The organism is Campylobacter sp. BCW_6464, from assembly GCF_001762775.1.
Taxonomy (GTDB): Bacteria; Campylobacterota; Campylobacteria; order Campylobacterales; family Campylobacteraceae; genus Campylobacter_D; species Campylobacter_D jejuni.
The window spans coordinates 1-57,671 of record NZ_MJXM01000041.1 but is presented as its reverse complement, the minus strand read 5'-3'; the positions used below and the strand labels follow the sequence as shown (position 1 = coordinate 57,671).

Genomic DNA, 57,671 nt, shown 5'->3' with positions numbered 1-57,671 from the left:
AATAAATTAAAAATTTGCCTAAAAAGACAAACAAAATATTGCCTTGAAAAAAGAATTTTACTATGAAAAAAGCTTATGTTTTAATTTGGACAATTTTTTTAATACTACTAGTAAGTCTATGGATGAGCTTGACCTTAAACATATCTAGCTACACTCCAAAAATAATCCAAGATAGTTATTACTACCTTCAAGCTCAAATTTTAAGTCACAATGCAACACAATTTTCTAAATATTTTTTATATCAAGCAAAACAAGAAAATAAAGAATGTTTAGATAATATATATTTTAATTACGCAAAAGCTTTGATTAAAATAAAATATTTTTATCCTATTGCACAATGTGTTAATTTTAAATTTTCCAACTTTAATCCCGATGCAAATTTAAACAAAGATGGTGTTATTATAGCCCACATTAGCATTGCTTTAAATCGTGATAAAAATGTCAATGATGAAATTTTACTCACAAAAAGCATTATCATTTATCCCAAAGAAAATTTTTGGAATTTAAAAAATTAAACCAAAGTCTTAGCAAGCTTAACACACTCTAAAAGACTTTGATTTTCGCATATATAAAGATTTTTAAAATTTAAAAGCTTCTTTGCTGTGCTTTGTCCTATAACTACAACCTTATCTTCTTCTTTTAAGCTATAAAATTTTAAAAAATTTTCTACACTTAAAGGAGAGGTAAATATAAAAATAGCAGGATGAGTAAGTTTTTTGTCACCTTTTTTAAAAACATTTTCATAAACAATCACTTCATCTAAATCCACACCTACATTTTTAAGATCCAAATTTAAAGTTGAAACAATATTTTTAGCCCTTAAATACAAACATTTTTGCGTTTTTAATTCCTCTTTAAATTCAAGAAAAAGATCTTTTCCATAAGCCTTTGATGGAATTTTAATCTTTTTAAAACCTAAATTTTTAGCGTATTGAGCTGTACTTTGTCCTACAGCGTATAAATTGAGTTTAAAATTTAAAGTGATTTTTGCATGTTGTAAAGCTTTTAAAGCATTTTTTGAAGTACAGATTAAAGCATCATATAAACTTAAATCCACACTAAAATCGTAAAAAATAATCTCATTTAAAATAAGATTTTCCACCCCTTTAAAAGGAGTTTCATTTAAGAGGTAAATTTTCATAGATTTTACGCTTTAACTCTTTAGCTGCCAAAAAAGCATCTTTAGCATCCATGATCGCCCTAACCACAGCCACGCCGCTTAAATTTATACCCTTTAACTCATCAAGCACTGCTTTATCAACCCCTCCTATAGCTACAACCCCTATAGGACTTTTATCACAAATTTGGCTTAAAAGCTCAAAGCTTAAAAGCGAACTTTCTTTAGTAGGCGTTGCCTTGATAGCTCCACAACCTAAATAATTTGCTCCTTGTATGAACTCAAGTTGTTCTAGTTTTTTAAGGCTTAAGCCTATGATTTTTTCATCTCCTAAAAGCTTTCTAGCTAGTTTTACTTCTAAATCTTCCTGTCCTAAATGCACCCCATCAGCATCTAAGGCTAAAGCTATGTCCACTCTATCGTTAATCAAAAAAGGTATTTTATAAGCCTTGCAAAGTTTTTGTACCTTTAAACCTAGTTTATAAAATTCTCTTGCATTAAGCTCTTTTTCACGAAGTTGTATGATACTTACTCCACCTTTTATAGCATTTTCTAAAGTATTTAAAAAACACTCCTCGCTTTTATTTCCCTGAGAAGCAACTAAATAAAGGCTAAGATCTAATTTATTTTTCATCTAAAAACTTGAAAAAATGATTTGTAGGACCACAACCTTTTCCAAGATTGAGTGAATAATAAATCGCATTTCTTACATATTCTTTAGCCTCACTAACAGCATAAAATAAATCCTTGCCTTTAGCTAAATTACTAGCAATAGCCGAAGAAAGCGTACAACCTGTACCGTGAGTATTTTTAGTTTCTATGCGTTCGCCTTTTAAAATATAAATTTCTTTTCCATCATAAAGCACATCATTGGCATTTTCTTCACTATGTCCGCCTTTAAGTAAAACCGCCTTAGCCCCCAAGCTGCATAAATGTTTAGCTGCTTTTATCATCTGCTCTTCATTAGCGATCTTAAAACCGCATAAAAACTCTGCTTCAGGAATATTAGGCGTAAGAATGTCTGCAAATTTTACTATGGTTTGCTTGAAAAAATCACAATTTTCTTGCGGCATTAAAGCATAGCCATTTTTAGCAAACATTACAGGATCGATCACTACATTTTGAGGTTTAAACTCGCTTAAATTTTTAGCTACACAGCTCATTAATTCACAAGAACCTATCATTCCGATTTTAGTTGCCTTTGGCACTATATCTTCAAATACGGCAAGCATTTGTTCATCTACGCTTTGAGTAGGTATATCGTGTACAGAAATCACCCTTGCGGTATTTTCAGCTACCACACTTAAAACCACACTCATACCAAAAAGATTGTGCGCACTAAAGGTTTTAAGATCGGCTTGTATCCCTGCTCCACCACTACAATCACTCCCTGCTATAGTTAAAACAGGTATAAGTTCACTTCCTTTTGCTTTCATAAATCTTCCTTTAAAATTTTGATCCATTCTTCACCCTTAGGGCTTAATTTTTGTCCTTTAAAACTCTGTTTTGCAAAAGCTACAATCAAAGCATGAAAAATTTGATAAAGTTCGTAAAGTTCGCATTTTCTCCCTAAAATTTTACACAAATTTTCTTGCTCACTCTCTATACCACTTTGAAAAAATTCTCTTAATTCTTCATAATTTTCAAACTCATAGCCTAAGTGAAAAGCCAAACGCAAACTATAATTATCTACAACCAAAATCTCTCTTTTGCAAAGATAATTTAAAATACCATCAACACTTTCAAAACCCAAACCTTTGATATTTAAAAGCCACTCTCTGCTTACATTTGTTTTAAAATTTTCTAAATTTTCATAAGTGTTTATGATACTTTCTACTAAGCCTTTTAAACGCTTGGCTTTGGTATTATAAAATCCGCTAGGCTTAATTAAAGTTGCAAGTTCTAAATTGGATAAAGTATTGATTTGTTCTAAGCTTGCAATATTTTCTTTTTTTAAATTTTCTAAAGCTTTTAAGACATTTTTCCAATTTGTATTTTGAGTTAAAATCACAGAAATTAAAAGCTCAAATTCACTCAATCCTTGATTTTCAAGCCAATCAAAATCATGATAATTTAAATCCAAATTTAAAAGCTTGGTAAAAATTTGTGCTCCAGTCATTTAAAATTCTCCTTAAAAGCCAAATAAAATTGCTTCACAGTACGACCACTTCTACTTGCTCTTAGAGTAGCAAATTCTTTAGCTTTAGCGTGTAAAAGCTCTTTATCACAAGAATAATCTTTAAAATAAAAATCTATCATCTTTAAATACTCTTCTAAATTTCCCTGATAAAAACTTAACCACAAACCAAATCTATCGCTCAAGCTTAATCTTTCTTCAGCAGCCTCGCTTAAATGAAGTTCTGTATGTGCAATTTGAGTATCAAGATTATCAATAATGCTTTCACTTAATAAATGCCTACGATTTAAACTCGCATAAATAATTACATTATTTGGAGCTTTTTCTATGCTTCCCTCAAGTAAAGGTTTTAAAAATTTATAACTATCATCTCCCTTCTCAAAAGAAAAATCATCACAAAAAAGTATAAATTTAAAATTTTCTAATCTGATTTCATCGATGATATCTGCTAAGGCAAATAAATCTTCTTTATTTAATTCGACAAGTCTTAAGCCCTGTTCTTTAAATTCATTAAATATAGCTTTAATTAAACTTGATTTTCCAGTGCTCTTAGATCCCCATAAAAGTGCGTGATTTGCTCCCTTATTTTGAATGAAATTTAAAGTATTTTCATAAAGTGCTTTTTTTTGACTTTCCATAGCTACTAAATCTTTTAAAGTAATAGGATCGATTTCAAAAATAGGCTTTAAATAGTCTTTTCTTACTCTATAAATTGCTGCATAAGTTTTATTCCAATCCATTTTAAGCCTTTCTTAAATGCATTAAAATTGCCTCTAAAATATCATCATCGTCTTTGCTTTTTGCTTTGATGAGTTCTTTTTCATCATTTAAAGCAGTAAATTGAATATTTTGCTCATAGTTGCTAATACTTTTAAATTTATTTAAAGCTAAAATTTTAATAATAATCAAAGATAAAAATTGCTTAGTATAAACATCAAGTTTTCCAAAGCGATCTTCAATTTCACCTTCGATCTCATAAACCTCATGAACTTGCTCACACTTGCTAAGTCTTCTATAAAGTTCTAATCTTAGGCGATCTTCGCTGATAAGCTCACTATTTAAAAAGGCATTAACATTGAGTTTTAAATCAAGTTTATTTTCTTTTTGATCCACTTCATTTTTACTTAAAGCATTAAGTTCATCTTCTAACATTTTAAGATATAAACTATATCCAATTTGCTCGATATGTCCACTTTGATCTACGCCTAATAAATTTCCACCGCCACGAATTTCAAGATCATGATAAGCCAAAACAGAACCTGCACCTAAAAAAGAATTACTTTCTAAAGAAACTAGACGCTTTAAAGCATCTTTTGTGATAGCATTTTTATCTTCGATTAAAAAATAACAATAACCTTGCTTATCACTTCTTCCTACACGCCCACGCAATTGATGCAAATCAGCCATACCAAAACGATCGCTTTTTTCTACTATGATAGTATTTGCATTAGGTAAATCAATCCCACTTTCTACAATAGAGGTACTTAAAAGCAAATCATATTCTTTGTTTTCAAATTTTAACATTTCTTCTTCTTGCACCTTGGCATCGATTTTAGAATGTAAAATCAAAATACGCAAAGTAGAAAAAAGTTCTAATAAATGTTTTTTACACTGCTCTATACTTGCAATATGATTATGAATATAAAAAATTTGCCCACCACGTCTTAACTCTCTTGCTATAGCTTCTTTTAAAAGTGCATCATCATTTTCTTTGACAAAAGTTCTTACATCCATTCTATCTTCTGGTGGAGTTTGTAAAACACTATAAGATTTTATAGAACTTAAAGCTTGATTTAAGCTTCTTGGTATAGGGGTTGCTGACATGGATAAAATATGTGAATTTTGAGTGATTTCTTTAAGCTTTTCTTTTTGCTTCACTCCAAATTTATGCTCTTCATCAATAATAACAAGAGCTAAATTTTCACATTCTACACTTAAAAGCGCATGAGTTCCTACAACTACACAAGCTTTATTTTCTTTTAAATTTTGTAAAACTTGTTTTTTTTCTGCACTACTTGTAAAGCGATCCAGTTTAAAAACCTTTATATCAAAAGGATCAAAACGCTTTTTTAAGGTTTTATAATGCTGATGAGAAAGCAAAGTTGTAGGCGCAAATAAAAATGCACAAAATCCACTTTTAACTACTGGATAAATAGCATTCATAGCGACTTCTGTTTTTCCAAAACCCACATCACCGCTTAAAAGCCTATCCATAACTTTTCCACTTTGAAAATCTTGCAAAATTTCATGACAAGCTTTCTCTTGATCGCTTGTATAAATAAAACCCGCACTAGTTATAAAATCAGCTTGTCTATTTAAATCCACTGTGATTTTTTTTGCTTGCACCAAAGATCTTTTAGCTGCCATAATAACAATTTCAGAAGCTATGGCTAAAAGTTTAGTTTTTAATTTTTCTTTAAGTTTAATAAAGCTTGTTTTACCTAGTTTGTCTAAACTTGGAATAGATCCACTCACGCCCAAATATTTATCAATTAAATAAAGATTTTCCACTGGCAATAAAAGCTTATCAGAATTTTGATACTCTATAGCAACAAACTCTTTTTTTGCTCCGCTTATCACTATCATCTCAAGACCTAAAAATTTACCTACCCCATAATCTTCGTGTACTATATAATCCCCATTTTTAAGCTCATCTATAATCAAACTAGCTTTTTTTCTTGTTTTTTGTTTTTCTTTTTGATTTAAAGAAATGATTAGCTCTTCAGGACTAATAAGATTAAGCCTTAAATCACTTTTTACAAAATGGATATTTTGAGTATCTTCAAGCTCCAAAGCTTTAAACAAAGCTTCATTTTTAGCCAAAAGTGTGATTTTTTTATTTTTATGAAATTCAAAAAAATCTTTATTGTAAGAACTTTGCAATTCTTTAAATTTTTTAGCTTGAGGTAAAATTTTTGCATTCACAAAACTTATATCTTTTTCATATTCATTAATATCAAACTTTTCACAAGCTAAAAAATCAAGTTCTAAATAATCAAAAAAATCATCAATACACCAAAACCCTAAAGAATTGATATCATGTATTAAAGTATCGCTTTGAAAATCTTCTAATTTATCCTTAAAAATTTCATAATTTTCTTTGTCAAAATATTTTAAAAAAGGACAAATTTCAAAATGTTCTAGTTCATTAGGAATAGACTTTTGACTTTGCAAATCAAAATATCTTATGCTTTCAATCTCTTCGCCAAAAAGTAAAATTCTAATAGGATTTTCTTCATTGATACAAAAAATATCAATAATATCCGCACGAATTGAAATTTCACCTTTATCCTGAACTATATCTACAAATTCGTATCCCAATCTTGAAATTTCATCTTCAAAACATTTCAAATCAAAATTTTGTTTTTTATCGATATAATAATTTTGCAAATGTTTTTTTGAAGGAAGTTTTTTTAAAACAGTATTTAAAGGAGAAATAAGGATTTTTTTTTCTTCTTCTTTATGATAAGCATTTAAAATCTTGCAAAGATTAAAAAGTTCTTTGGAAAAAGCCCTTAAATCATCTCCAAACTGCGCTCTAAAATCAGGTAAAACAAAGGTTTTTAAACCCTTAAATCGTGAAACTTGAGCGAGCAAATCTGCTTGTTTTTCATCTTTACAAAGCAAAAGTTCACAAATTTTTGGATTTTGTAGGTATTCATAAAATGAAGCTTGCATTATTCTTCGTTGTTATTTTCAATAAGTTTGATAGTATCTTCTTTAATTTTACTAGTTCCATTAAAGCGACCGCCATTTTCTATAGAAATTTTTTGCGTTGAAATATCGCCATTAACAACTCCGCCCGCTAAAATTTCTAAACTATTGGCCTCAAGTTGCCCTTCAAAACACCCATTTACTACAATTTTATCTGCTTGTAATTCACCTTTTAAATTTCCATTTTTTCCGATAACTACAATGCTTTCAGAATGAATAATACCACTTAACTCTCCATCGACATGAAGCATAGAAGCAAAATAAAATTTACCCTCAATTCTCGCACCTGAAGAAATTACTGTTGTTTCTGAGCTAGGACTGGATGTTGGGCTGATACCGCCTTTATTAAAGATTGCCATGGAACTCTCCTTTCTTGATTAAAAAAATCATTCATATTTTTTCTTTGCAAATTTAAAAAATACAAAGGTTCTAAAGTTTTATTAATAAACCTTACCTCATAGTGCAAATGCGGTCCCGTAGAAAGACCTGTATTGCCACTATAACCTATCAACTGCCCCTTGCTAACAAATTGACCTGCTTTGACTACTTCTTTGCGCATCATATGAGCAAATACTGTTTTAAAACCAAAATTATGCAATAAAATTACATTATAGCCATAGCCATTATCACTATAACCTGAAAATTCCACTACTCCACTTGCTGGTGCATAAATAGGAGTACCAATTTCTGCTCTTAAATCAATACCAGGATGAAATTCCCTTCTTTTTAAAAGCGGATGCTCTCTCCAGCCAAAATTTCCTGTAATGCCTTTATTTTCAATAGGCCATCCATTAGGAATTTGCCCCAAAATTCCAAGCTGCTGCTCATTGGTAAGCTGAAGATTATCAAGTCTTGCACTAATTGTAAGATTATTTTCTGCTTCTAAGCCCAAAGCCTCTTCAAAAGAAGCTATTTTATCTTCTATAGCTGCATACTGCTGAGTTTTTTCTTCTATGCTTTTTTGCATTTGCGAATTAGATAATTCCAATTCTTTGCTTTTTTTCAAAAGCTCCTCACGCTTTTCACTGATATCACTAAGTTTGCTATCGAGATATTTGATATAAAAACCACTAAAAACTAAAAATAAAACAATAAAAGCAATAGTATAAAAAACTATTTTTTTGATTATTTGATTTAAATAAAAATGTCTTGAACCGTTAATATCTGTAATGGTAATAGTGAATTTATTTTTTACCACACCACTCCTTTAAAAAATTTTCTACCAGCATAAAAGAGCCAAAAACTAGATTTTTTTTATTTTCTTCTAATTTTACAAATTCTTTACATTGTATGCCTAGCTTTGATGCAATACTATAAATTTCATCATCAGCCAGCTTTCGTTCTGCACTTTTATATTTATATATTTGTATTGTATCAATAATAGGCTTTAATGCATTTAAAATTTGAAAAATATCCTTATCCAAATAAGCATTATAAATAAGATTTATTTTTTCTCCTTGAAATTTATCAAGCATAGCCTTAGCAGCCATGGGATTATGACCCACATCAACAAAAAAATTTGGAGAAATTTCTTGGCATCTTCCTTGTAAATTTAACTCTTGTAACTTTTTTAAAGCTTCTAAGGTTTTTTCTTGCGAAGTTAAAATTTCACAAGCCTTTAATGCAAGCTTTAAATTATGCTTTAAAAAACAAGGTAAAACAAACTTTTTACAATAAATCTCAAAATTTTCTTTCAAAAAAGGATTTAAGGAAGAAACTTGCAAATCAGCTTTTTTTAAAAAAGCAATTTTTTTTGCTAACTTTAAAACATTTTGCTCTTGCTCATCACTTATAAGTGCTATAGGTGCCATAATTTTAAGCTTGGTTCTTGCAATATCTTCTAAAGAATTACCCAAAATTTGAACATGGTCAAATCCAATTCTTGTAAAAATATTCATTCTTCTTTCAAAAACAGAAGTAGCATCATATTCTCCACCCACCCCTGCTTCTAAAACAATGAAATCGCATTTTTGAAATAAAATCATAGCTAAAAAAGTAGCATATTCGAAATAACTTAATTTTTGCAAGTCTTGTTTAAAAATTTCTTCAAGTCTTATATGCGCTTGATCTAATTCTTCATCATTTGCAATCTTACCATCAAGATAAAATCTTTCATTAAAACTGAAAATGTGCGGGCTAGTATAATGCCCTATTTTATAATTTAAATTTTCTAAAAGTTGAGTTAAATATCTGCCCGTGCTACCTTTACCGTTTGTGCCTATAAGTTGGATTATAGGAATATTTTTAAAACATTTCTTATATTTTTCATACATTCTAAACATCAAAAAACGGTCAATTTTATCGTAATTTATACTTTTTTGGGCTAAAAAATTCTCAACTTTCATTATATTGCTCATTAACCGCTGTAATTTGCTTTATTAACTCGTCTAAAATATTAATACTTGGCTTACTTTGCTTATCAAGATAAGCCACTTGAATTTTAGGAGTTATAATATCTTGCTTATAAATAAATCTAAAATTTTCTATAGTTTTAAGATTTGTATTTACAAGCTGTGTAATTTCATCTTTACTTTTTCCTGGCGAAACAATCAAATAACTCTTTTCATCTATCATCCACAGTTCATCAAATTCGCTACAAGAATCTTTTAAAATTTTTTTAAATCGAACAAAAATTTCATTCAAACTTCCCATACCATATTTTTCCATAATGAAACGGTAATTTACTATAGAAAATAAAGCTAAAGAATAATTAACTTTATACTTATTAAAATTTTCATCCATTTTATCAAGCTCTTTAAGAACACTCCAAGCCTCTCTCTCCTCCAAACTTTGCGTGAATTCAATTTGATTATTTAAAGATGTAATTTTTTCTCCAAGTTGTTTAAATTTTAGTTTTAAATCCTCAAAACTAAGTTTTACTTCCCCATTTTCATCTGGTTTTAAGGTATTAATAAAATCCATGTTTTGTTCATTCGATTTATTAAGCAAAACAAGCAATTCATAGATTTTTTTTAGATTATCATTAAAAAAATTTAAATTTTTTTGGACATACATATTATCAACCATTATGCGATGATTGATAAATTCCATTAATTCGTTCTTAAAATTTTCTTCGCCTATTATAAAAGGTTTTTGTGTTAAATTTTGTATAAAACCTTGAATTTTTAAATCTTCCACCAATGAAGGATTTAAACCCAAGCATAATAATTCACTAAAGTGCTCATAACTACGCTCTTCAAGTTTAACTAAGAGTTTTTTAATCACGCTATCATAATCATCATATTTACTAATGCCATATTTACGAGCTTGTTCTTCTAAATTATTTTCATCATAATTTCTTTCAAGCTCCTTCCATTTTTTGGTAAGCAAGTAAATACTTTCACTATCCATAGTTTTAGAAATTCTAATCGAAGTCACCTTAGCCAAATCTCTTATCTTTTTATCCTTACTTATTTGCAAAGTTTTAGATATGGTATATAAAAAATCAAAAAATTCACTAAATTGTTTTCCGCTTTGTCTATTTAAAACAGAAATTAAAAAACTAATTAGTTCTTCTAAACTTCTTATAGTTTTAGAATTTAATTCTTGTTGATAAATCGGTAAAAGTAAGGTTTTGTATTTGTCAAGTTTAGCTTTATTTGAGCTTGTGATACCATATTTTAAAGATAGTTCTTCAAAAATTTCCGTATAATTTTCAGGAGTCGGTTTTAGTTTTCTTTCTTTTAATGCAATTAAAGTTTGCTTTGCTATTTCATTAGTATTTGGAATCACGTTTTTGCCCTTTAATAGCAATTACGGAAATAAACTCATCAAATGCCTCGCTTGAAGCTGCTCGAATAGCCTCATACCTTGCAGAATCACTAATAATACTATTTGGAGAAATTTCAAAATTATAACTTCCACTTGTACTAAAAGCCTGACTTGAACCATCTTTAAAGACAACATTAAAATCTAAATTTAATTTAGCTTTATAACTAATGACATAGCCATTTTTATCATAAGCTAAAGGAATAAATTCTAAATTATTCATTTTAACATTAATTACATCATCTGCCTCGTGTTTTAAAGCAAGTTTACGCCCTAATTTTGAAATTACCATTTCTTTTAAAGTATCGGCAACATAGATACTATTTTTTGGGTCTTGTTGACTTAATTCAACATTAACATAAACCTTCTCATCGAAAATATTATTAGCGATTTTTGATGTAGGAACATATCCACAAGCACCTAAAAATAAACCTATACAAAAAATTAAAATCTTTTTCATTTAATCACTAGATTAACTAGCTTTCCTTCCACATAAATTTCTTTAACTATACTCTTACCTTCAAGCCATTTAGCAGTATTTTCTTTTGCAAAAGCTAAAATTTCTTCTTTACTCGCACTACTTGAAATTTCAAATTCAGCCCTTTTTTTACCATTAATACTTACAGCTAAATTTAAAGTATCTTTTACAAAAACCTCTTCTTTAAGTTCTAATTTTTTGAAATTTTTACATTTAAAAAGCTCCTCGCTAAGCTCAAAACAAACATGAGGAATAATAGGCTCTAAAATATTTAAAATAATATAAAAAGCCTCTTGCTCCAAAGCTTCATTTTTGCAAAGCGCTAAAGCATTTAAAGCTTCCATGCAAGCTGCAATTAAAGTATTGAAAGCAAAACTTTGATGATAAACTTCAAAAGATTTTTTCAAAGCTTCATATACCTTTAATCTTGCATATTTTTCTTCTTTATTTAAATTTTCTTGTTTTAATTCTACAAGCTCACCTTTTTTAACATTTTGCGCCCTATCATAGAGTTTGCAAATAAATCTATAAGCCCCTTCAACCGCATCATCATTCCATTCAAGCTCTTTAGCCGGAGGCGCAGCAAAAAGTATAAAAAGTCTTGCGGTATCAGCACCGTATTTTTCTATAATCTCATCAGGATCTACAACATTGCCTTTTGATTTTGACATTTTAGCACCATCTTTTAACACCATACCCTGAGTTAAAAGTCTATCAAAAGGTTCATTTTGTGTTAAATAACCCAAGTCTCTTAAAGCTTTTTGGAAAAATCTCGCATAAAGTAAATGCAAGATTGCATGTTCAATACCACCTATATATTGATCCACACTCATCCAATACTTTACACTTTTTTCATCTAAAGCTTTTTCCTGCCAAGTTCTCTCATCACTTGCAAAACGTGCAAAATACCAAGAACTTTCAAAAAAAGTATCTAAAGTATCACTTTCTTTTTGAGCCTCTTTGCCACATTTAGGACAAATACAATTTTTCCAAGTTGGATGTTTATCAAGTGGATTACCCTCACCTGTAATTTGCACATCTTCAGGTAAGATAATAGGTAAATTTTCTAGTTTTTGAGGCACTATACCACAAATTTGACATTTAATCATAGGAATAGGCGCACCCCAATATCTTTGGCGTGAAACACCCCAATCACGAATTTTAAAATTTACAACCCTTTTTCCTATATTTTTAGCTTCAAACTGAGAAATGATTTTTAATCTTGCCTCATTACAATCAAGATTATCAAACTCTTGGCTATTAATTAATTTTCCTGATTTTTGCGTATAAGGTAAATTTTCTTGAGTTTGAATAACTTGTTTGATGGCAAGATTATATTTTGTTGCAAATTCAAAATCTCTTTCATCATGAGCTGGAACAGCCATAACCGCTCCACTACCATAATCAGCCAAGACAAAATTAGCCACCCACAAAGGAATTTTTTCTCCGCTTAAAGGATGAATGGCATAAATTCCTAGAAAATAACCTTCTTTTTCAGAACTTTGTCTTTCTCTTGGGCTTTGATTTTGAATAGTTTTGATTTTATTTAATACATCTTGATTTAATAAATTTTGCGAAAGCAAATTTTGAACAATTTTATGTTCTGGAGCTAAAGCGATATACGAAACTCCATAAATTGTATCTGCTCTTGTAGTAAAAACTTCTAAAGAACTTTCTTTGGTTTTTTGCTTGCTTTCTTCGTCTAAATTTAAAGAAAATTCCAAACCTTCGCTTTTACCAATCCAATTTTCTTGCATAGTTAAAACTTGATTAGGCCATTTATCTTTTAATTCTTCTAAATCTTTTAAAAGTTCCTCAGCATAAGCAGTGATTTTTACATAATAACCTGGCATTTTTTTCTGCACCACTTCATGACCACAACGCCAACATTTTCCGTCTTCAACTTGCTCATTAGCCAAAACCGTTTGATCTTGTTCACACCAATTTACATTTGCTTCTTTAGTGTAAATCAAACCTTTTTCAAACATCTTAATAAAAAATTCTTGCTCAAATTTTGTATAAAGTGGATCTGAAGTAGCAAGCATTCTTTTTTTAGAAAAAGAAAAACCTAAAGAAAAAAGTTCTTTTTTCATATAAGCTATATTTTCATAAGTCCATGACTTAGGATGAATTTTATGTTTAATAGCTGCATTTTCAGCAGGCATGCCAAAACTATCAAAACCTATAGGATGTAAAACATTAAAACCTATCTTGCGATAATATCTTGCCAAAGCATCACCTATAGTATAATTTCTTACATGCCCCATATGAATGCGTCCACTAGGATAAGGAAACATCGATAAAATATATTTTTTAGGCAAATTTAAGTCATCTTTTGGCTCAAAATATTCATTTTCATCCCAAATTTTTTGCCATTTTTTTTCTATTAAACTTGCTTCATAAGCCATAAATTCTCCTTACACAGTTCCTTTTTCATACATTGCACGATTGCGTTCTTTATCTTGTTTTCTTTTTGCTTTTTCAATTTCTTTATTTCTAAACTCAAGCACACTAAATTTAAACCATAATAATGTCGGACTTGCAACAAAGATAGAGCTTAAAGTTCCCGCTATAATACCTACAATTAAAGCCAAAGAAAATCCTTGTATCATTTCCCCGCCAAAGAAATAAAGTATCACAACGGTTGCTAAAGTCAACCCTGAAGTTAAAACCGTTCTTGATAAAGTTGCTGAAACACTTTCATTAATAATAGGTGCAAGTTCGGTTTTTTTACTTGTTTTAATACCTTCTCTGATTCTATCAAAAATAATAATTGTATCATTCAAAGAGTATCCAAGCACAGTTAAAACAGCAGCCAAAGTATCTAAATTGACATCAATTTTAAATAAAGAAATTGCTCCTAAAGTAATCACAACATCATGAATTTCACTGATTATAGCCGCAAGAGCAAAACGCCACTCAAAACGCAACGCTATATAAATTAAAATTGCTATCAAAGATACAGCTATAGCCATAAGTCCTTTATTTCTAAGTTCATCACCTACTTTTGGTCCTACCACATCAGCACGACGCACCTCAAATTTTCCCGTATCCTTTAAAAGAGTGCTTATATGCTCGCCTATATCATTGCTTACATTATCATTACTTCCTAAAAAGCGTATAGTTACTTCTTCATTGCTTCCAAACTCAGTTACAGATAAATTTTGAAAAGTTCCTTGATTTTCTAAAATTTCTCGAATTTGCGTTATAGGAGCTGCATTTTCATATTTAAGCTGAACTAAAGTTCCTCCGCTAAAATCAATGCCATATTGTAAACCCCTATCCCAAAGTAAATAAATAGAACCAAAAAACAAAATAAAAGAAAGGGAAATAGCAGCAAAACGCATTCTCATAAAATCATAAATTTTCTTTTCGCTAAAAAACTGCATTATCTTCTCCTATAGCCAAACCAAAATCTTGTATTATTATTTTTTTCTATGCGTTGCATAAAATAATCAAACATTCCGTGAGTTCCTAAAATAGCTGTAATCATAGAAACAACGATACCAATTCCCAAAGTCACAGCAAAACCTTTAACTGCTCCTGTTCCATAGGCATAAAGTGCTACCGAAGTAACTAAAGAAGTGATATTTGAATCTATAATCGCACTCATAGCATTTTTATAACCTTGTTCTATACTAACTCTTATATTTACTCCATCTCGCAAGAGTTCTCGTATACGCTCATTGATAATCACATTTGCATCTACTGCCATACCCACAGTTAAAACAAGTCCTGCCATCCCTGGTAAAGTTAAAGTTGCTCCAAACATAGCCATAACAGCAACTACTACCAAAACATTAACTAGCATTGCAATATTTGCAAAAATTCCTGCCACACCGTAATACATCATCATAAATACTACAATAAAAACCGATGCACCGATTAAGGCTATCATACTCATTTTAATACTATCAGCACCTAAAGATGGTCCTATGCTTCTTTGTTCAAGTAATTTTACAGGCGCAAGCAAAGCTCCACTTCTTAAAGCTACCGCCACATCGCGTGCTTCTTCTTGAGTAAAAGCTCCACTGATTTGCCCACTACCTCCGCCTATGCGTTCATTGATAGATGGAGCAGAATATACTTTATTATCAAGTACAATAGCAAGACGCTTTCCAACATTTGCTCCTGTATAATCAGCAAATTTTTTAGAACCCTCGGCATTTAAAGTAAAATTAATCACAGGATAATTACTCTTATCACTAATCCCTACTCTAGCATCAGTAAGCATAGATCCATCTAAAATAGGTATACTTTTTAAGGTATATTTTAAATTTGGATTTCTAGAATCAGGCACTAAAATCAGTCCATAACTCGCAGCCTCAGCGTCGCTCATTGTGGAAGCTTGACCCATTTTAGAATCATCAACTTCCATAAGTTGTAAATGTGCTGCTTTTGTGATGCGTTCTTTTGCTCTTAGTTCATCTTCTTTGGTTTTAATCCCTGCAAGTTCAACCAAAATCTTATCATTACCTTGTTTAGCAACTGTTGGCTCTGCTAAACCAAATTGATCAAGCCTATTTCTTATGGTTTCAACTGCTTGCAAAAGTGCAAAATTTTCTATATTTTTTACTTCTTCTGAGGTAAAAGAAATTTTATAGTGCATATTTTCACTTTGTATATTAATTCCTTTTATTTCTTTAAGCAAATTTTCAACTTTTGCAATATCCGCATTATCAAGCAAAGTAAATTCTAAAATATCATCATGGGTATTTAAGCCGTCATTTAAAATATTTTCTTTATTAAAAGAATAACTCAATGAAGATGCAATTGATTTTATTTTAGATTTTACAGCTTCTTCATTATCTACACCTAAGAGCATATAAAGCCCACCTTGCAAATCAAGCCCTAAATTAATCTTCGCACCACGTTCTGACTGCAAAAAAGAAGGGAGTGAAAAAGCCACTCCAAAAATAAATACCGCTATAAAAATAATCAAGCGATAATTGATTTTAGAATTACGCATCAATTTTCTTTGCTATAAATTCTCTTGAAATTTTTGCAGTAACATTGTCTTCATTAAGCTTAACTTTGATAAAATCCTCCTCTGGTTTTACGACTTCACAAATAAGTCCGCCATTAGTGATGATTTTATCTCCTTTTTGCAAAGACTCAAGCATTTGTTTATGTGCTTTTGCTTGTTTTTGTTGCGGTCTGATCACCAAGAAATAAAAAATTGCAAATAACACTACAAGAGGTAATAATGAAGTTAAAATTGAATTTTCTGCCATATTTTTCCTTTATTCCAAAAAAATTAAACACTAATTCTATCATTTTTAAAATAATAAAAGTCTTTTTTATTGCAATTTTACTTTCAAATTCTATTTATCTATCATTTTTTGAAAATATTTTTACACAAACCATTAGCCCATTTTTAGCTATTTACGGGTTAGTTTTACTTCTAAAAAGTAAAAATTCTAAACAATATTTTTGGATAGGTTTTTTTGTAGGGATTCTTTGGTTTTGGTGGATTGGTTTATCTTCAATTTATTTTAATCTAAACTATTTAGTACCAATTATACCAATTATCATTGGTTTTATTTATGGACTACTTTTTAGATTATGTTATTTATTAAAATTTGATTTTTTAAGACTTTGTGGAATTTTTTGCATAAGTTTTATCCATCCTTTAGGATTTAATTGGCTTAATTGGGGAATTTTTACAGTTTATGGTTTTTTTGACCCAAGTTATCGTGGTATTATTTGCATATTTTTAATAGCATATTTCATCTATGAGGGTTATATATCAAGATATTATAAAATAGCAATTGTTCTTGTTTTATTCTTTAGTGGATTTCAATATAATGAAAAACAAGCTCAAACTCTTAATTTAAACTACAAACTCATCAATACTAATATCTCTCAAGATCAAAAATTTTTACAAGAAAATTTAAAATCAAATTCTGATATCCTAATTCAAGATATATTTCAAGCTATAAATGAAAAAAAAGAACTTGTAATCTTGCCTGAAACCGCTTTTGCTTTTGATTTAAAAAATACCAAATATGAACTTATGCTTAAAGAATTATCTTATAAAATTACCATTATTACGGGAGCATTTTATACTGAAAAAGAGCATACTTACAATAGCACGTATATCTTTAAAAAAGGCAATGTCTATATTTTAAATAAGCATTTTTTAGTTCCCTTTGGTGAAAAAATTCCATTTTTTAAAGACTTAATAAAAAAATATTTTCTTAAAAATATTGAAGAATTTTCCCAAGGTCCTATACAAAGCAAATATAAATTAGACAATCAAATTATTACAAATGCAATTTGTTATGAAGCTACCAAAGAACAAAACTATCAAAATTCACAAATTATTATAGCTCTAAGCAACAATGCTTGGTTTAATAATAGCAGCGAATACAAACTCCAACAACTCTTAATGAAATTTTATGCAAGTAAATATGGGGTTAGTGTTTATCATGCTACAAATGGTAAAGAGAATATAGTTATACTCCCTAAAAAGCTTTTAAGTAAAGATTGGAAAAAATTTATCCAAAGAAATATTTAATGATAAAAAATAATATTAAAATTTTAATTTTAAAGTAATTTAAGTTATTTTATATTATAATTCTGTCAAATAATATTTTGACTTAGAGGGGTTTTTACCCCAAAGCTAAATTAATTTAGCTTCCTTCCTAACTTTTATATTTATGGGGGATATTGAAAAATATCCCTCTAAGTCAAAAATTAATACAACTTCATTAATTCTTTATAATTATACAAGCCTTATTTAAGCTTGTATAATATTGTTAATTTTTTAAAGCAGCTTTTTAAACTGTTCTAGAGCATCAAGTTGTTCCCAAGGATAGTCCTTTTGTCCTACTTGCCCACGAGCCGCTACATCCGCATAAAGAAAAGTTTCTTTACTTGGTTTATCCAGATGAAATTTATCACGGATCCAATTTGGCGTTAAAGAGAAGTTTTGCATAACAAAATCACTTAAAACATCATCATTTACACTGGTATTTGTGCCCATACAATCCACACTTACCGAAGTAGGTTTTGCAACACCTATAGCATAACTAAGTTGAACAATACATTTTTTAGCAAGCCCTGCTGCAACTATATTTTTAGCTAGCCATCTACCTGCATAAAGTCCACTTCTATCAACTTTAGTATAATCTTTGCTCGATTGTGCGCCACCACCTATTGGAGAATAACCTCCAAAACTATCTACTATAAGTTTTCTTCCTGTTAAACCACTATCATGTAAAGAAGAATGATTAATATATTTACCAGTTGGATTGATTAAAATTCTAGTCTTATTAGGGTCAAAAAGTTCTTTTGGTAAATTACTATCTAAGATAAGTTTCATCACCAAAGATCTTAAATCTTCTATTTTCATACTTTCAACACAAGGCGCAGAAACTACTATAGTATGAATACTTTGCGGTTTGCAATTTTCAAAATTCGCCTTAGTGCCATAATCAATAGTTACTTGAGTTTTAATATCCACGCCAAGTTCGTGTGGATTTGCTTTTGCATAAGCGTAGACTTTATCACATAGCATTCTTGCATAGCTAATGGCTGCTGGCATGTATTCTTCAGCCTCACAACTTGCAAAACCAAACATAATGCCTTGATCACCTGCCCCTGTTTCGCCATCTTCTTGATCAACACCTTGATTAATATCAGGGCTTTGTTCATTTAAAAACACCATAACATCAACTTCATCAGGATGCAAACACTGCTCTTTGTTAAAATGCCCTGCCCCATCATAACCAATGTTTTTTAAAACATCTTTAACTAAATTATCGTAATCAGCTTTACTAAGTTTGTGATTTGACTTAACTTCGCCTCCTATCACAACCTTATTTCCTGCGACAAAAACCTCACTCGCCACCCTTGAATTTTTGTCATTTTTCAAGAGTATATCCACTATCGTATCAGCGATTATATCAGCGCACTTGTCTGGATGACCTGCACTTACGACTTCTGAAGTGAATAGATACATAAAAAGTCCTTTCATTTAAAATGAACCACAATTGTATCCAAATAAACTTATCAAAGCTTGATAAATTAAAAATTCTCTAAAATTAAGCAAAAATTAGCTAAAATCAACTTCTGATATAAAAAATATTTAAAAGGTTTTTATGTTTTCTAAAATCATTCAAAGCTACGCTAAAGGCAACCTCATAGTTCAAATTTGCATAGGTATAGTACTAGGAATACTTATAGGCATTAGTTCTAAAGAAATATCTGAAATTGCAAATTTACTCGGAATACTTTTTACAAGTGCCTTAAAAGCTATCGCTCCTATGCTTGTTTTTGTTTTGATTTTAACTTCAATTTGCACTAAAGATTTTTCTCAAAGTGGTGCTAAGATCAAAAATATTATCATTTTATATATAGTAGGCACCTTTCTTGCTTCAGCTTGTGCGGTTCTTGCTAATTTTTTCTTTCCTGTAAAGCTTGTTTTAGATGGAATTCAAACCGCTACAAACTCATCTCCAACCCACATGAGTGAGATTTTTAAAGATCTTTTATTTAAAATTGTCGATAATCCTATAAATGCTCTTTCAAGTGGGAATTATTTAGGAATTTTAACCTGGGCAATAGCTGGAGGCATAGCATTAAAACACTGCTCTAACGAAGTAAAACAAGTTTTTATAGATATCAATGAAGGGGTTTTGAAAATTGTTAAATTTGTAGTAAAACTTGCTCCTTTTGGAATTTTTGGACTTGTGGCTAATTCTGTAGCACAAACAGGAGCACAAGGCTTACTAAGCTATATAAAACTTTTATTTTTACTTGTAGCTACTATGCTTTTTGTTACTTTTGTTATCAATGCCTTAATAGTTTTTTTTTATACAAGAAAAAATCCTTTTCCTTTGATTTTTATCTGCTTAAGACACAGTGCATTTTTTGCTTTTTTCACAAGAAGTTCAGCGGCAAATATCCCTGTTAATATGGCACTTTGCGCCAAACTTGGCATAGATAAAGAATTTTATGGCATTTCTATACCTTTAGGAGCTACTATCAACATGGCAGGAGCGGCAGTTACTATAGCTATTTTAAGTCTTACTACAGCCAATACCGTTGGTATAGAAATCAGTCTTTTGCAAGCCCTTTTATTAAGCATTATTGCCACCTTTGCAGCTTGCGGGGCTAGCGGAGTTGCGGGTGGATCCTTACTGCTTATACCTTTGGCTTGTTCTTTATTTAATATAGACTATGATATTGCTATGAAGGTAGTTGCCATAGGTTTTATTATAGGGGTTATTCAAGATAGTGTTGAAACTGCTTTAAATAGTTCTACAGATGTTCTTTTTACAGCAATTTGTTCTAAAAATGAATTAAATTATAATATCAAATAAGGTAAAAGCATGCGTCATCTCATCACTACAAAGGATTTTAATAAAGTCGAAATTATGGAGCTTTTTAAAGAAGCAAGTGATTTCTTAGATGAAAAACCTAGAACTTTTCTTAAAGGAAAAAGTATCACGACAATTTTTTTTGAAAACTCTACACGCACCCTTTCATCTTTTGAAAGCGCTGCAAGAAGATTAGGTGCTAGGGTTTTACGCCTTGATGTTTCAAGATCAAGCTCTAGCAAAGGAGAAACTCTTTATGATACTGCTGCTAATTTAGATGCCATGAGTCCTAATGCTATTGTTATAAGACACGCAAACTCAGGAGTTCCTTTGATATTGGCAAAGCATATGCATTGTCCAGTTGTTAATGGAGGAGATGGAAAACACGCCCATCCTACCCAAGCTTTGCTAGATTTATTCACTATTTATAATCATTTTCAAGGCGATGTCAAAGGTAAGAAAATTTGCATCGTAGGTGATATTAAAAATTCCCGTGTTGCAGCGTCCAATATAGAACTTTTAAGCAGATTTAATCTTGATATTACCCTAGTAGCTCCACCACATTTTATGCCCAATACCCATCTTAAAAAACATTATAAGCTTGATGAGAATATCATAGCAAATTCAGATATTATTATGAGTCTTAGAACACAAACAGAAAGACATAATAAAACCGTTTATGCTTCACTTAAAGACTACGCAAATGATTTTTGCATTCAAAAAAGCTTAGTAAAAGATAAAAAGCTTATTTTACTACATCCAGGCCCTGTAAATCGCAATATTGACATAAGTGATGAAATGATGAGTGATGAAAGAACTTTAGTTTTAAAACAAGTTAAAAATGGAGTGGCTATTAGAATGGCTGTTCTTAAAAAACTCATACTAGAAAATGAAGGATAAAAAATGTTAGAATGGGATTTAAGCGCTTTATTTCACGATAAAGAAACATTACAAAATTTTACACAAGATCAAATCCAACAAAGTTTAAATTTCAAAAAAAACTATGAAAATAAACTTTATACATTAAATACTAATGAGTTTTTGCAAGCTTTAAAAGATTATGAAAATTTAAATCAAGCTCTTGGTAAAATCATGACTTATGCTTATTTGCTTTTTGCTAAAAACACTCAAAATGGTTCTTTTTACGCACAATACGAAGAAGAATGCAAAAAAATAGAAGAAAATTTACTCTTTTTCGAGCTTGAATTTTGTGAGTTAACTCCTGAAAAAAGTCAAGAATTTACAACTTTTTGTAAAGATTATGATTTTTATCTTTCTAATTTATTGCAAAACAAACGCTATAATCTTAGCAAAAACGAAGAACGCATTATGCTCTATCTTTCAAATACAGGTGCAAATGCTTTTAGTAGGCTTTTTGATGAAAGTATGAGTGCTTTAAAAATCCCTTTTGAAGGTAAAAAACTTAGCGAAGAAGAAATTCTAAGCAAAATGTATGACGAAGATAGAAAAATACGCAAAAAAGCTGCTAAAAAATTCAGTAAAGTTTTGCAAAAAAATAGCAGACTTTTAAGTTTTATTATCAATATGATAAAAACAGAAAGAAAAAATATAAGCTTATTAAGAGGTTATGAAAATGCTGAAATTTCAAGACATATCAGCAATCAAATTTCGCAAAAAAGCGTTGATTCCTTGATAGCAAGTGCGCAAAAACATTTTAACTTAGTATCGCAATTTTACAAAAGAAAAAAACAAATTTTGGGCTATGATGAGCTTAAAGACTATGATAGATATGCACCCATAGGAAAAGAAGCAAGTTTTGATTTTAAAACAAGTAAAAATATTGTTTTAGAGGCATTTCAAGCTTTTTCTCCGCAATTTTATGATATAGCAAAAAATGCTTTTAATCAAGGCTGGATTGATGTTTATCCACAAGAAAATAAACAAGGGGGTGCTTTTTCACATTCTGCAACTTCTGATGCGCATCCTTTTGTTTTATTAAACTACACCGATAAAAGGCGTGATCTTTTTACACTTGCACATGAATTAGGACACACTATCCATCAAAAACTTTCTTACAATGTAAGCTACTTAAATCAAAACACACCTTTAACCACCGCAGAAACAGCTTCAGTTTTTGCCGAAATGCTCGTATTTGATTTTATTAAAGATAAGTTAAAAAAAGAAGAACTCCTATCTTTATATGCAAATAAAATCGAAGATATTTTTGCAACTTTTTATAGACAAATTAATTTTACTTGTTTTGAAAGACGCTTACATGCTCAAGAAAATGAATTAAGCACCGAAGAAATCAATAAAATTTGGATGGAAGAATCTCAAAAAATGTTTCAAGATAGCGTAAAACTTACAAAAAATTATGCTTCTTGGTGGAGTTATATTCCTCATTTTATCCATTCTCCTTTTTACTGCTATGCTTATGCTTATGCCCAACTTTTAGTTTTAGCTCTTTATGGACTTTACAAAAGCAAAAAATGTGAAAATTTTAAAGAACTTTATATCAAAATGCTTTCTTTAGGTGGAAGTGTGAGTCCAAAAGAACTAGTAGGAATGTTTGGATTTGATATAGAAGATGAAAATTTTTGGGAAATAGGCATAAAAGAAATTCAAAAACTCATCAATGAATTTATGGAGTTACAATCATGCTAGAAACAATCTTAAAAAATAAAAATTTTATCCATACCATGCAAAAGCATTGTTATGAAGTTATTTCACACCTTATAGAAGAAAATATAGAATTTTCTATAGTTGCAAATACAAATTTCATAGATTTCAACCCTGAACTTCCCAAAGAGCTTGATGTTAAACAAAATCCTTATGCTCTTTTTGCCCTTGGAGGATACACCTTTGAATCCATACAGCTAAATAAAGATTTCATTCAATTTCACGCAGGTTTTGGTAATGATGATTTTGATAGTTTTGTAAAGGTTGATTTAGGAGCTATCACGCAAATTCAAATAGAAAATAGCATTTTATTTGTTAATTTTAGCCTTTATAAACGTGAAAATAGTAAAAATTTACAAAAATCTAAAAATATATTTTTAAATAATCCAAAAAATAAAGATATTTTCAAAAAATGAATCTATTTGAAGATTTAAATGATAGCCAAAAACAAGCGGTAAGCCACATTGATGGAGCTATGCTTATCCTAGCAGGTGCAGGTAGTGGAAAAACCAAAACTATCACCACTCGTCTTGCTTATCTTATCGGTGAAGTAGGCATCCCCTCGCATAACACTCTTACTCTTACTTTTACGAATAAAGCAGCTAGTGTTATGCGTCATAGAGCATTAAATTTTCTACAAGGTAATCACAATCCTTTGCTTTGCACCTTTCACAAATTTGGACTTTTATTTTTAAAACTACACTTTGAAAGATTGGAGCGTAAAAATAGTTTTATTGTTATCGATACAGATGATACAAAAAAAATAATTAAAGATTTAATCCATGATAAAAACAAAGATAATGTCTATGATATTATCAAATACATATCTTATTGTAAAAATGAAGGCAAAAGAGTAAGCAATGTCTTTGAAGATTTAAATTTACTAAAAGAACATAATTTTGAAAAATATCAAAATGAATACAAATTTGCCAACTATTACCGTGCTTATGAAGAATACTTATTAAAGCAAAATTTTGTAGATTTTGATGATCTTTTATTGCTAAGCAATCTCATTTTGGAAAATGATATAAATTTTGCCAAAGAACAAAGCTTACTTTATAATTACATTACAGTTGATGAGTATCAAGATACTAATACCTTGCAATATAAAATTCTAAAAAATCTATGTTGTATGCATGAAAATATCACAGTTGTTGGTGATGATGATCAAAGTATTTATAGTTGGCGTGGAGCAAAAATTGAAAATATTTTAAATTTTCAAAACGATTTTAAAAATGTTAAACTTGTAAAACTTGAACAAAACTATCGTTCAGTAGGGACTATTTTACAAGCAGCAAATAATCTCATATCTCACAATGAGCAACGACTTGGAAAAACTTTAATCTGCACTAAAGATACTGGGGAAAATATTAAAATATTAAAAAACGAAAACGAAAAAGATGAAGGTTTATATATCGCTCAAGAAGTGAAAAAATTGCTAAATTCTGGAGTAGAAGCTAAAGAGATCGCCGTTTTATTTCGAGTTAATGCACTATCAAGAGCAATAGAAGAAGCATTTATGAAGGAAAAAATTTCTTATAAACTGCTTAGCGGTATGCGTTTTTATGAAAGATTAGAAATAAAAGATTTAATCTCGTATCTTAGACTTATCTTAAATCCAAACGATGATTTGTCATTTAGGCGTATTATTAATCGCCCTAAAAGATCCATAGGAGAAAAAGCCCTAAAAAATTTAGAAGAATATGCAAAAAAACGTCAAATTTCACTTTTTGATGCCTTATGTGAAAGCGATGGCGGTGTAGGAATTTTAACAACAAAAAAAGCACAAAATGAAGCAAATATTTTTATACAAAATATTCACACTCTAAAAAGCTACGATAATGCAAAAAAGGTTTTTGATAATATAGAAGAATTATTTAAAATCAAAGATTATTTTTCAGAGCAAGATGATGGAGATGAAAGAATCAGAAATCTTGATGAGTTTTATGCTAATCTAAGAGAAAAACTCAAAGAAGATCCCGAAGCTTCTTTAGAAGATCTACTTAGTGAAATTTCTTTATTAAGTGATCAAGATAATTTAGATGAAGAATGTGTTTGCTTGATGAGTATTCATGCTAGCAAAGGTTTGGAATTTGATTATGTTTTTATAATAGGCTTTGATGAAGGATTTTTTCCTTTAAATAGCGAAGAAAATCTCGAAGAAGAACGCCGTCTTGCTTATGTTGCCATCACTCGCGCCAAAAAATTTCTCACAATAAGTGTTGCAAATTCTCGTTTTTATCATGGTTCAAGAGCAAATATCAATCCTAGTCGCTTCTTAGAAGAAAGTAAATTAATCAATGAAAAATCAAAAAATCAAAATATACAAAAAACTAGCTTTTGTAAAGGAGATCTAGTTAAACATAAAATTTTTGGCATTGGTAGGGTTGTTGAAGTTAATAAAAGCGGAAAAGAGGAAAAGCTTAATATTAATTTTGGTGGTATAATGCGTGTAATCATGGCAAGCTTTGTGGAAAAAGCAGTATGAACAAGATCTTTGCAGCCTTTAAACCAAGGGGTTTGAGCTCTAATGCCTTTTTAAGCACTTTAAAGAAAAAATATAAAAATAAAAAAGCAGGATATTCTGGCACTCTTGATCCTTTCGCCAAAGGGATTTTAATCGTTGCATTTGGACAATACACAAAACTTTTCCGTTTTTTAAAAAAAACTCCAAAAACCTATAAAGCTACTTTATGGCTTGGAGTTTACTCCTTAAGTCTTGATGATCAAAATATAAAAGAAATTAAAAATATAAAAGAATTTGATCTTGCAAATTTACAACAAATCGTTGATCAAATGCAAGGAATTATCTCCTATACACCACCGCAATTTAGCGCCAAAAGAATCAATGGAACTCGCGCCTATGAACTTGCAAAAAAAGGTATAGAAGTAAATTTAAAACCTTGTCAAATGGAAGTATTTGATTGCAAGATCTTAAGCTATAATCATCCTTTTTTAAATATTGAAATCACAGTCAGTGAAGGTGCTTATATAAGATCTTATTGCGAACTTTTTGCTAGAAAACTAGGTATTAATGCGACTTTAAGCTCTTTAGAGCGCATTAAAGAAGGTAAATTTGTTTATAATAATGAGAAAAGCTTAAATGTGTTAAAATACATTAACCTAAAGCCAAATTTTATCAAGAATTTAAGTAAACTCGAAAATGGTGCTAAAATTTTTGTCGAAGAATTAGAATTTCATGATGAAGGAGATTATTATATTGAAACAGAAAAATATTTTAGCGTAATTAATATTAAAGAAAATACAGTAAAATATCTTCTGAATAAGGTTGAAAAATGTTAATATTATCAAGAAAAGAAAATGAAAGTATAATTATCGGAGAAGGTATAGAAATCAAAGTCGTTCAAACAGGGAAAGGATATGCCAAAATAGGCATAGAAGCTCCAAAATCTCTTATGATACTTAGAAAAGAACTTGTTCAACAAGTAAAGGATGAAAATTTGCATTCTGTTGTTCAGAATGATATTAAACTTGATGACTTAAGCAAAAAACTAATCAAATGAAAGCTTACGCTAAAGCAAATATTTTTTTAAAACTTACCGGTTTTGACTCAAGAAAATATCATCTTTTAGAATCACGATTTATACTTTTAAAAGATCTTTTTGATGAGCTTGAGCTTGTTGATAAAGAATCAGACTCTAAAAAAGAATTTGAAATCATTAGTAATTTTAAATGCGAAAATAATATTATTCAAAAGGCTTATTTGCTACTTTCTAAAAGATATAATAACGAATTAAAAGAATTATTTAGCAAAAAAAGCCTAAAACTCACAAAAAATATCCCAGTATGTGCTGGGCTTGGTGGTGGAAGTAGCGATTGTGCGAGTTTTTTACTACTAATGAATGAAACCCTAAATTTAAAATTAAACCTACAAGAACTTATAAATTTAAGCATACAACTAGGAAGTGATATTGCCTTTTTTTTAAGTGGCTTTCACTCTGCTAATGTAAGTGGCTGTGGTGAAATTATAAAAGAATTTGAAGATGACATACCTAATTTAAAATGGACTTTTCCACAAATATCTTGCCAAACTAAAGCTGTTTATGATGAATTTGATAGAGGAATATTTGACTTTCAAAAAAACAATAATCAAGCGCAAATCTACAAAAAACTCAGCACAAAAGAGTTGTTACAAAACTTTAAAAACAAAGAATTAAATGATTTATTTACTCCTTGTGCAACTTTATATCCTAAAATGAAGTCTTACTTACAAGAAGATTTTTTTCTAAGCGGTAGCGGTAGTAGTGTTTTTAAGGTTGATCGATGAAAATTATTGCGAGAAATAAAAAAGCTTTATTTGATTATAGCATCATAGAACGCTTTGAAGCCGGAATTGTCCTTAAGGGAAGTGAAGTTGTAGCTTTAAGAGCAGGAAGAGCAAATCTTAAAGACTCTTTTGTTCGCATTATAAAAAATGAGATTTTTTTACTTAATTCTCATATTTCATTGCTTCATACTACACATTCTTTCTATAAACACGAAGAAAGAGATGCTAGAAAGCTTTTAATGCATAGAAAGCAAATTGATAAATTATTAGGTAAAGTAAGTATAGAAGGATATACTATCGTTGCATTAGATCTTTATTTTAACACAAAAAATAAAGTAAAAGCCACTCTTGCTTTAGCTAAAGGGAAAAATTTGCACGACAAGCGTGAAACTTTAAAGAAAAAGCAAGCCGATTTAGAAGCTAGAGCTGCTATGAAAAATTATAAATAAAGGAAATTAAATGAAAAAAATTTTAACCCTATTTTTAATAAGTTTAGCATTTTTTCTTAATGCTTGCTCCAAAGAAGAAGAAATTCAAAATGATTTTATGTTTGAAGAGTATCACAAAGGAGATAAAATAGTATTAAATAGTGTAAATGGTGGAAGCAAAACTTTAATAAGAACAGATAAAGGTTTTGTGGTAGAAGGAGAGGAAGGAAAAGTTCTAATGTTTGATTTTTTTGGCACTTTTTGCACCCCATGCAAAGAAGAAGCTTTAGATCTTAGCAAACTTTGGAAAAATAATTCTAGCAAATTTATCATTATAGGACTTACACATTTTGAAGATGTTAGTGATGAAACAGTTAAAAAATTCGCAGATGATTATGGTGCTTACTATTTTCTAAGCAATGGCAGTTCTAATGATCGTATTATTGCTCAAATTTTAAAAGATATAGACTATCAAAATATGGAGCAACTTCCTTTTAAAGTTGTTTTAAAAAATGGAATTTATCAAAAAATAAGCGATTACTGGAATAATAATACTCCAACAAATTTTTATCTTGGCAAAATTCCAACAGAACTCATGCAAGAAGATTTAAATAAAATCTACAAAGGAAAATAATGCCAAAAACCCAAACTCTAGAGCAAATAAAACTTAGTGAACCAAAAATGTATAAAGTTATACTCTTAAATGATGATGTAACAACCATGGATTTTGTCATAGAAATTTTGATGAATATTTTTCATCAAAACCTTGAAAAAGCAAGTCAAACAATGTTAGAAATTCATCACAATGGTTCTGGAATTTGTGGCATTTACACTCAAGAAATAGCTCTTTCAAAACAAAAAAAAGTTATAGATGCGGCTAAACTTGCTAATTTTCCACTACAAGCAAAGGTGGAAGAAGAATGAAATACCAAGAAAATTTACAAAAATATCTTGATAATGCCAAAAATCTAAGCTTAATAAACCACCATGAATTTGTTACCTGTGAGCATGTACTGTTTGCATTACTAAAACTAAGCACTGATTTTAAGGATATATTTGAAGAATTTTCAGATGGAGATCTTGAACTTCTAGAAACTGAATTAAAAAATTACATTTCTCAAAACAATCAAATTATTAAACAAGAAATAGAACCTACAATATCTGTTGTTTTAGATGAAATCTTACTTTCACTTAAAAATAAAAATAATGAAATTAAAATTATAGATTTTTTAGAAAAGCTCATACAGGATTCAAGAAGTTATTCTAGCTATCTCTTAAAAAAACACAACATAAATCTTAACAAAATTCAAGAACTTCAAAATCATGAAAATATACAAAATTTAAGCAACCACACAAGTGATTTAACACTTTTAGCTCAAAATGGCAAGATTGATCCTTTAATAGGAAGAAAATTTGAACTTGAAAGAATGATGCAAATTCTTTCACGTCGCAAAAAAAATAATCCTATTTTAGTAGGAGAGGCAGGAGTTGGCAAAACGGCCATTGTAGAAGGATTAGCATTGGCTATTGCGGAAAAAAAGGTGCCTAAAAACTTACAAAATGCAAAAATTTTTAGTCTTGATATGGCTAGTATACTTGCGGGAACAAAATACCGTGGAGATTTTGAGAAAAGAATTAAAGAAATTTTAAATGAACTTGAGAAAATACCCAATGCTATTTTATTTATTGATGAAATTCACACTATAGTAGGAGCTGGAAGTACAGGAGAATCTCATACTGATTTTTCCAATCTTTTAAAACCGGCTCTAAGTAATGGAACTTTAAAATGCATAGGTGCAACAACTTTTATGGAATATAAAAATACTTTTGATAAAAATAAACCCCTAAGTCGCCGTTTTGCTAAAATAAATGTAGATGAACCAAGCCAAGAAGAAAGCTTGCAAATTCTGAAAGGATTAAAAAACAAATATGAAGAATTTCATCATATAAAATTAAACGATGAAATTCTTCAATATGCTGTAATTTGGGGTAAAAAATTTTTTAATGATAAATTTTTACCTGATTGTGCTATAGATCTAGTCGATGAACTTGGTGCTTCTTTTGCTTTAAATCCAAAAGCTAAAAAAAATGCCAATTTAAAAGATTTAGAAAATGTTTTAGCAAAAATGACTCACCATCACAAAATGTTTGAATTCGATCAAAATAAAGCTTTAATGAATTTAAAAGCAAATTTAAAAGCAAAAATTTTTGGCCAAGATGAAGTTATAGATAGCCTTGTTTCATCACTTAAGCAAAGTTTCGCAGGATTTAAAAATTCCAATACACCACGCGGAGTGTTTTTGTTTACTGGATCAAGTGGAGTTGGAAAAACAGAACTTTGCAAAACTTTAGCTGAATTTTTAGGTTTAAATTTAGAACGCTTTGATATGAGTGAATATGCAGAAAAACATACTATAAGTAAACTAATAGGATCTCCAGCTGGATATATAGGTTTTGAAGAGGGTGGACTTTTAAGCAATGCTATTCGCAAAAATCCTTTCAGTCTTGTTCTTTTTGACGAAATAGAAAAGGCTCATCCTGATTTAAGTAATACCTTTTTACAGATTTTTGACAATGCTGAACTCACCGACAATAGCGGTCTTAAAGTAGATTTTAAAAATACAATCATTATTATGACATCCAATCTAGGACTTAAAGAAAGCAATGAGCTTGGTTTTTTAAGTAAAAATGAAGAAAAAAGTAATCGTGCTATCAAAGATTTTTTTGCTCCAGAATTTATTAATCGCATTGATAAAATTTTGCATTTTAATGATTTAAACGATGCTATACTTGTTAAAATTATCGAAAAAGAACTTGATGAAATTTCTAAAAATTTAAACAATATAAAATTATCAGCGGACGATAAAGCCAAAATTTATTTAGCTAAAAAAGCCTATAATAAAGAATTTGGAGTAAGGCTTTTAAAACGCATAATTTCTGAGGAAATAGGAGAAAAAATCAGTGATGAAATTTTATTCGGAAAGCTTAAAAAAGGCGGTATAGCTAAAATCAAACTTGGTAAAAATGGAAAGCTCGAATTTATATTCTAAATTACTCAATGCACCTAAAAATGCTCCTGTATTTTTAAGTCAAAATTTAGAAGCTGATTTTATTGTAAAAGCTTATACTTTTGGTCTATTCCCATGGACAAGTAAACCTGTAACTTGGTGGTGCCCAGATCCTAGATGCATTTTAAATCCAAATCAAATTCACATCCAAAAAAATATGAAAAAATTTATTAATCTCTATCAAATTAAACTTGATTATGATTTTTTAAAATTAATTACATTATGTCGCGATACACGCTCTCAAAGCTGGATAGATGATGAATTTATTACCACTTATTATAAGTTATTTACCCAAGGCTATGCGCATAGCCTTGAACTTTATGAAAATAATGAACTTATAGGTGGAATTTATGGTTTAATTTTAGGCAAGGTTTTCTTTGGTGAAAGCATGGTAAGCATTAAAAAAAATGCATCTAAAGTTGCCATGATTAAACTTTGTGATTTATTAAAGCCTTATGATTTTATCATAGATTGTCAAGTTTATAACCAACATTTAGAATTTATGGGTGCTCATAATATTTCTAGGAAAGAATTTTTAAATATTTTAAAAGAAAAATGCAATCAAGAAAGTGGTTTTAAAAATTTTAAAGATTTAATTACTTAAAAAATAAGCGTGAAAATCACGCTTATGACATTGCTTTAGCAACTTCAGCAGAGCTTTCACGAATTTTCTCCATACATTCTCTTGCTTCTTTTGCAAGTTCAACACTCTGATTAACATCCTCTAAACCGCTTTTAATACTCTCAACCACTTGTGATGTAACATTACGAATAGAATTAATCGTAGTGGTAATTTCATTAACTGAATGCCCTGTTCTTTCAGCTAAATTTCTTACTTCATCAGCAACAACAGCAAAACCTCTACCATGTTCACCAGCACGCGCTGCCTCAATAGCAGCATTTAAAGCAAGCAGATTAGTCTGATCAGCAATATCACTAATAGTCTGAATAATAGATTTAATTTCATCTGATTGTTGATTTAATGAAGAAACAAGATTTGAACTTTGAGACATCATATCAGCAATATTCTGAACATTTGAAACAGTGTTTTCAATTACACGATCTCCATCTTGAGTAAGATTATCATTTTTTTCTGCAAGTTCGCTTATGAGGCGAAGTTTTTCTTGATCTTTTTTAACTTGTTCGCTTATATCTGTAGCAAATTTAATAACCTTGTAAATTTTCCCATCATCATTTTTAACCGGATTATAACTTGCTTCAAGGTATACTTTTTTATTATTTCTTCCGTATCTTATATATTTACCTGATTGAAATTTGCCCTCTCTTAAATCTTCCCAAAATTGAACATAGTCCTTAGAGTGTCTATAATTAGAATCACAGAACATACTATGATGCTTTCCTTTAATCTCATCAATATTAAAATCCATAGTTCTTAAAAAATTTTCATTAGCCGTAATAATAGTCCCATCAGGTTTAAATTCAATAATAGCCATAGAACGATTAGCAGCAGCAATAGTATTTCTAAGATCAAGCATTTCATAATGTCTTTGAGTTATATCATTGGCAAATTTAATAATTTTATAAACATGACCATTATTATCACTAATTGGAAGATAATTTGCTTCTAAATAAACATCTATCCCTCCCTTAGCTATACGTCTAAAAAGACCACTTCTAGCTTTTCCATCTCTTAAATCTTTCCAAAAATCACTATATGCTGAAGAATTAACAACTTCAGGCAAACAAAACATACTATGATGCTTGCCCTTGATCTCTGAAAGGGAGTATTTCATAGTTGTTAAAAAATTTTGATTTGCCTCTAAAATAACGCCATCGGTGGTAAATTCAATTACCGCCATGGTATTCCCAATAGATCTTAAAATATCTCCTAAACCATTACACTTTTTTTCAAGTTGTTCAATTATTTCAGTATTGTTTTTCTTAGCACCAAACATAAAACTCACCTTTTTAATAATAAATTATTTTAAAATTATATCATATTTATATAGTATTATTTACTTAAAATTATATTAATTTATAAGTTAAATATATCTTTTAAACCTACAATAATCATCTTAAACCCCATAGCAGCAATAAATACTTGTGCTATACGAGAAAAAACATGTAAAATCAATTTTCCAACTATTTTTTCTATAGTAGCTGCAAAATGAAAAAGTATAAACATAAAAATAAAAGCTATCATTACTCCGCCAAGAGCAACATCAAGCCCACCATCTTCGGCTATAACGATAATACTAGCTAAAGTTCCAGGCCCAACAAGCATAGGAAATGCCATAGGTATTAAACTCTGTCTTAAAATTTCCTTATCATCTATATCCTGATAAGAACTAAAATCCTTAGTTGCAATTTTTGTTGAAAAAAGTAAATTTTTAATAGCCATTATAATAAGGACTAAGCCACCAGAAACCCTTAAATCATCTAATGAAACTCTAAAAATATAGTTCATAAATAAAGGTCCTGATAGTAAAAATACCAAAACTATAGTAAAAGCTGTATAGAGAATAGTTCTAAAAAGTTTTTTTCGAAGCATTAAAGGCAATCCATCACTCATAGCCAAAAATTGAGTTAAATTACCAAAAGGATTTAAGATGGCAAGTAAAGTAATTGCAGCAAAAAATATCAAATAAAGCTCAGAACCCATACTAGAAAACACTATCAATCCTTAGTTTTTACAAATTCCAAAGAAATAGAATTTACACAATGTCTTACATTTTTAGCAGAAAACCCTTCTCCTTCAAAAACATGACCTAAATGTCCATTGCAGTTTGCACACACAATCTCGGTTCTAATCCCATCTTTATCAGGAATTCTTTTAATAGCCCCTCTTATTTCATCATCAAAGCTAGGCCATCCACAACCTGATTTAAATTTATCTTCGGATTTATAAAGTGAAGCTCCACATTGCTTGCATTGATAAATTCCTTTTTCATAAAAATCATTATATTTCCCACTAAAAGGAGCTTCTGTTCCTTTATTTAAAATTACTTTTTTTTCTTCTTCATTTAATTCTTTCATGATCTACCCTTGTAAAATAATTTTTATATTATATAATTAAAATTTCAATTTTAAATGATAAATTTTTATAATTTTCAAGAAAGTTTTAAATGCAAAAAGAATTTTTTCAAGAGCTTCAAAATATTTTATATGAAAAAAATACAAATATAAAATTTCACTCTTTTCAAAATTTTTATGAAGACTTTAAAAGCCACAAATTTATTTTTAATCACGAGAATCAAAGCATTTTCAAAAAAAATACATCACAACAAATTACCTTACTTCATCCTACGCGTATAAGAAGACCTAAATTTGTCAATTCAACTCATGCGCTTGCTAAAATAATTCATTCAGTCGCTCATATAGAATTTAATGCAATTAACCTGGCTTTAGATGCGAGTTATCGCTTTAAAAATCTACCTTTGCAATTTTATTACGATTGGCTGGAGGTAGCAGATGAGGAAATTAAACATTTCAAACTTTTAAATTCAGTACTTGAAGAACTTGGTTACAAATATGGAGATTTTCCAGTGCATGATAATTTAGAATCTGCTCTAGAAGCTACGAAAGACTCTTTAAGCTTTAGAATGGGAGTAGTTCATAGAGGTTTAGAAGCTAAAGGGCTTGATGCCAACCCATTTGTTGTTCAAAAACTTGAAAGCTCCAATCACTCCATTAAAAATCTTTTAATGGAATATCTTGAAATTATACTTAATGATGAAATAAAACACGTTAAAAAAGGAGATACTTGGTGGAAATTTTCAAATCAAAACAAGTATGATTTTATCGAGCTTTGCAAAACATTTAAACAATTCTCTCTTGCAGGAAAAAAACTTAACATTCAGGCAAGAATCAAAGCTGGTTTCACTCAAGAAGAATGCGAAGTCATTGAAAAATTTTACTCTTGATTTCTTATCTTAAATTTTGAAACAATAATGGTATATAAAACCCGAATAATTCCATAAAGCACATACAAGCTTGCTAAAATTACTAAACTTTCAAGGGGATAAAGATATAAAAATGAAAATATTATAATTAATATAATTAAAACTTTTAAAACGCTAGAACGATTAAAATCAAGCTTTTTAAAGCTGGGATAGCGTATATTACTTACCATTAAAAGCCCCAAAATTGCTTGAAGCACCAAAAAAACTACACCATAAGGCTTTAAAAAATCATAACTGATAAACGCATAAGTCCATATAGCACTCACAACTGCTGCAGTAGGTATAGGAAGACCTATAAAAACAGAAGGTTCATAAGTGCCTGTGGTAACATTAAATCTCGCCAAACGAATGGCTCCAAAAACCACAAAAAAAGCCGTAATCAAAGATCCAAGTTTTCCAAAATCATAACCTATAGCCATATAAAAAAGAACCGCTGGAGCAACTCCAAAAGCTACTAGATCAGCTAAAGAATCAAATTCTACTCCAAATTTTGAAGTAGAATTTGTAAGTCTTGCAACACGGCCATCAAGCCCATCGCAAATCAAAGATAAAATAATATAAATCAAAGCTGTATAATAATTTCCATGTATTGAAGCTATAATAGAAATAACCCCTAAAAAAGCTGAAGCAGCTGTAAAAAGATTGGGTAAAATATAGATTAATTGCGGTCTGTTATTCATTATTTTTCCTTACGCAAAATAGCCTAACAATGAACCTGCTTTAATTTCATCATTTAAGCCTATATGAATTCTAGTATCTTTTGGTAAAAGTAAACTTATAGAGCCATTAATTAAAAAACCCATTCTATCTCCTGCTTTTAAATCATGAGAAATATTATCGAGCTTTAATTTTCTATCAAAAGAACCTGCATAAATTCGCAAAGCTATCGTTTTATTCTCTTTAACTTTTGCCAAAATAAAAGCTCTTTCATTCATCATTTTTGCAGATTTTAATTCACTGCACAAAAAAAGCCCGTGTCGTAAACGAATATCTATTATAGACATTGCAAAAGGTGTATTAAAATTCCCAGCATCATAAAGAGCATTTTTAATAGTAATTTCAACACATTCACCTAAATCTTTATGATGAATATTTTCTATTTTAGTAACCCTGCCATCTATAGGTGTAAAAATAGCTTTTTCATCACTACAAACAAGTTCTCTTTTGGGTGCTCTAAAAAGAAAAATACAAATTACAATTAATGCTAATAGTAGGATGGAAAAAGAATAAAAAATCCACACAAAAATAAAAATCAAGCTTAAAATAATAAGACTTAAATATCCATCTTTTGCAATAAAATCTTTCATTCTTCTACTTTAACTTCAATTTTAACTTCTTCGAGCTCTTGCAAACGAGTTGGTAGACTATTTTGTTCCTCAAACTCTTTAATAATCTCACGCACTTTAGCGCCTTCAATAGTCTCTTCTTCATAAAGGGCTGCTACCATAGTCTCAATCGCTCCTTTATAAGTATTTAAAGTATCTTTAACATCTTTATAGCGTTCATCTAAGGTTTTCTTTACATAATCATCTAAAGATTCTGCCATCTTTTCAGAATAATCTTTTATGGTTTGTCCACCACTTAAGAAAGTATTTCTTTGTTTTTCAAGCACCATAAGTCCTGCAATTTCACTCATACCATACATAGAAATCATAGCTTTTATGATATCGGTTGCTCTTTCTAAATCATTACTTGCACCCGTTGAAATTTCACCTATAAACACTTCTTCAGCTGCACGACCACCCAAAAGTACATCTACTTCAGCTATAAGCTCATGTTTTTGCATTAAAAATTTATTTTCCTCAGGAGTATTTAAAGTATAACCTAAAGCCGCAAGACCACGCGGAATCACAGAAACCTTACTTACACGTTTTGCACCTTTGGTAGTTTCAGCGATTAAAGCATGACCACATTCATGATAAGTAACAATTTTCTTTTCTTTTTCATTAATACGACGTGATTTCTTCTCAAGTCCTGCTATAGCTCTTTCAACAGCTTCAACTAAATCATTTTGTTCTACATATTTTTTAGAATCCCTACCCGCTAAAAGTGCCGCTTCATTAATAATATTTGCAAGATCAGCTCCTGCAAGTCCTGCGGTTAAGCGTGCTATGTCTTCTACCTTAACTTTTGGGGAGATTTTTACATCTTTCATGTGCACTTTTAAAATATCACACCTACCTTTAAAATCAGGTTTATCAACCAAAACTTGTCTATCAAACCTTCCTGGTCTTAAAAGTGCTGCATCTAAAACTTCTGGGCGATTTGTTGCTGCTAAAACAATGACTGGGGAACTTTCTGTCCCAAAGCCATCCATTTCAGCCAAAAGCTGATTTAAAGTTTGTTCTCTTTCATCGTTTCCACCCATCATGCCACTTGCCGCACGACTTTTACCAATAGCATCTATTTCATCTATGAAAACAATAGCAGGAGCTTCTTTTTTTGCATTTTCAAACAAATCTCTCACACGAGAAGCACCTACACCCACAAACATTTCTATAAAAGACGAGCCTGAAACACTAAAAAACGGCACATCAGCTTCACCTGCAACTGCTTTTGCAAGCAAGGTTTTTCCTGTACCTGGAGGCCCAACAAGCAAAAGCCCTTTTGGAATTTTCGCTCCCAATTTAATATATCTTTCAGGATACTTTAAAAAATCTACAATTTCTTTTACTTCTTCTTTAGCTTCTTCAACACCAGCCACATCGCTAAATTTTACTTTAGGTTTTTCTGAATTTACAAGCTTCTTAGAGCTTCCTATGCCCAATATAGAACTTCCCATATTTTTTTGCATACGACTTGCCAAAAACATCCAAATACCAAAGAAAATAAATACTGGCAAAACCCATGAAAAAAGTATATCCGTAAACCAATTTGTTTCAGAATACGCACCATAAGCGATATTTTTACTATCTAGTAAACTCACAAGCTCAGGATCGTTAACTTTTTTTGCTGTATAAACAGTATTGTGAGAGCTTGAAATTGCTTTGATTGTTGTTTGTCCTATACTAACTTGATTGATTTGTCCATTTTCAATAAGCTTTTTTAACTCAGAATAAGGGACATTTTTATTTACTTCATTACCATTCAATGCCCCACCAAAAGAACCATTGCCATCAAAAAATCCCTTAAAAATAATTATCATTACAATTGCAAAAATCGCAAAAATAAAAATGGGATTTTTGTTAAAAAAATTATTACCCTGCGGATTACCCTTATTATTTGGGGTATTATTATTCATTACTTATCCTTTTTATTGTTTTTATATACAAAACTACACCACTCATTGATTTGCATTTCATCAATGAGTTCTAAATCTTGAAATTTTTCTTTAATTCTTGTTGAATATTTATCTAAAATTCCTGACAAAATAAGTATAGCATTATCTTCTAAATGGTTTTTAATATCTTTTTCTAAAATTAAAATCACATCTGCAATGATATTTGCAACAATTAGGTTATATAAACCATTTGCTTTATCTATAGATCCACACCAAGTCTTATGAAAATCGACATCATTTAATCTTGCATTTTCCAAAGAACTATCGATAGCCAACTCATCAGTATCACAAATTTCAACATTACAACCAAACTTTGCCATGATAATACCTAAAATTCCACTACCGCAACCAAGATCTAAGGCTCTTAATTTACTTTTAGAAAATTTTTGTAAAAATTTTACACAAGAATATGTGCTTTCATGATGTCCTGAGCCAAAGGCTAAGGCTGGATTAATCTTTATATTTATATAATTCTTTTTTTCTTCTTGCCAAGTGGTATGGATATAAACATTATCCACCAAAATAGGTTTTATGCCGTTTTTATATTCTTGTATCCAGTCCTTGTTTTCTTTCTCTACAAGACTTAAATTAGAAATAATTTTATGGTTTAAATTGAAAGTAGTTGTAAGTTTTTGAGCAAATATTTCAAGTGCCCATGAAAGCTCTTCTAAACTCTCATGGGATCTAATATAAACACCATTATCTTTCTCTTCTATAGCTTCTATACCTAAATCAAAAGCAAAATCAAGAAATAAATTTTTATACTGCTCTTCTACGATAAAGAACAATTCGTAATATTTTTTTTGCATTTAGAATTTTAAAAATCAGCCTTTACTCAGCTGCACCTTCTCCACTTCCTATTCCTAAAACATCTTCAAGTTTTTCTTTTAAAACTTGTGGAGTAAAAGGTTTTACAATATAGTTATTTACGCCAGCTTTTAAAGCAGTAATCACTTCAGCTTTTCCGCCCTCAGTTGTAACCATGATAATAGGCATATCTTCATATTTTTTCTCTGCTCTTACTTTTTTTACCAACTCTAAGCCATTCATTTCTGGCATATTCCAATCTGTAATTAAAACTTTTACATCTTCATTTTTAGTTAATAAATCCCAAGCTTCAACGCCATGCTCAGCTTCTAAAACATCATCGTGTCCAAGTCTTGTTAGGGTATTTTTAATAATCCTTCTCATAGTAGAACTGTCATCAACAACTAACAATTTCACAATTTCGTCCTTTCAAAGTTTTTATAGTTTTATTTTACCCTTTTTAGCCTTATTAATCAAGCTAAAAAATTTTAAAAAATAGCATTATATCATCTTTTATTTAAAATTTTACTCAAATATTATTATTTTTATACTTAACCGTAAATAAATATACACTTAAACCTAAAAGAAGCAAGCTCACTCCACCGATAAGATAAATCGCATAAATCATCTGAGAAAAATCACCAATAGCAAGTTTAAATACCAACATCAAAGCTTCTATAGCCAAAGCAATGATAATAGAACCTAAAAATCTCACCATAGTTTTTTGAATTCCGCCTTCTTCTTTTTTTGTTTTTCCTAATACTTCTTGTTCGATCAAAGTTTTTGCCAAATCGAAAATAGCTAAAGCTAAAGTTATAGCAATAGTACTTTCAAACATATGTTCTATACCTATAGCTTGATTATCAAAAAGACTAAAAAAACCTTTTTGAAATAAAAAGCAAGTAATCACAAATAAAACCAGTGCGAAACAAAAATATACCAAACGACTAAATTGAGTAAAAATAAACTCAAATTTTCCTGCTTGAATAATCCTTAAAATATCTTCAAGCTTGATATCGATACAAACAACAAAAAGCAAGTTATTTTTATCATCGTAAATTGGCATAGAAGCTGTCACGCAAAGTTCGTTGTTTAAAACCGAAGGATAAGGATCGCTTAAAACGCATCGTCTTAATTTTACAGCTCTATAAAAATAAGAACGAGTACTTCTATCCTCACCCTGCCCTATTTCATGAGCCTTATTTAAGGAAATCGCATTTTCTATTTGCATGCCTGAAATATCTAAAATATACAAAGCATCAAAAACAACAACTTCATGAGCTATTTTATCCAAAGCTGTTTTAATCGTTTCAAGGTGAATATCAGGAAGTTTATTAGGTAAATTTCTTGTTAAAATATAACTCATATAAGCTCTAGCACGATAGCGATTATCTTCAAATCTTTGTATATCTTTTATATACATTATACACCTTCTTTATTGTGTTTAAATTCAGGCACAATCTTTAATAAAGCCTCTGAAATATCTTCACATATTTGTAAATTTTCTATCTCTTTATTAAGCCAATCAAGATCAACCTTCTCATTCTTTGCTACAAAAATACTCTCATATTGTGTTTTAGCATCATTTTCATCAATCAAAAGCTCTTCATAAAGCTTCTCACCTTTTCTTAAGCCTGTGATTTTAATTTCTAAATCATTGCGATTGGAAAGTAAAAGCATTTTTTTAGCTAAATCTATGATTTTCACAGGCTTACCCATATCTAAAACAAAAAGTTCTCCCCCTTTTGCGATAGCTCCAGCTTGTAAAACAAGTTGCACTGCCTCAGCCACAAGCATAAAATAACGCACTATATCAGGGTGTGTTAAAGTTAAAGGCTCATTATTGGCAATTTGTGCTTTAAATTTCGGTATCACACTACCACTAGAACCTAAAACATTACCAAAACGCACACAAGCAACTTCAAAATTTTCATCACTCATACTTAAAGTATAAAGCTCGCAAACTCTCTTAGTGCAACCCATAATATTTGTTGGTCGTACTGCTTTATCTGTACTTATCATCACAAATTTAGCTACTTTATTTTCTTTAGCACTATCGCATAAAATTTTAGTTCCTAAAATATTATTAATTACTGCTGAATGTGGATTTTGTTCGCAAAGAGGCACATGTTTATAAGCGGCTGCATGTAAAATAAGCTCAGGTTTATAAGTTTTTAATACCTCATCTAAACTTTGCTTATCTAAAATACTTAACAAAATAGGAGTAATTTTTTCTTTATATAAATTTAAATCATCATTGATTTTATAAAGATTATACTCACTATGATCAACCATGATAAGATGCTTAGCGCCAAATTTAATACATTGCTTACAAAGTTCACTGCCTATAGTTCCACCTGCTCCACTTACCAAAACTACCTTGTCTTTTAAAAAAGCCGCCACAGCACTATCGTCTAAATCTTTTGGTTTTCTAGCAAGCAAGTCTTCTATACTAATATCTCTTGCTTCATTTCTTGTAAAAGAAAATATTTTTACATCGCAAATACCATAAGCTACAAGTTCTTCAAAAAGTTTTTTAAGCTCTTCTTGTTCAAGTCTTAAAGCAATAATGGCAGTTTTTACCCCTTGTTCTACATAAGATTTTATTTTTTCTTTTTCTTCTACAATAAATTTATCACAATAAGTCCCTATAAGCTCTTTCCTCGCATCAACTACACCCACAGGAAAAAGCCCTAAAGAACCTTCTTTTGCGCCTTTTAACAAATGCAAAGCCTTAGAAGTTGCCCCTACTACAATACAAGGAGTTTCTTCTTCTTTCATTTTAGAAGGTTTAAAATCCACAAGCATTCTTTTGCTAATTCTTAAAGTACCTATAAACATATATGAAAGAACAAAATCTATCACAATAGCACTTCTTGGAAAAGGATTAAAAAAATCACTAAAAAAATAAAAAATAAGAAAAAAACAAAACTCAGCTAAAAGCAAAGCAATAAAAATTTTTCTTGCTTCATTGAGAGAAAAAAATCTCCAAGCTACTTTATAAATTCTAAAAACAAACAAAAATAAAAGTTTTAAAACAAGCAAAATAATAGCAGAAATCATCATACCATGATAAAAAATACTCGGAATATCTCCACTAAATCTCAAAGAAAAAGCCAGATAAACGCTAAGTAAAATTAAAACAATATCTGAAGTTAAAAAAAATGCTAATCTTTTGCTTTTATAAAAAATCATTTTAAGCCTTTATGCTCTTTAAGATCAGTTTTGAAATTTGATAAACATCATCTTTACTCATCGCCGTGCCACTTGGCAAACAAATTCCTTTTTGGAAAAATAGCTCACTATTGCCATTAAGATAAGCCTTAGCTCCTTTAAATACTTCTTGAGTGTGCATAGCTTTCCATAATGGTCTTGTTTCTATTTGTTCATTTTTCAAATCTTCTATGAGTTTTGAAATTTTTGGATGCAAAGCGATATTTTTTTGACTGATATTTATATCTTTTTGACAAGCATTAAGTTCATTTTTATCAAAATCAATCAAAGCTGTACTTAACCAGCGATTACTTCTTGAATTTTCTAATTCATCTAAAAAGCTAAAATGCTCTCCTAAAAATTCTTTATACCACTCATAAATTTCTCTTTTTTTAAGCACTCTTTGTTCTAAAACCTCTATTTGTGCTACGCCAATAGCTCCTAAAACATTGCTTAAACGGTAATTATAACCATAATCTAAATGTTCATAATGCAAACAATTTTCCCTTGCTTGAGTGCTATAAAATCTTGCTTTTTCAATCTTTTCTTTATTTTTTCCTATAAGCATACCTCCACCTGAAGTGGTGATAATTTTATTACCATTATAAGAATAAACTCCAAATTCTCCAAAAGTTCCTAAAGCTTTATTCTTATAAAAACTTCCTAAAGCTTCGGCAGCATCTTCGATTAAAACAATTTCATTTTCTTTGCAAATTTTAACAATCTCATCCATTTTTGCAGCATTGCCATAAAGATGAGTTAAAATCAATGCTTTTGGTTTTTTTTCACATTCTTTAATGGCGAGTTTTAACAAATCTACATCAATATTATAAGTTTCATCACAATCTATAAATACAGGCTTTGCTTTAAGATAACAAATAGGTGCTACTGAAGCGATAAAAGTAAAAGAAGAAGCTAAAACGATATCATCTTGTTTTACCCCTATCACCCTTAAAGCTAAATGCAAAGCCGCTGTGGCTGAATTTAAAGCTAAGGCATTTTCACTTTTGCTATAATCTTTTACACTTTGCTCAAAGCGATTTACAAATTCACCCAAAGGTGCTATATAATTGCTTTTGAAAACTTCTTCTATGTATTTTAATTCATTGCCACCCATATGCGGAGGAGAAAGAAAAAATCTCATGATTTATCCTTTGTATAAAACAAAATTTTTATAAATTGACTCTATTTTACCTAAAAAAATTTACAAAGAATCAAACAAAAATCTTTTTATAATCATTTCATATTTTTCTTTTTGCAGGCACTCCCACAAAAACACCTTTTTCATCTTGACTTTTAACCAAAGTTGCTCCACCACCTAAAATACTATCATCTGCTAAGCTTAAATTAGGCAAAACACAAGAATTAATCCCTAAAAAACAATTTTTACCGATTTTTACATTGCCCGCACACTTAGCCCCTACACTCACATGAGAAAATTCCCCTATCACGCATTCATGTTCAATCACACTTGAAGTATTTAAAATCACGCCTTTTTCTATTTTAGCTTTAGCATTAACTACTACATAAGGCATGATTAAAATTCCTGCATTTTCCTCCACACCTGCACTAGGACTTATAAGTGCACTTTTATGGATAAGATTAACAATTTTAAAGCCATTTTCTAAAATTTTTTGATAAATCTTTTTTCGAATTTCATTGTTTCCTATGGCTATAAAAAAATCATATTTAGGTAAGGTGCTTTCAAATTTCACTCCTTTAAAATCATCTAAAAAAATACATTCTTTATAACCCATATTTTTAGCCACATCTTCACAAACAAGCCCATGACCACTAGCACCATAAATATAAATTTTTTCAGTTCTTGCCATTAAATTTCTCTGTTGTAACATGGCCTTCTTTGCTTACCCCGCTTCGTTTTAAAACCTTTAAAGCTGTTAAAAACATGATTTTTAAATCAAGCAAAAAAGAAATATTTTTCACATAATACACATCAAGTTCGAATTTTTTCTGCCAAGAAATAGCATTTCTACCATTTACCTGCGCCCACCCTGTTATACCTGGACGCACTTTATGACGTAATTTTTGCTCTTCATTGTAAAGAGGTAAATACTCAACCAAAAGAGGTCTAGGTCCAACAAAACTCATATCCCCTTTTAAAACATTAAAAAGTTGTAAAAGCTCATCCAAACTTAAGCTTCTAACGATTTTTCCAAAAGCTTTCAAACGCAATTCATCGCTTAATAACTCACCCTTTTCATCTCTTTCATCGCTCATGGTTTTAAATTTATAAATTTTAAAAATTTTTTCATCTAACCCTGGGCGATTTTGGGTAAAAATCACACTTCCTTGAGTGATTTTTAAAAGTAAAGCAGTGATTAAAATCACCGGAGAAAAAAGCACCAAAAGCACTAAAGCTAAAATAAAATCAAAAATTCTTTTAAAAACTTTTTCATACATTCTTAATTACCCTATCATAAAGTTTTAAATAACGCTGTGCGATATTATTTTCATCGTATTGTAAAGCATCTTGGGCGGCATTTTTAGCTAAATTTAATCTTAATTTTTCATCTTCTAATAAAAGTGAAATTTTTTCGCTTAAATCTTTAGCATTTTTTGTTTTTGCCCAAAGTCCATCATAAGCATTAGAAATAGCCTCCACACAACCTTCGCAATCACTTACCACTATAGCCTTACCGCAAGCTTTTGCCTCCAAAACACTTACAGGAAAGCCTTCTTTATAGCTTGGTAAAACAAAAATATCACAATTTTGCAAAAGCTCGACTATATCACTTCTAGCACCCAAATAATGCACCACGCCAGAGTTTAAAAACTCCAAACTTGCACAAGAAGGATTTTCATCTCTTCCGCCAACTAAAACAAAATTTGCTTTGTCTTTTAGCATAGCAGCACTTTCATAAAATTCTTTCACACCCTTATGCCATAAAGTTCTTGCTATCATAAGCACAATTGGTTTTTTATCTATGTTTAAATTTTTCCAAAAAAGCTCTTTTTTTTCCGATTCTACATAAATAGGAAAAAATTTTTTTACATTGATCCCTACAGATTTTATCACGCAAATTTTATTTTCTTTAAGTCCTAAATTCCGCATAAACTCAGCATTACTTTCATTAACAAAAATAAATTGGTGTGCAAATTTAAAACTTAATTTATAAAGATTATTAATAACAAAACGCACTAAATTTGCCTTGAAACCTTGATCTATATAAAAAGATCCCAAGCCTTCTACCAAAGCAAAACGATAAGGAATTTTTGCCCATTTTGCTGCTAAAATTCCAAAGGTATTGCTTTTATGTGCTGCACTTTGAATAAAATCAAGATTTAAATTTTTCAAAACCTTAGCAAGATAAAAAAAATTCTTTAAAACCACAAAAGGATTTAAACTAGCTCTTGAAAACTCATAAACAATTACTTTTAAGCTAAGATCTCTAAGTTTTTGCGTGTATTCATCTTGCGGCACTATAACAAAAACTTCGTCTTTTCTATCTTTTAACGCTTTTATAATAGGCATTCTAAAATGATAAATACTCGCTCCTGCATGTGATAAAAATCCTATTCTCATTTTCAACCCTTAAATTTTAAGTTTAAAAACCTTAGCATCTCTAGAATTAATCACCAAGTCAAATAAATTCTTATCATAATTTCCCAAAAAAAACATTTGCACATAAGCACTATTAAACATGGTTTTATCCATTAAAATAAATTGTGCATAAGGAATAGCACTATCCTTTAAATAAAAAATATAAAACTGAGCCTTATCATCAATTGGAGTGATTTTGTATTCACCTTGTTTAATAGAATTAATCTCTACGATACTATTTACAGAAACCACATTATCACCTATTTTAAAACTTCTAAAATCATCGCTTAAAACCACTCCATTGCTAAGATAAATTTCTCCATTTTTAACATCAAGTGGATAAGCTGTGCTAAAGGTAAAAGGTTTATCCAAAACTCCTGTATCTAAATTAATAAAAGAAAAACTAGCCACCGTAGAAAAAATCAAAGACATTCTAGCGGGCATATAAAGATAAATATCACGAGTTTTTGGCGTATCGATTTTAAAATCAGGTTTTGATAATGAAGCTAGAAACAAATCCACATTGCTTTGATTATAATCTTTCATCATGGCTTGTAAAATGTCTGTTTTTAAAATATCATTTTGCGGAGCATAAAAGCTTTTTTCTGTATATTCTACACTAAGTCTTGCCATATTAGCTGCAGCTTGTTCATCTTTACTTAAAACAAAAGAAGGGAAAAAATTATCCTTACCTAAATGCTTTCCACCATCTACTAAAGTTTTCACATCGCTATAATAACGCACAGGATAACCATAATCCCACCAAGTTACCACATAATCTTCTCTATTGGCTATATTTTTTAATTGATTTAATAATGATGCTTCATTTTGAGAAAAAACTGTTGGTGCTTTATAGTTGTAAATATGAATAAATACTGGGGCTAAAGTCAAAATAGTTGCAAAAACAATACAAATATTTGAAGTTAATTGGCTATATTTTTTAACCAATATAGCCTTACACTCGCTCAATAAAAAACCAAATCCTAAAGCCATTACAGGTACAGAATAAATGGTAAATCTAAGCCCCCCTTTTAAGGCTAAAAACCCAAGCACCAATATAGGTAAAGCCATAATCATACTTTTATGTTTTCTCAAAAGCCATACAAAACCAAACAAAGAAAACAAAAAAACAATTTCACTACCACTAATTCTTCGCATAAATTCGCTAAGATCTACATTTTCAACTTCTTGTATGGTTTGATTGACATTAAAATACATAAAACCCTGTGTTAAATTCGCACTTTCATCACTTCTAAAAATATAAAATTTAAGCTGATAAAGTATAGGATCAACCCCTCCGCTTAAAATCAAAAATATTAAAGTTGCACTACCTAAAATTCCTATAATCATAAAATTTAAGCGTTTTTGCTCTAAGGCGAATAAAGCAAAAAGTATTACTATAATGGCACTTTGATAAAACCATGCTATATTTGAAAGAGTAAGAGAAGACAAAATCACAGCTATATAAAAAATCTTTTCTTTTCTATGAAAAATAAGTGTATAAATTAAAAAAAGTCCAATTAAAGCTACATTTAAAGTATAACTTGAAGGATACCACCAAAGATAAATTCCTATAAATAACGGCAAGGCAATCAATGAAAAAAAGTCTTTTTTTAAAATCATTCTTACCATAAAAAATAAAATAAACATAGGTAAAACAATTACCAGCATATCCGTATCATAATACCCACTCATAGTGCGATTATAATAACTGTTTGCTATGCTTGCTAAAAGAGCAGCTACAAAGCCCATTAAAGGACGTTTGTATTCATTAGCTAGCAAAATAATAGGAATCACCACCAAAGAAGATAAAAAAGTACTCATATACAAAATGATACTTTCAAAAGAAAAAGGTGTGACTTTATAAAGCCAATAAGTAAGCGTAGATAAAGAAGATCCATAATAACTCAAATCATTAGGCTGATGAAAACCTGCTATCATATCTCTTGCGCCCTCAGCAAAGGCATAGCCATCGTTTGAAATGATCATTAATTGATTATTGAAAAAATACTCATTAAACTCACTTGCCCACCAAACCCAATAAAACCTGCAAAATACACTAAAAACATAAGCTAATACAATCATCGCAAACAAAACTAAATAAGGGTTTTTTAAATACTCTTTTTTCAACATCTTTTATCCTAATAAATATTTCAAAGCATCACGTGCAATTTTTACTTTATCAAAAGCCTTAGCCCTAGTTTTAGCCTTATTTTTATACGCTTTTCTTAATTTATCATCTTCAAGCATAGTCTTTAAACCCTGAAACATAGAGTTTTCATTATCTACTTCTACTAAAAGTCCAAATTCATCATCTCCAAAAAGCTCTCTTGCACCACTTTTATGATCAGTGCAAACTACCGCACAAGAACAAGCTAAGCTTTCAATTAAAACATTTGAAAAACCTTCAAACACAGAAGCAAAAGCAAAAAATTCACATTTAGCCATGTATTTATAAGGATTATTATCAAATCCTAAAAGCAAAACCTTTTCTTCTAAATTTAACTCTTTAATCAAAGCCAAAAGCTCATCTTTAAGCACACCTTCACCTAAAATCACAAGCTTTAAATCTGTTTTCAATCTCGCATAAGCACGAATTAATAAAGCATGATTTTTACCTTTATCAAGCCTGCCTACACTTAAAATAAATTTATCTTTTAAAGCTATATCTTCAAGAGCTTTTTGCTCTATCTTTTCTAAATCGATGGCATTGTATAAAATTTCACATTTTTTTGGATTTATACTAAAATTTTGCACTAAATCTTCTAAATTTCCTTTAGAATTAGGCAAGATTAAATCAGCCCTTGGGTAAAGTAAAGAAATTAAAAATTTATTTGCCAAAGAATTAAAATTATTTTTCATATACATCACACTTGGTGTAGTGCATTCATTGATCACAAGGCGAGTTTTGTTTCCAAACATTCTTGCCATTAAAGCTATATAATTAGGTCGATTTAAAAAAACAAATTCTGTATCAATGCCTAAATTTCTGCAAAGTTTTTTGTATTTTAAAGCCAAAAAAGGTAGTTTTAAAAATTTCAAAATAGGATTTTCACTAGGTTTTGAACATTCTAAAAAATGAATTTGACACTCTGGAATTTCATAAGAAATTTTATCATTCATCAAGATCAAATGCACTTCAAATTTCAAACTTAAAATAGGCAATAAAGTCGCCACAACTCTTTCAGCACCACCACTTCCTAAAGAATAAATAAAAATGCCTAATTTTTGCATAAAGCCACCCGAATTTTTGATAATTTTTCAATCATATTATTTGGAATTATACTTAAAATGAGTAATATCAAAGCAGGAGCGTTAATTTTTATACTCAGGCTTTTAAACAAACATTTATAAAGAGCTTTATAATTTTTTGCAAGTTTTGCATAATAAGCTGCCATTTTATAATAACTCGCACAAGTTTTTTTATAATCTTTATCCTTACTCATTCTAAGTTCATTTTCTAAAATTTTAGCAAGCTCTAAATATCCCAAATACACCCTATAAGCATTTTTACTCGCCCCTAAAGTCACGCTATCTTGCCTAAAAATCCTATAAATCCTAAAAGCCTTATGGATATAAAAACTTTTTTCCTTGTATAAATTTACCCAAAGCGTGGCTTCATTGCCATAAAATTCTTCATTAAAACGCTTGTTTTCAAGTAGAGATTTTTTAAAAACAGAAAAAAACTCTCCGCTAAATTTAGCCATTAAAAAATCTTTTTTAGAAATTTCACTATCTTTTTCCAAGCCCTTGCCGCTAAATTCCTTGCTTAAATTTCCTTCTTTTTCTATCAAACAATTTCCAAAAACATGAGCATAACCCTCATTTGCTTTTTGCATCAAGGTACTTAAAGCCCCGGATAAAAGCTCATCATCATCATCTAAAAAAGTTACAAACTCGCCACTTGCTTGATCTAAGCCATTGTTTTTATTGCCATTTGGACCTTGTTTGTAATTTTGATTTAAAAAATACTTAATGCGATCATCATCTTTTTGTAAATTTTGCACCACACTTTTAGTATCATCACTAGAATTATCATCACTTATAATAATTTCTAATTCTTTAAAATCTTGATTTTGTATGCTTTTAATAGCCTTTTCCAACAAAGCTTGACGATTAAAAGTTGGTACTATAACAGAAAGTTTAGGCATTTTTAACCTCGGCTATAAGCTTAAGCCATTCTTCTTTGATATGAGAAATTTCAAAGTCTTTACACCTTTGTTTGGCACTATTTACAAGTTCTTTTCTAAAATTTTCATCATTTAAAACAAGTTCAAGTTTTTTAGCAAGTGCTATTTCATCATCACAACCTACCAAAAGCCCATCATGATTATCTTTGATTAAATCCTTAGCACCATTATAATAAGAACTTGAAATTCTACAAACCTCAAAATACAAACTTTCAATTAAAACCGTTGGCAAACCCTCTACAAAAGAACAAAGGCAAAGCACTTTTGCTTTTTCATAAAGAGCCTTGACATTTTCAACACGTCCTAAAAAATCAACTTTTATTCCTAAAGATTTTACCTTATATTCAAGTTCTTGCCTTAACTCTCCATCTCCTGCTATAACAAATTTATAATTTTCTTGCAAATTTTTATCCAAATGCGCTATAGCTTTTAAAAACATTGCAGGGTTTTTGTTGTGATCTAAACGCCCTATAAAAAGAACTACATTTTCTTTTTCAAAACTAGAATCAAAAGGAATTTCTTCGCTAAAATGGCAAGGGTTTAATAAAAGCTTAACCCTTTTTACAAATCTTTCATAATACACCTTATCACTGCTTCCAAGCACACTTAAAGCATCACAAAAAGGATAACTTACCCTTCTTAAAAAACGCCAAATTTTAGGTTTTAAATACACTTCATTACTATGCTCACTTATAATGAGTGGAGTTTTAAGCCCTATTTTCGCAGCAATACAAGCAATATTAGTCGTGTCCAAAAAAGAAATAAAAACATCAGCCTTACTTTCTTTCAAAGCCTTTCTTAAAGCAAAAAATTTCTTAAAACGACTTGCGATTTTATGATAAAGTGTATCAAATCTAAATTGTTCTAAACTTGTAACTTTAACTTCATTTTCAAGCTTATAAAAAGATTCTCCTGCATGAAATTTAATAATATTTACTTCATGCTCTTTACAAAGTGCATTAGCTAAAGTTACCAAAACACGCTCAGCGCCTCCTGAATTTAAAGTTGCGATAATAAAGCTTATTTTCATCATTTCTCCTCTTTAAGCTTACCGTGTTCTAAACGATAAACCTTATCACATTGCGTTATCGTAGAAAGGCGATGTGCGATAATAATCATGGTTTTATCTTTAGAAATTTTATAAATTTCATCCATGATTTTTGCTTCACTTTGAGTATCAAGCGCAGAAGTTGCTTCATCAAGCACTAAAATTTCAGGCTCTAGATATAAAGCTCTTGCTATAGCTATGCGTTGTTTTTGTCCCCCGCTTAAATTACTCCCCCCATCACCTACTTTTGTTTGCACTCCTTGAGGTAAATTTTTTATAAAATGCTCTAAATTTGCTTGTTTGATAACCCTGTTAAGTTTTTCTTCATCAACCGCATCTCCAAAAGTGATGTTTTTAGCTATGCTGTCATTAAAAAGATAGATATTTTGTGGGATATAGCCTATTTTTTGGCGATAATTTTTTGCATTGCTTGCATTTAATTCTTGCTTATCAATTAAAATTTGCCCTTCTTCGGGTTTTAAAAGTCCTATGATAAGATCTACTAAGGTGCTTTTTCCACAACCACTCTCCCCTATAAAAGCGATTTTTTCGCCTTTTTTAATGTTTAAGTTAAGATTTTTAAATAAATGTTTTTTTCCCTCATAACCAAAGCTAAGATTGCAAATTTTAAGCTCTTGATTAAAGCTTAATTTTTCCTCGCCCAAATTTTCTTCTTCTTGTCTTAAATTTTGATAAATAATATCCAAAGAAGAATGATAATAAAGCAAATCATGATAACTTATAATAATACGATTTGCGCTTGGCATTAAGCGATAAAGCGCTAAAACAAAAATAGAAATCGTGGATAAAATACCTGAAATATCACTTTCATTTTTCAAAACCAAAAATACCACGATAAAAACAAGTACACAAAAACCTATTCCTTCAAGATAAATTCTAGGCACTGCAGCTACGCTTTCATTGGTAATATTTGCTTTAGAAAAAACTTCACTTTGTGCTTTAAAAAGGCTTAATACTCCATCTTCTTTGGTTTTAAGCTTGATAAATTTAAAATTATTTAAATTTGTATTTAAAATTTCGAAGAAATTTTTCATCGCTTCTTCGCGTCTTAGTCCTGCTTTTTTAATAATAGGGCTTAAAATTTTCACTAAAATAAAGGCATTTAACACCATAAAAATACTTAAAAATAAAGTGATTTTATAATTAATCAAAAGCATTAAAGCATAAAGCAAAAGCACTACAAAAATTTCACTCATCAAAAGTAAAAATGATGAAATCATAGTGCTTAGATTATAAACTTCTCCTGTAATGGACTTTAAAATTTCAGATTGATTTTTTTGAGTAAATTTTTCATAATTAATATTTAAAAATTTAGAAAAAACCTTATAAGCAATCGCGTGATAACGCCCCTTAGAAAATCTTGCCAAAAGATGGAAATAATACGCATTTAACAAAGCTCTAAACACATAAAAAACAATAAGCCCCACTCCAAAATAAACAATGATTTCAAAAACAGGGATATTAAGATATTCTTTTAGGCTGATTAAATATTTATTACGATCAAAATAAGAAAAATCACTAGCCAAAGTGATAAAAGGCATTACCAAAGAAATTGCAAAAGTTTCTATAAAAGAAACAAATACTGAAAAAACAAGCAAGAAAAATAAAAAATTTTTATCTTCCTTGCTTAAAATAAAAAAAAGTTTTTTTAACACTGTTTTTCCCAATCAAAAGCAGATTTACAAATAAGCTCCAAATCATCATATTTAGGCTGCCAAGAAGTAAGATTTCTGATTTTACTTGCATCAGAAATCAACACACTAGGATCGCCCGCACGGCGTGGGGCAAGTTCTACTTTAAAATCCACTCCGCTAACTTTTTTCATCGCTTCAATCACTTCTTTTACACTAAAACCATGTCCATAACCTACATTAAAAACATTGCTTTCATTCTCTTGTAAATAATCCAAAGCCGCTAAATGCGCGCTTGAAATATCATCTACATGGATAAAATCTCTTATACAAGTACCATCTTTTGTATCATAATCATCGCCAAATATGAAAAGTTTATCACGTTTTCCTGCGGCACATTCAGCTGCAACTTTTATAAGCAAAGTCGCTTTTGGATAGCGTTGTCCTAAAGTATAATCCATGCAAGCACCTGCAACATTAAAATATCTTAAAATACAATGCTTAAATTCAGGATTTGCCATACTTGCATCACGCAAAACTTCTTCGCTCATAAGCTTACTACGCCCATAAGGATTAATAGGTGCTAAAGGACTTGTTTCGCTCACAACAGGAGTTTGTGGTTCGCCATAAGTGGCTGCCGTTGAAGAAAATATAAATTTATTCACTCCAGTTTGCAAACAAGTTTCGATGAGATTTGTCGTATTAACAGTGTTGTTCATATAATATTTTAAAGGATTTTGCATACTTTCAAAAACTTCAATACTCGCTGCAAAATGCACAATAGCGTCAAATTTTTCTCTCTCAAACAATGCTTTTACGCCTTGAAAATCACTTAAATCTTGTTCAAAAAATTTAAAAGCTCTTATTTTTTGCAAATCTTCTATTGCGATTTTAGAACCCTTAGAAAGATTATCTAAAACACAAATTTCATGATCTATTTTTAAAAATTGTCTTAAAGTATGAGAACCTATATAACCTGCACCACCACTAATAAGAATTTTCATCATCATTCCTTTTTTCTAAAAATGTCAAAAATAAATTTTAATATATTTTCTTAAATACTTAAGATCGAACTTTTGAAATTTCACTCTCACAAGCTTTTGCAAAAACTTCTGTATAAGAACGATCTGATTTTTTTTCACGCAAAAAATCTCTCATATAAGAAAGAAAATCAACATAATCTTCTTCACTAACATTAGCTTTAATAAGTTCATATTTTAAAAAAAGCATATAGGTATTTAAAACATCACTTTCACAATATTCGTGAATTTTTTCAAGTTCATTTTCATAAAAAAGTTTCATCACCTCATCGCCATGCACATCATATTTTCCTGGCAAACCCACCATAGAGCAAAGTGTATCAAGCTTTATTCCACGCCCATTAGATCCTAAGGATTCTAATAAATCACAATGTTTTAATTCTGAAAATCTTGTTTTATAATTATTCCATTTATCGCTTTGAGTATCTAAATAAGTTGCTGCTTTTAAATTGTATTTTAAAGCCCTTAAAACAAGAACAGGCATATCGAAATTTTTACCATTAAAGCTGACTAATTTTGGCTCATAATTTTCTATAAAATTAAAAAAATTCTCAATCATTTCTTTTTCATTTTGCCCATCAATTTTATTTACTTTGATAAATTTTCCAAAATTATCGCTTAAAACCGCACAAATACTGATGATTTTATGGTAAGGCAAAGGCAAAAACTCACTCCCACTTTGTTCTTTTTGCCACTGAAGTGCTTTCAAACTTACCTCTAAATCACTTCCTTCAAAACCTAAAGTTTTGCGGATAAGCTCAACATCTGGCACACTCTCACAATCAAAAACACAAATATAACCTTCATTTTTTGCCATTTTTAACCTTTTTTTAAATAATTTCGCTAAAATCATAGCAAAAATTTTAAAATATTAGGCTTTTAATGAAAATAGCAATTGTTCGTTTGTCAGCACTTGGCGATATTATCCAAAGTGCCGTGGTTTTGCAATTTATCAAAAATTTTAAAAAAGATATAGAAATTCATTGGTTTGTAGATGAAAAATTTGAAGGCATACTTAAAAACCATCCTTTCATAGACAAACTCTATGCCCTACCCTTAAAAGACAAAAAAATTTTAAAAAGCCTAAAAATTCTTCTTAAAGCAAGAAAAAACAACTATAATGCAGTAATAGATCTACAAGGGCTTATAAAATCTGCTATTGTAAGTCGAATTTTAAGTAGAAATAATTTTGGTTTTGATAAAAATAGCCTTAAAGAAAGTTTTGCTCATAATTTCTATAACCAAAAACTTGAGTTAGATTACAATGAAAATGTATTTGTAAGATACTTAAGTCTTACCTCCTTTATGTTAAATACTGATTTTAATGTCAAAAATTTAGCCTTTAAACAAGATATTTTTAGCGTAGATGAAAATTTAAAACAACTCTTAAATAATAAACTCAAACTCGATAAAAACGAAAAAAACATACTCATACATGTAGGTTCAAGCGTAGAAAATAAAATCTATCCTAAAACCAAACTTGCTATACTTTGCAAACTTTTAATCAATGAATTTCAACAAGCAAAAATTTGGCTCGCTTGGGGAAATGTAAAAGAATATGAATTTGCTAAAGAGGTTTTAAATCTTAGTGGTACTGATGAAACACATATAGAATTAGCGCCAAAATTCAGTCTTGAAGAGCTAATGGTTTTTACAAAAATGATGAATTTAATCATAGGAAATGATAGCGGTCCAACACATTTAGCTTTTGCTTTAAACAAAGCATCTATTACGATTTTTGGAGCAACACCAAGCTACCGCAATGCTTTTCAAACTCATATCAATAAAATCATTGACGCAGGTAAAAAAATCCAAAATGCCAAGCATATCGATAAAAGTGATTTTTGTATCACGCGCATAGAAGAAGAAGATATCTTCAAACTTGCCAAAGGCTTACTTAATGAAAAATAGCGATAGAATATATCTTAGTCTTTATTATATTTTGAAATTTTTTGTTACTTTTATGCCTGAGTGCATCTTGCATTTTTTAGCTTTAATTGTAGCAAGAATCACTTTTTATCTTAATAAAAAACATCGCAAGATCATCGATACAAATTTGCAAATCTGCTTCCCTCAATACACTCAAAAAGAACGCTATAAACTATCTTTGAAAATTTATGAAAATTTTGCTCAATTTGGAATTGATTGTTTACAAAATCAAAACACCACCAAAGAAAAAATTCTCAATAAGGTAAATTTTATCAATGAAAATTTACTTATAGACGCTCTAGCTTTAAAGCGTCCTATTATCTTCACAACTGCACACTATGGAAACTGGGAAATTTTAAGCCTTGCTTATGCAGCTAAATATGGTGCGATTTCCATAGTAGGAAAAAAGTTAAAAAGCGAAGTTATGTATGAAATTTTAAGCCAAAGTCGTACTCAATTTGACATAGAGCTTATCGACAAAAAAGGCGGTATAAGACAAATGCTAAGTGCCCTAAAAAAGGGGCGAACTTTAGGAATTTTAACCGATCAAGACTGCGCAGAAAAAGAAAGTGTAAGATTAAAATTTTTTAACAAAGAAGTGAATTATCAAATGGGAGCAAGCCTTATCGCACAAAGAAGCAATGCTTTGATCATCCCTGTTTATGGCTATAAAGAAGGTGGTAAATTTTGCATAGAGTTTTTTAAAGCAAAAGATTCTCAAAATGCAAGCTTAGAAGAACTGACACTTTATCAAGCACAAAGTTGCGAAGAAATGATTAAAAAAAGACCTTGGGAATACTTTTTTTTCCATAGACGCTTTGCAAGTTATAATGAGGAAATTTATAAATAAAATAAATTTTTTATATTTTTTATTTTCCTAGGATGTCTTAAAATATCTTTCAATAATTTTAAAATATGTTGTCTTTTTGAAATTTTTATTTGTTTCCATATCTTTTTAACCTCGTAGGGATCGTCATCTATTGAAATTTTAAATACATCCATAAGTTGTATAATATAGTTTTGAAAAAATTTCTTATATTTTTTTGAAAATTAATATCTAGATTAGATTTTTCATTAAAAAAATTCCAAATATTTAAAGCATTAGTTGCAAAACAAAAAATTTTAAAATACTTTCTTAATTCATTGTAATTGTCATAATATTTTCTCAAAGTTTGCAAAAAATCTGGTAATTTTTCAGGTATTTGGTTGTTTTCGCTCGAAGTTATAGAATTTTCCCTAACCCTGTAAATTAAACCACAATAATCCAAATAAATAAGTTTTTTCGCCAAAGAAAAAAGCAATACGCCAAAATCTGTATCCTCATAATAAACCCCATGAGTAAAACGCAATCTATACTTATTTAAGATATTTGCATTAAAGGATCCTTGCCAAGCAAAACAAAAAAAATAAATGTTATTTATATATAAAATATCCAAAGCATAATCATAATAAAATATATTTTTTAATTTTTTTGGAAATTCAAAGTGGATATCTTTTTTCATTTCTTTCTTTGTTTCATCATATTTTACATAAGAATGCACACAAATATCCAAATCACTCTTACTCATCTCATTTACGCATTTTTCAATGCAATCAAGCTCTAAATAATCATCAGAATCTAAAAAGTGAATAATATTATTAGGTAAATCTTGAATTATAAAATCATTAATATTTTTAAGCTTTGTTTGGATTATATTTTTACTAAGTTTTGTAAAGTTTTTATTTATTTCTTCTTTTGCAAGTTCTTTAGTATTGTTTTTAAAAGCATTTGTGCTTTTGTAGCTTACAATATTATCTTCATTTTCAAAAAATTCTCTTAATTTTGTATCTTTGATAAATTCTAAACCCGCATTTCTAGCTGAACTTAAACCACCATTTTCTTTTATAATAAGAAAAATTCTTTCATCTTTTTTAGTATATTCTTTAGCGATATTTAAGCTATTATCAGTGCTTCCATCATCGACTAAAATAATATCTAAATTTTTATAGGTTTGATTTATGACGCTTTTTAAACACTCATCTAGGTATTTTTCCACATTATAGATTGGGATTATGATAGAAAC

The 57,671-nt window shown here is 29.8% G+C and carries 56 protein-coding genes and 1 pseudogene (1 of these 57 running past the window's edge); 19 read left to right on the top strand and 38 right to left on the bottom strand.

What is annotated here, in order from left to right; all coding sequences use genetic code 11:
• Both AJ885_RS03005 and AJ885_RS03000 read left to right on the top strand, forming a co-directional pair.
• On the top strand, nucleotides 1–66 hold the end of the coding sequence (locus tag AJ885_RS03005) for a hypothetical protein (RefSeq protein ID WP_002866103.1). Its footprint begins 597 nt before the window's first position; 66 of the gene's 663 nt are visible here — the last part of the coding sequence; its start codon lies off the left edge, out of view; the stop codon is at nucleotides 64–66.
• A complete protein-coding gene (locus AJ885_RS03000; protein ID WP_002880801.1) occupies nucleotides 63–515 on the top strand; it encodes a hypothetical protein in 453 nt (150 codons plus the stop codon). The genes AJ885_RS03005 and AJ885_RS03000 overlap by 4 nt, the downstream gene beginning before the upstream one ends.
• Here AJ885_RS03000 and AJ885_RS02995 read toward each other — a convergent pair.
• From AJ885_RS02995 to yajC, 15 genes are read right to left on the bottom strand one after another with little or no spacing between them, the layout of a single operon-like run.
• Nucleotides 512–1,141 (bottom strand): uroporphyrinogen-III synthase, encoded by a 630-nt coding sequence (locus AJ885_RS02995; protein WP_002880802.1) that lies wholly within the window; start codon nucleotides 1,139–1,141, stop codon nucleotides 512–514. The two genes, AJ885_RS03000 and AJ885_RS02995, sit on opposite strands and share 4 nt — an antisense overlap.
• The gene (gene thiE, locus AJ885_RS02990; protein WP_070280719.1) at nucleotides 1,119–1,751 is read right to left on the bottom strand and encodes a thiamine phosphate synthase; all 633 of its coding nucleotides are present in this window, start codon (nucleotides 1,749–1,751) and stop codon (nucleotides 1,119–1,121) included. Before thiE ends, AJ885_RS02995 begins: the two co-directional genes overlap by 23 nt.
• Entirely contained in the window at nucleotides 1,741–2,553 is an 813-nt protein-coding gene (gene thiD, locus AJ885_RS02985) for a bifunctional hydroxymethylpyrimidine kinase/phosphomethylpyrimidine kinase (RefSeq protein WP_002869047.1), read from the bottom strand. Before thiD ends, thiE begins: the two co-directional genes overlap by 11 nt.
• Nucleotides 2,550–3,236 carry an endonuclease III domain-containing protein gene (locus tag AJ885_RS02980; RefSeq protein WP_070277523.1) on the bottom strand — a complete coding sequence of 229 codons (687 nt, stop codon included), beginning with the start codon at nucleotides 3,234–3,236 and terminating at the stop codon, nucleotides 2,550–2,552. The genes thiD and AJ885_RS02980 overlap by 4 nt, the downstream gene beginning before the upstream one ends.
• Complete coding sequence (locus AJ885_RS02975) at nucleotides 3,233–3,994, bottom strand: ATP-binding protein (protein ID WP_070280717.1); 762 nt, start codon at nucleotides 3,992–3,994, stop codon at nucleotides 3,233–3,235. Before AJ885_RS02975 ends, AJ885_RS02980 begins: the two co-directional genes overlap by 4 nt.
• 1 nt (nucleotide 3,995) lies before the next feature.
• Nucleotides 3,996–6,932, bottom strand: a complete 2,937-nt coding sequence (locus AJ885_RS02970; RefSeq protein ID WP_002861808.1) for a DEAD/DEAH box helicase — start codon at nucleotides 6,930–6,932, stop codon at nucleotides 3,996–3,998.
• The gene (locus AJ885_RS02965; RefSeq protein WP_070280715.1) at nucleotides 6,932–7,327 is read right to left on the bottom strand and encodes a polymer-forming cytoskeletal protein; all 396 of its coding nucleotides are present in this window, start codon (nucleotides 7,325–7,327) and stop codon (nucleotides 6,932–6,934) included. The genes AJ885_RS02970 and AJ885_RS02965 overlap by 1 nt, the downstream gene beginning before the upstream one ends.
• On the bottom strand, nucleotides 7,264–8,166 hold the full coding sequence (locus tag AJ885_RS02960) for a M23 family metallopeptidase (protein WP_002861810.1): 903 nt from the start codon (nucleotides 8,164–8,166) through the stop codon (nucleotides 7,264–7,266). Before AJ885_RS02960 ends, AJ885_RS02965 begins: the two co-directional genes overlap by 64 nt.
• The gene (locus AJ885_RS02955) at nucleotides 8,153–9,313 is read right to left on the bottom strand and encodes a folylpolyglutamate synthase/dihydrofolate synthase family protein (RefSeq protein WP_070280713.1); all 1,161 of its coding nucleotides are present in this window, start codon (nucleotides 9,311–9,313) and stop codon (nucleotides 8,153–8,155) included. The genes AJ885_RS02960 and AJ885_RS02955 overlap by 14 nt, the downstream gene beginning before the upstream one ends.
• Entirely contained in the window at nucleotides 9,303–10,700 is a 1,398-nt protein-coding gene (locus tag AJ885_RS02950; RefSeq protein ID WP_044779153.1) for a hypothetical protein, read from the bottom strand. Before AJ885_RS02950 ends, AJ885_RS02955 begins: the two co-directional genes overlap by 11 nt.
• On the bottom strand, nucleotides 10,684–11,196 hold the full coding sequence (lptE, locus tag AJ885_RS02945) for an LPS assembly lipoprotein LptE (RefSeq protein WP_002860199.1): 513 nt from the start codon (nucleotides 11,194–11,196) through the stop codon (nucleotides 10,684–10,686). Before lptE ends, AJ885_RS02950 begins: the two co-directional genes overlap by 17 nt.
• Complete coding sequence (gene leuS / locus AJ885_RS02940) at nucleotides 11,193–13,622, bottom strand: leucine--tRNA ligase (protein ID WP_002880809.1); 2,430 nt, start codon at nucleotides 13,620–13,622, stop codon at nucleotides 11,193–11,195. Before leuS ends, lptE begins: the two co-directional genes overlap by 4 nt.
• Nucleotides 13,623–13,631: 9 nt before the next feature.
• Nucleotides 13,632–14,603 carry a protein translocase subunit SecF gene (gene secF, locus AJ885_RS02935; protein ID WP_002858025.1) on the bottom strand — a complete coding sequence of 324 codons (972 nt, stop codon included), beginning with the start codon at nucleotides 14,601–14,603 and terminating at the stop codon, nucleotides 13,632–13,634.
• Nucleotides 14,603–16,183: a protein translocase subunit SecD gene (gene secD, locus AJ885_RS02930; protein ID WP_002880810.1), complete on the bottom strand. Its 1,581-nt coding sequence runs from the start codon at nucleotides 16,181–16,183 to the stop codon at nucleotides 14,603–14,605. Before secD ends, secF begins: the two co-directional genes overlap by 1 nt.
• Entirely contained in the window at nucleotides 16,176–16,448 is a 273-nt protein-coding gene (gene yajC, locus AJ885_RS02925) for a preprotein translocase subunit YajC (RefSeq protein WP_002786346.1), read from the bottom strand. Before yajC ends, secD begins: the two co-directional genes overlap by 8 nt.
• On the opposite strand from yajC, the pseudogene AJ885_RS02920 reads away from it, so the two are divergent.
• Nucleotides 16,421–17,747: pseudogene (locus tag AJ885_RS02920) on the top strand (apolipoprotein N-acyltransferase). The gene yajC and the pseudogene AJ885_RS02920 sit on opposite strands and share 28 nt — an antisense overlap.
• Nucleotides 17,748–17,983: 236 nt before the next feature.
• On the opposite strand, the gene metK reads toward AJ885_RS02920, so the two are convergent.
• A complete protein-coding gene (gene metK / locus AJ885_RS02915; protein WP_002861817.1) occupies nucleotides 17,984–19,180 on the bottom strand; it encodes a methionine adenosyltransferase in 1,197 nt (398 codons plus the stop codon).
• A 139-nt stretch (nucleotides 19,181–19,319) separates the two neighbouring features.
• Between metK and sstT the strand changes: the two genes are divergently transcribed.
• The 13 genes from sstT to aat are packed head-to-tail and all read left to right on the top strand — an operon-like array spanning nucleotide 19,320 to nucleotide 31,568.
• Nucleotides 19,320–20,543, top strand: a complete 1,224-nt coding sequence (sstT, locus tag AJ885_RS02910; protein ID WP_044780199.1) for a serine/threonine transporter SstT — start codon at nucleotides 19,320–19,322, stop codon at nucleotides 20,541–20,543.
• 9 nt (nucleotides 20,544–20,552) lie between these two features.
• Nucleotides 20,553–21,440 (top strand): aspartate carbamoyltransferase catalytic subunit, encoded by an 888-nt coding sequence (locus AJ885_RS02905; protein WP_044780198.1) that lies wholly within the window; start codon nucleotides 20,553–20,555, stop codon nucleotides 21,438–21,440.
• A 3-nt stretch (nucleotides 21,441–21,443) separates the two neighbouring features.
• Entirely contained in the window at nucleotides 21,444–23,165 is a 1,722-nt protein-coding gene (locus tag AJ885_RS02900; RefSeq protein ID WP_044780197.1) for a M3 family oligoendopeptidase, read from the top strand.
• Nucleotides 23,159–23,596: a hypothetical protein gene (locus AJ885_RS02895; RefSeq protein ID WP_044779148.1), complete on the top strand. Its 438-nt coding sequence runs from the start codon at nucleotides 23,159–23,161 to the stop codon at nucleotides 23,594–23,596. The genes AJ885_RS02900 and AJ885_RS02895 overlap by 7 nt, the downstream gene beginning before the upstream one ends.
• Nucleotides 23,593–25,668: an ATP-dependent helicase gene (locus tag AJ885_RS02890; protein WP_002866122.1), complete on the top strand. Its 2,076-nt coding sequence runs from the start codon at nucleotides 23,593–23,595 to the stop codon at nucleotides 25,666–25,668. The genes AJ885_RS02895 and AJ885_RS02890 overlap by 4 nt, the downstream gene beginning before the upstream one ends.
• The gene (gene truB, locus AJ885_RS02885) at nucleotides 25,665–26,483 is read left to right on the top strand and encodes a tRNA pseudouridine(55) synthase TruB (RefSeq protein WP_002870522.1); all 819 of its coding nucleotides are present in this window, start codon (nucleotides 25,665–25,667) and stop codon (nucleotides 26,481–26,483) included. The genes AJ885_RS02890 and truB overlap by 4 nt, the downstream gene beginning before the upstream one ends.
• Nucleotides 26,477–26,704, top strand: a complete 228-nt coding sequence (csrA, locus tag AJ885_RS02880) for a carbon storage regulator CsrA (protein ID WP_002852854.1) — start codon at nucleotides 26,477–26,479, stop codon at nucleotides 26,702–26,704. Before truB ends, csrA begins: the two co-directional genes overlap by 7 nt.
• Entirely contained in the window at nucleotides 26,701–27,468 is a 768-nt protein-coding gene (locus AJ885_RS02875) for a 4-(cytidine 5'-diphospho)-2-C-methyl-D-erythritol kinase (protein WP_002870521.1), read from the top strand. Before csrA ends, AJ885_RS02875 begins: the two co-directional genes overlap by 4 nt.
• Complete coding sequence (gene smpB, locus AJ885_RS02870) at nucleotides 27,465–27,917, top strand: SsrA-binding protein SmpB (protein WP_044779146.1); 453 nt, start codon at nucleotides 27,465–27,467, stop codon at nucleotides 27,915–27,917. Before AJ885_RS02875 ends, smpB begins: the two co-directional genes overlap by 4 nt.
• Before the next feature lie 10 nt (nucleotides 27,918–27,927).
• Nucleotides 27,928–28,530 (top strand): TlpA disulfide reductase family protein, encoded by a 603-nt coding sequence (locus AJ885_RS02865; RefSeq protein WP_002888338.1) that lies wholly within the window; start codon nucleotides 27,928–27,930, stop codon nucleotides 28,528–28,530.
• On the top strand, nucleotides 28,530–28,820 hold the full coding sequence (locus AJ885_RS02860; protein ID WP_044779145.1) for an ATP-dependent Clp protease adaptor ClpS: 291 nt from the start codon (nucleotides 28,530–28,532) through the stop codon (nucleotides 28,818–28,820). Before AJ885_RS02865 ends, AJ885_RS02860 begins: the two co-directional genes overlap by 1 nt.
• Nucleotides 28,817–30,946 carry an AAA family ATPase gene (locus tag AJ885_RS02855; protein WP_044779144.1) on the top strand — a complete coding sequence of 710 codons (2,130 nt, stop codon included), beginning with the start codon at nucleotides 28,817–28,819 and terminating at the stop codon, nucleotides 30,944–30,946. The genes AJ885_RS02860 and AJ885_RS02855 overlap by 4 nt, the downstream gene beginning before the upstream one ends.
• Nucleotides 30,921–31,568 carry a leucyl/phenylalanyl-tRNA--protein transferase gene (aat, locus tag AJ885_RS02850; RefSeq protein WP_044779143.1) on the top strand — a complete coding sequence of 216 codons (648 nt, stop codon included), beginning with the start codon at nucleotides 30,921–30,923 and terminating at the stop codon, nucleotides 31,566–31,568. The genes AJ885_RS02855 and aat overlap by 26 nt, the downstream gene beginning before the upstream one ends.
• A gap of 22 nt (nucleotides 31,569–31,590) precedes the next feature.
• Here aat and cetZ read toward each other — a convergent pair whose 3' ends face one another.
• The 3 genes from cetZ to AJ885_RS02835 form a co-directional block, all read right to left on the bottom strand.
• Nucleotides 31,591–32,880, bottom strand: coding sequence for an energy taxis response protein CetZ (gene cetZ, locus AJ885_RS02845; protein ID WP_002861827.1), 1,290 nt, complete (start codon nucleotides 32,878–32,880; stop codon nucleotides 31,591–31,593).
• Nucleotides 32,881–32,960: 80 nt separating this feature from the next.
• The gene (locus AJ885_RS02840; protein ID WP_074470041.1) at nucleotides 32,961–33,587 is read right to left on the bottom strand and encodes a MarC family protein; all 627 of its coding nucleotides are present in this window, start codon (nucleotides 33,585–33,587) and stop codon (nucleotides 32,961–32,963) included.
• A gap of 14 nt (nucleotides 33,588–33,601) precedes the next feature.
• Complete coding sequence (locus AJ885_RS02835) at nucleotides 33,602–33,961, bottom strand: methionine-R-sulfoxide reductase (protein ID WP_002861829.1); 360 nt, start codon at nucleotides 33,959–33,961, stop codon at nucleotides 33,602–33,604.
• A gap of 89 nt (nucleotides 33,962–34,050) precedes the next feature.
• On the opposite strand from AJ885_RS02835, the gene AJ885_RS02830 reads away from it, so the two are divergent.
• Nucleotides 34,051–34,848 carry a ferritin-like domain-containing protein gene (locus AJ885_RS02830; protein ID WP_002870517.1) on the top strand — a complete coding sequence of 266 codons (798 nt, stop codon included), beginning with the start codon at nucleotides 34,051–34,053 and terminating at the stop codon, nucleotides 34,846–34,848.
• Here AJ885_RS02830 and pssA read toward each other — a convergent pair.
• The 18 genes from pssA to AJ885_RS02740 all read right to left on the bottom strand — a co-directional run bounded on the left by pssA (nucleotide 34,839) and on the right by AJ885_RS02740 (nucleotide 54,496).
• Entirely contained in the window at nucleotides 34,839–35,567 is a 729-nt protein-coding gene (gene pssA / locus AJ885_RS02825; RefSeq protein ID WP_002859122.1) for a CDP-diacylglycerol--serine O-phosphatidyltransferase, read from the bottom strand. The two genes, AJ885_RS02830 and pssA, sit on opposite strands and share 10 nt — an antisense overlap.
• Before the next feature lie 9 nt (nucleotides 35,568–35,576).
• Nucleotides 35,577–36,194, bottom strand: a complete 618-nt coding sequence (locus AJ885_RS02820) for a phosphatidylserine decarboxylase (protein WP_070280709.1) — start codon at nucleotides 36,192–36,194, stop codon at nucleotides 35,577–35,579.
• Nucleotides 36,191–38,128, bottom strand: coding sequence for an ATP-dependent zinc metalloprotease FtsH (gene ftsH, locus AJ885_RS02815; protein WP_002861832.1), 1,938 nt, complete (start codon nucleotides 38,126–38,128; stop codon nucleotides 36,191–36,193). Before ftsH ends, AJ885_RS02820 begins: the two co-directional genes overlap by 4 nt.
• Nucleotides 38,128–38,976, bottom strand: a complete 849-nt coding sequence (locus AJ885_RS02810) for a 50S ribosomal protein L11 methyltransferase (RefSeq protein ID WP_002861833.1) — start codon at nucleotides 38,974–38,976, stop codon at nucleotides 38,128–38,130. The genes ftsH and AJ885_RS02810 overlap by 1 nt, the downstream gene beginning before the upstream one ends.
• A 22-nt stretch (nucleotides 38,977–38,998) precedes the next feature.
• A complete protein-coding gene (locus tag AJ885_RS02805; RefSeq protein ID WP_032603349.1) occupies nucleotides 38,999–39,391 on the bottom strand; it encodes a chemotaxis response regulator CheY in 393 nt (130 codons plus the stop codon).
• 112 nt (nucleotides 39,392–39,503) lie between these two features.
• Nucleotides 39,504–40,397 carry a PDC sensor domain-containing protein gene (locus AJ885_RS02800; protein ID WP_053872406.1) on the bottom strand — a complete coding sequence of 298 codons (894 nt, stop codon included), beginning with the start codon at nucleotides 40,395–40,397 and terminating at the stop codon, nucleotides 39,504–39,506.
• Nucleotides 40,397–42,169, bottom strand: coding sequence for a UDP-N-acetylglucosamine 4,6-dehydratase (configuration-retaining) (pglF, locus tag AJ885_RS02795; RefSeq protein ID WP_053872407.1), 1,773 nt, complete (start codon nucleotides 42,167–42,169; stop codon nucleotides 40,397–40,399). The genes AJ885_RS02800 and pglF overlap by 1 nt, the downstream gene beginning before the upstream one ends.
• 1 nt (nucleotide 42,170) lies before the next feature.
• A complete protein-coding gene (gene pglE, locus AJ885_RS02790; RefSeq protein ID WP_070280707.1) occupies nucleotides 42,171–43,331 on the bottom strand; it encodes a UDP-N-acetylbacillosamine transaminase in 1,161 nt (386 codons plus the stop codon).
• A gap of 97 nt (nucleotides 43,332–43,428) precedes the next feature.
• Nucleotides 43,429–44,019 carry a UDP-N-acetylbacillosamine N-acetyltransferase gene (pglD, locus tag AJ885_RS02785; protein WP_070280756.1) on the bottom strand — a complete coding sequence of 197 codons (591 nt, stop codon included), beginning with the start codon at nucleotides 44,017–44,019 and terminating at the stop codon, nucleotides 43,429–43,431.
• Nucleotides 44,006–44,608, bottom strand: a complete 603-nt coding sequence (pglC, locus tag AJ885_RS02780; RefSeq protein WP_002861839.1) for an undecaprenyl phosphate N,N'-diacetylbacillosamine 1-phosphate transferase — start codon at nucleotides 44,606–44,608, stop codon at nucleotides 44,006–44,008. Before pglC ends, pglD begins: the two co-directional genes overlap by 14 nt.
• A complete protein-coding gene (gene pglA, locus AJ885_RS02775; protein ID WP_002861840.1) occupies nucleotides 44,601–45,731 on the bottom strand; it encodes a N,N'-diacetylbacillosaminyl-diphospho-undecaprenol alpha-1,3-N-acetylgalactosaminyltransferase in 1,131 nt (376 codons plus the stop codon). Before pglA ends, pglC begins: the two co-directional genes overlap by 8 nt.
• A gap of 9 nt (nucleotides 45,732–45,740) precedes the next feature.
• Entirely contained in the window at nucleotides 45,741–47,882 is a 2,142-nt protein-coding gene (gene pglB, locus AJ885_RS02770; RefSeq protein ID WP_070276520.1) for an undecaprenyl-diphosphooligosaccharide--protein glycotransferase, read from the bottom strand.
• A gap of 3 nt (nucleotides 47,883–47,885) precedes the next feature.
• On the bottom strand, nucleotides 47,886–48,983 hold the full coding sequence (gene pglJ / locus AJ885_RS02765) for an N-acetylgalactosamine-N,N'-diacetylbacillosaminyl-diphospho-undecaprenol 4-alpha-N-acetylgalactosaminyltransferase (protein WP_070280706.1): 1,098 nt from the start codon (nucleotides 48,981–48,983) through the stop codon (nucleotides 47,886–47,888).
• The gene (gene pglI / locus AJ885_RS02760) at nucleotides 48,971–49,900 is read right to left on the bottom strand and encodes a GalNAc(5)-diNAcBac-PP-undecaprenol beta-1,3-glucosyltransferase (protein ID WP_070276518.1); all 930 of its coding nucleotides are present in this window, start codon (nucleotides 49,898–49,900) and stop codon (nucleotides 48,971–48,973) included. The genes pglJ and pglI overlap by 13 nt, the downstream gene beginning before the upstream one ends.
• Nucleotides 49,893–50,972: a GalNAc-alpha-(1->4)-GalNAc-alpha-(1->3)-diNAcBac-PP-undecaprenol alpha-1,4-N-acetyl-D-galactosaminyltransferase gene (gene pglH / locus AJ885_RS02755; protein WP_079860271.1), complete on the bottom strand. Its 1,080-nt coding sequence runs from the start codon at nucleotides 50,970–50,972 to the stop codon at nucleotides 49,893–49,895. The genes pglI and pglH overlap by 8 nt, the downstream gene beginning before the upstream one ends.
• Nucleotides 50,969–52,663 (bottom strand): ABC-type lipopolysaccharide transporter PglK, encoded by a 1,695-nt coding sequence (gene pglK, locus AJ885_RS02750; RefSeq protein WP_070280703.1) that lies wholly within the window; start codon nucleotides 52,661–52,663, stop codon nucleotides 50,969–50,971. The genes pglH and pglK overlap by 4 nt, the downstream gene beginning before the upstream one ends.
• Complete coding sequence (gene galE / locus AJ885_RS02745) at nucleotides 52,657–53,643, bottom strand: UDP-glucose 4-epimerase GalE (protein ID WP_070210271.1); 987 nt, start codon at nucleotides 53,641–53,643, stop codon at nucleotides 52,657–52,659. The genes pglK and galE overlap by 7 nt, the downstream gene beginning before the upstream one ends.
• Nucleotides 53,644–53,701: 58 nt before the next feature.
• Nucleotides 53,702–54,496, bottom strand: a complete 795-nt coding sequence (locus AJ885_RS02740; RefSeq protein WP_070242909.1) for a 3'-5' exonuclease — start codon at nucleotides 54,494–54,496, stop codon at nucleotides 53,702–53,704.
• Nucleotides 54,497–54,561: 65 nt separating this feature from the next.
• Between AJ885_RS02740 and waaC the strand changes: the two genes are divergently transcribed.
• Nucleotides 54,562–55,590, top strand: a complete 1,029-nt coding sequence (gene waaC / locus AJ885_RS02735; RefSeq protein ID WP_070280702.1) for a lipopolysaccharide heptosyltransferase I — start codon at nucleotides 54,562–54,564, stop codon at nucleotides 55,588–55,590.
• Nucleotides 55,580–56,458 carry a lipid A biosynthesis lauroyl acyltransferase HtrB gene (gene htrB, locus AJ885_RS02730; RefSeq protein ID WP_070280700.1) on the top strand — a complete coding sequence of 293 codons (879 nt, stop codon included), beginning with the start codon at nucleotides 55,580–55,582 and terminating at the stop codon, nucleotides 56,456–56,458. Before waaC ends, htrB begins: the two co-directional genes overlap by 11 nt.
• Before the next feature lie 127 nt (nucleotides 56,459–56,585).
• On the opposite strand, the gene AJ885_RS02725 is transcribed toward htrB, so the two are convergent.
• On the bottom strand, nucleotides 56,586–57,671 hold a 1,086-nt coding region (locus tag AJ885_RS02725), incomplete at its 5' end, for a glycosyltransferase family 2 protein (protein ID WP_070280699.1).

What these genes read in the sequence shown, in the direction of transcription:
- AJ885_RS03000 (WP_002880801.1), top strand. Translation starts at nt 63, where the DNA reads ATGAAAAAAGCTTATGTTTTAATTTGGACAATTTTTTTAATACTACTA.
- AJ885_RS02995 (WP_002880802.1), bottom strand. Translation starts at nt 1,141, where the DNA reads ATGAAAATTTACCTCTTAAATGAAACTCCTTTTAAAGGGGTGGAAAAT.
- thiE (WP_070280719.1), bottom strand. Translation starts at nt 1,751, where the DNA reads ATGAAAAATAAATTAGATCTTAGCCTTTATTTAGTTGCTTCTCAGGGA.
- thiD (WP_002869047.1), bottom strand. Translation starts at nt 2,553, where the DNA reads ATGAAAGCAAAAGGAAGTGAACTTATACCTGTTTTAACTATAGCAGGG.
- AJ885_RS02980 (WP_070277523.1), bottom strand. Translation starts at nt 3,236, where the DNA reads ATGACTGGAGCACAAATTTTTACCAAGCTTTTAAATTTGGATTTAAAT.
- AJ885_RS02975 (WP_070280717.1), bottom strand. Translation starts at nt 3,994, where the DNA reads ATGGATTGGAATAAAACTTATGCAGCAATTTATAGAGTAAGAAAAGAC.
- AJ885_RS02970 (WP_002861808.1), bottom strand. Translation starts at nt 6,932, where the DNA reads ATGCAAGCTTCATTTTATGAATACCTACAAAATCCAAAAATTTGTGAA.
- AJ885_RS02965 (WP_070280715.1), bottom strand. Translation starts at nt 7,327, where the DNA reads ATGGCAATCTTTAATAAAGGCGGTATCAGCCCAACATCCAGTCCTAGC.
- AJ885_RS02955 (WP_070280713.1), bottom strand. Translation starts at nt 9,313, where the DNA reads ATGAAAGTTGAGAATTTTTTAGCCCAAAAAAGTATAAATTACGATAAA.
- lptE (WP_002860199.1), bottom strand. Translation starts at nt 11,196, where the DNA reads ATGAAAAAGATTTTAATTTTTTGTATAGGTTTATTTTTAGGTGCTTGT.
- leuS (WP_002880809.1), bottom strand. Translation starts at nt 13,622, where the DNA reads ATGGCTTATGAAGCAAGTTTAATAGAAAAAAAATGGCAAAAAATTTGG.
- secF (WP_002858025.1), bottom strand. Translation starts at nt 14,603, where the DNA reads ATGCAGTTTTTTAGCGAAAAGAAAATTTATGATTTTATGAGAATGCGT.
- secD (WP_002880810.1), bottom strand. Translation starts at nt 16,183, where the DNA reads ATGCGTAATTCTAAAATCAATTATCGCTTGATTATTTTTATAGCGGTA.
- yajC (WP_002786346.1), bottom strand. Translation starts at nt 16,448, where the DNA reads ATGGCAGAAAATTCAATTTTAACTTCATTATTACCTCTTGTAGTGTTA.
- metK (WP_002861817.1), bottom strand. Translation starts at nt 19,180, where the DNA reads ATGTATCTATTCACTTCAGAAGTCGTAAGTGCAGGTCATCCAGACAAG.
- sstT (WP_044780199.1), top strand. Translation starts at nt 19,320, where the DNA reads ATGTTTTCTAAAATCATTCAAAGCTACGCTAAAGGCAACCTCATAGTT.
- AJ885_RS02905 (WP_044780198.1), top strand. Translation starts at nt 20,553, where the DNA reads ATGCGTCATCTCATCACTACAAAGGATTTTAATAAAGTCGAAATTATG.
- AJ885_RS02900 (WP_044780197.1), top strand. Translation starts at nt 21,444, where the DNA reads ATGTTAGAATGGGATTTAAGCGCTTTATTTCACGATAAAGAAACATTA.
- AJ885_RS02895 (WP_044779148.1), top strand. Translation starts at nt 23,159, where the DNA reads ATGCTAGAAACAATCTTAAAAAATAAAAATTTTATCCATACCATGCAA.
- AJ885_RS02890 (WP_002866122.1), top strand. Translation starts at nt 23,593, where the DNA reads ATGAATCTATTTGAAGATTTAAATGATAGCCAAAAACAAGCGGTAAGC.
- truB (WP_002870522.1), top strand. Translation starts at nt 25,665, where the DNA reads ATGAACAAGATCTTTGCAGCCTTTAAACCAAGGGGTTTGAGCTCTAAT.
- csrA (WP_002852854.1), top strand. Translation starts at nt 26,477, where the DNA reads ATGTTAATATTATCAAGAAAAGAAAATGAAAGTATAATTATCGGAGAA.
- AJ885_RS02875 (WP_002870521.1), top strand. Translation starts at nt 26,701, where the DNA reads ATGAAAGCTTACGCTAAAGCAAATATTTTTTTAAAACTTACCGGTTTT.
- smpB (WP_044779146.1), top strand. Translation starts at nt 27,465, where the DNA reads ATGAAAATTATTGCGAGAAATAAAAAAGCTTTATTTGATTATAGCATC.
- AJ885_RS02865 (WP_002888338.1), top strand. Translation starts at nt 27,928, where the DNA reads ATGAAAAAAATTTTAACCCTATTTTTAATAAGTTTAGCATTTTTTCTT.
- AJ885_RS02860 (WP_044779145.1), top strand. Translation starts at nt 28,530, where the DNA reads ATGCCAAAAACCCAAACTCTAGAGCAAATAAAACTTAGTGAACCAAAA.
- AJ885_RS02855 (WP_044779144.1), top strand. Translation starts at nt 28,817, where the DNA reads ATGAAATACCAAGAAAATTTACAAAAATATCTTGATAATGCCAAAAAT.
- aat (WP_044779143.1), top strand. Translation starts at nt 30,921, where the DNA reads ATGGAAAGCTCGAATTTATATTCTAAATTACTCAATGCACCTAAAAAT.
- cetZ (WP_002861827.1), bottom strand. Translation starts at nt 32,880, where the DNA reads ATGTTTGGTGCTAAGAAAAACAATACTGAAATAATTGAACAACTTGAA.
- AJ885_RS02840 (WP_074470041.1), bottom strand. Translation starts at nt 33,587, where the DNA reads ATGGGTTCTGAGCTTTATTTGATATTTTTTGCTGCAATTACTTTACTT.
- AJ885_RS02835 (WP_002861829.1), bottom strand. Translation starts at nt 33,961, where the DNA reads ATGAAAGAATTAAATGAAGAAGAAAAAAAAGTAATTTTAAATAAAGGA.
- AJ885_RS02830 (WP_002870517.1), top strand. Translation starts at nt 34,051, where the DNA reads ATGCAAAAAGAATTTTTTCAAGAGCTTCAAAATATTTTATATGAAAAA.
- pssA (WP_002859122.1), bottom strand. Translation starts at nt 35,567, where the DNA reads ATGAATAACAGACCGCAATTAATCTATATTTTACCCAATCTTTTTACA.
- AJ885_RS02820 (WP_070280709.1), bottom strand. Translation starts at nt 36,194, where the DNA reads ATGAAAGATTTTATTGCAAAAGATGGATATTTAAGTCTTATTATTTTA.
- ftsH (WP_002861832.1), bottom strand. Translation starts at nt 38,128, where the DNA reads ATGAATAATAATACCCCAAATAATAAGGGTAATCCGCAGGGTAATAAT.
- AJ885_RS02810 (WP_002861833.1), bottom strand. Translation starts at nt 38,976, where the DNA reads ATGCAAAAAAAATATTACGAATTGTTCTTTATCGTAGAAGAGCAGTAT.
- AJ885_RS02800 (WP_053872406.1), bottom strand. Translation starts at nt 40,397, where the DNA reads ATGTATATAAAAGATATACAAAGATTTGAAGATAATCGCTATCGTGCT.
- pglF (WP_053872407.1), bottom strand. Translation starts at nt 42,169, where the DNA reads ATGATTTTTTATAAAAGCAAAAGATTAGCATTTTTTTTAACTTCAGAT.
- pglE (WP_070280707.1), bottom strand. Translation starts at nt 43,331, where the DNA reads ATGAGATTTTTTCTTTCTCCTCCGCATATGGGTGGCAATGAATTAAAA.
- pglD (WP_070280756.1), bottom strand. Translation starts at nt 44,019, where the DNA reads ATGGCAAGAACTGAAAAAATTTATATTTATGGTGCTAGTGGTCATGGG.
- pglC (WP_002861839.1), bottom strand. Translation starts at nt 44,608, where the DNA reads ATGTATGAAAAAGTTTTTAAAAGAATTTTTGATTTTATTTTAGCTTTA.
- pglA (WP_002861840.1), bottom strand. Translation starts at nt 45,731, where the DNA reads ATGAGAATAGGATTTTTATCACATGCAGGAGCGAGTATTTATCATTTT.
- pglB (WP_070276520.1), bottom strand. Translation starts at nt 47,882, where the DNA reads ATGTTGAAAAAAGAGTATTTAAAAAACCCTTATTTAGTTTTGTTTGCG.
- pglJ (WP_070280706.1), bottom strand. Translation starts at nt 48,983, where the DNA reads ATGCAAAAATTAGGCATTTTTATTTATTCTTTAGGAAGTGGTGGTGCT.
- pglI (WP_070276518.1), bottom strand. Translation starts at nt 49,900, where the DNA reads ATGCCTAAACTTTCTGTTATAGTACCAACTTTTAATCGTCAAGCTTTG.
- pglH (WP_079860271.1), bottom strand. Translation starts at nt 50,972, where the DNA reads ATGATGAAAATAAGCTTTATTATCGCAACTTTAAATTCAGGAGGCGCT.
- galE (WP_070210271.1), bottom strand. Translation starts at nt 53,643, where the DNA reads ATGAAAATTCTTATTAGTGGTGGTGCAGGTTATATAGGTTCTCATACT.
- AJ885_RS02740 (WP_070242909.1), bottom strand. Translation starts at nt 54,496, where the DNA reads ATGGCAAAAAATGAAGGTTATATTTGTGTTTTTGATTGTGAGAGTGTG.
- waaC (WP_070280702.1), top strand. Translation starts at nt 54,562, where the DNA reads ATGAAAATAGCAATTGTTCGTTTGTCAGCACTTGGCGATATTATCCAA.
- htrB (WP_070280700.1), top strand. Translation starts at nt 55,580, where the DNA reads ATGAAAAATAGCGATAGAATATATCTTAGTCTTTATTATATTTTGAAA.